Genomic DNA, 49,971 nt, shown 5'->3' with positions numbered 1-49,971 from the left:
GGGGGGGGGGGGGGGCCGCGCCGGGGGGCCGCCCCCCCCCCACCCCTGCGCCGTTCCCTGTCCCGTGGCCCGGGTGCTGCGCTCATCCCGCGTCCGGAAGACCCTCGTCGGGCAACTCGAACAGGCGTTGCGCCCGTAGGTCGTTGTGCTGCCGCAGCGCGGAGATCCACGGCCAGTGGTCCTCCGCCTGAAGGGCGGGGCAGGCGATGCGGTGCGGGATGCGGCACCTGGTCCCGGGGAGCGGTTCCGCGTCCCACAGGTTCATGGCGGTCCCGGTCGATGTGATCACCCACCGGCGCCGTGGGGGGACGGTGTGGGCAGCAAGGAGGATGCGCGGTTCGAGGAGGATCCAGTGCCCGCTGTAGGAAGTGGCGTACCGGTCCTGTGGGAGGTCGCAGAACGGGCAGTCGGGCGGCGCGGGTGGCCGTGGCGCTGTGGCGCCTTCCAGAAGTGCGAGGAAGGTGACGTGGTCGGAGTCGTCGGCGGGCCGGTCCGGACGGGACGAAGCATGGTCGATGTCCCCCATGAGTCGATGATCCGGCCCGGCCGCGGAGGGGAGTAGGGCGCGATCCGGCCGCGCCGGGCGGGACGGGGCCCCTTCGCCGGGGAGGGGCGCGCCACAGGAGGTGCACCGGAGCACCGGCACCCCGACGGTACGGACCGAGAAGTGAGCAGGTGGCCGGCGCACCACGAGGACCTCAGCGGGCCCACCGGGCCGCCGAGGTCCTCTCACACGCTGTGCGGACGGTTTCAGGACACCGTCAGCGCGCGGATCGATGTCGGCGCGTGGCCCGGCTCCGTCGCCACGTCCTCGAACTCGTTGACCGACGCGATGTCGGACCCGCTCATCGCGATGTTCGTGACCCGCTCCAGGATCGCCTCGACGACGACGGGAACCCGGTGCTCGGCCGCGAGCTTCTTCGCCTCCTCGAAGGCCGGCAACAGCTGGTCCGGCTCGGTGACCCGGATCGCCTTGCAGCCCAGGCCCTCCACGACCTTGACGTGGTCCACGCCATAGACGCCCAGCTCCGGTGAGTTGAGGTTCTCGAACTCCAGGTTGACCTGGAAGTCGATGTCGAAGTTGCGCTGCGCCTGCCGGATGAGCCCCAGGTAGGAGTTGTTCACCAGCACGTGGACGTACGGGATGCGGTGCTGCGCGCCGACGGCGAGCTCCTCCAGCATGAACTGGAAGTCGTAGTCGCCGGAGAGGGCGACCACGGAGCCGTCGGGGTCGGCCGTGGCGACACCCAGCGCTGCGGGGATGGTCCAGCCCAGCGGTCCGGCCTGGCCGCAGTTGATCCAGTGGCGCGGCCGGTGGACATGCAGCATCTGCGCGCCCGCGATCTGGGAAAGGCCGATGGTGGTGACGTACCGGGTCTCGGGACCGAACGCCCGGTTCATCTCCTCGTAGACGCGCTGCGGCTTCAGCGGCACGTTGTCGAAGTGCGTACGGCGCTGCAGCGTGGCCCGGCGTTCCTGCGTGGACGCGGCCCAGACCGAGCGGTCCTTCAGTGTGCCCGCGGCCTTGAGTTCCCGCGCCACCTCGACGAAGAGCTCGAGTGCCGCCTTCGCGTCGGAGGCGATCCCCAGGTCGGGGGCGAAGATCCTGCCCAGCTGGGTGGGCTCGATGTCGACGTGGACGAAGGTGCGGCCCTCGGTGTAGACGTCCAGCTTGCCGGTGTGGCGGTTGGCCCAGCGGTTGCCGATGCCGAGGACGAAGTCGGACTCCAGGAAGTTCGCGTTGCCGTAGCGGTGCGAGGTCTGCAGGCCGACCATGCCCGCGTTCAGCTCGTGGTCGTCGGGGACGATGCCCCAGCCCATCAGGGTGGGGACGACCGGGACACCGGTCAGCTCGGCGAACTCCACCAGGAGTTCCGACGCGTCGGCGTTGATGACGCCGCCGCCCGCGACGAGCAGCGGCCGCTCGGAGGCGTTGAGCATCGCGACGGCCCGCTCGATCTGCCTGCGGCTCGCGGCGGGCTTGTGGACGGGCAGCGGCTCGTACAGCTCGGCGTCGAACTCGATCTCGGTGAGCTGCACATCGATCGGCAGATCGATGAGGACCGGTCCCGGCCGGCCGGTGCGCATCAGGTGGAAGGCCTGCTGGAAGACGCCCGGGACCTGCGCGGCCTCCAGGACGGTGGTCGCGGCTTTGGTCACCGGCGCGGCGATCGACGCGATGTCGACGGCCTGGAAGTCCTCCTTGTGGAGAACGGCGGTCGGCGCCTGGCCGGTGATGCAGAGGATCGGGATCGAGTCGGCGATGGCCGAGTAGAGGCCGGTGATCATGTCGGTGCCTGCGGGCCCCGACGTACCGATGCAGACGCCGATGTTCCCGGCCGCGGCGCGGGTGAAGCCCTCCGCCATGTGGGAGGCGCCCTCGACATGGCGGGCGAGGGTGTGCTGGACCCCGCCGGAGGCCTTGAGGGCCGCGTAGAACGGGTTGATCGCCGCACCCGGCACACCGAACGCGTTGCTGACACCTTCGCGCTTGAGGATCTCAACTGCCGCTCGGGCAGCGGTCATACGAGGCATGAATACTCCTGCTCGGACCTGGTGGAGTCGGGCTCCGTCGCGCCACCTGGGAGCACCAATACCGCATTACGGAAAGTTTGTTCTGCTATACGGAATTAACGTAGGGCGGCCCATGACAATCGTCAAGGGAGGACGGAGGAAGTCGGCGGAGACCGTCGGGCCGAAGTGCGTGATTCCGTCCCCTGAGCGTCGCTCCTGGTGGACGATGGAGGTACGGAACGCAGTCGCCGCCGCCGGGGCGGAAGGAAGGGGTAGCACGTGGAGCCCGTACCGGTGCGCTGCCCGGCCTGCCGCCGGGATCACGCGTACATCACGCCGGTATACCCCTGCCCGTGCGGCTCCCCCACAGCGCCGCCGCTGATGCGCGGCGCACCGGCCGCACTCATCACGCACCGCACCTGGAACGACGACTGGGTGAGCGTGCGGTGCCATTCCTGCGGGCGCCGCGACCAGTGGCCGCACCCCGAACTCTGCTGCCCCTGCGGCGCGGTGCTGCGGATACCCGTGCGCCCGGTGGCCACGCGCGGCGCCGCGCCGCCGCCCACCGCGGCAGGTTCGCCCGGCCCGTTCCACATACCGCCGCCACGCACGGCCACACATCCGCGGCCGCTGTTCCGGCCACTGGTGATACGCACGGCCCGCGACGCGGTGAACACCGCGGCGCTGTACCTGAAGTGGCTGGGCTTCAGCGATGTCGTCCAGCCCGAGGTGCGCCCCAGCTCCCGGATCGACCTCAGGGCCGCCGGAGTCATCGCCCAGGTCGACGCGACGACACGGCCGACCGCCCTGCGTGACGTCGAATGCCTGTGGCTGAACGCCCTGAACACCTCGGTGTCCAGCGTATTGTTCTCCCTGGCCGGCTACACGGACGAGGCCCGCTCACGCGCGGACGGCCTCGCCATCCCGTTGTTCGTCCTGGACCTCACCGGAACGCCGCAGCCGGTGAACGGCCCTGCGGACGAACTGATCAGCGTCGGCCCCGGACCGTCCGCTCCCCCCGAATGATTTCGGTCACCTGTGCCCTGCCAGCCGCATATGTTCGAGCTGTTGTCAGTATGAGGACGTAGAGTGAAGGCATGGTCTTAACTCCTCGGCCCCCCGCTCACTCCGCCCCCGCATTCCTGGCCCAGCCTGCCCACCCGTCCGCTGTCGAGGCCAACGAGGCGATTCGCGCACTCGTCGACGCGCGGGCCGGCCAGGACTGGACCCCGGTGGAGGCCGCGGAGTACGAGGTACTGCTCATCGAGTGGGCGGCGGCGACCCAGGGCATAGGCTCCGGCATCATCGAGGCCGCCTGACCCCTGGAGCTGCCCAGTCGTTCCGCCCCGGCCCTGGTCCGCGCAGGATGCGAGTCGAGGGCATCTTACCAACGGATCGATGCGTGGCTGCACGACTCCCAGGCCCGCATGGGTGGGCGCGACACGTCCGGTGTGTACCGCCAGGCAGGGGAGCACCTCCGGGCGACCTGTTCTCCACAGTTACGCCCGGTCTCAAGCCCCGCCGGCGCCCGTTGGCGGCCCGCAGTTGCCGCGGCCCCTCAGTTGACCTCTCCGGCCAGGCCGTCCCAGTAGGGCTCACGCAGTTTGAACTTCTGGATCTTGCCCGTGGCGGTGCGCGGGATGGTGTCGCGGAACTCGACCGACGTGGGCGCTTTGTAACCCGCCATGCGTTGCTTGCAGTGGGCGATGATGTCCGCCTCCCCGGCCGTCGCACCTTCGGCGAGGACGACCAGGGCCTTGATGGTTTCGCCCCACTTCTGGTGCGGGACGCCGATGACGGCGACCTCGGCAACCGCCGGGTGGCTGAAGATCGTGTCCTCGACCTCGATCGAGGAGACGTTCTCACCGCCGGTGATGATGACGTCCTTCTTGCGGTCGGAGATGGTGAGATGGCCGTCCGAGGCGTCGAGGACACCGCCGTCGCCGGTGTGGAACCATCCGTCGGCCAGGGCCTCGGCGGTCTCGTCCGGCTTCTCCCAGTAGGCGTCGAGTACGACGTTGGAGCGGGCCAGGACTTCGCCGGAGTCGGCCACCTTCACCCGTACGCCGAGGGCGGGGATTCCGGCGCGGGAAAGCTTCCGGGCGCGGTCCTCGGCGGGGAGGGCCGCGTCGGCGGGCTGGGCGCGGTTGAAGGTGAGGAGGGGGGAGGTCTCGGTCAGGCCGTAGATCTGGGTGAACTCCCAGCCCAGTTCCTCGTCCATCCGCTGGATCGTGCGTGAGGGAGGCGGGGCGCCGGCACAGACCACGCGGACGCGGTCGCGGCCGGGGACGGGGCCGTCCCAGGTGGCGGCGGCATCGAGGACTGCGTTCCAGACGGCGGGGGCGCCGCACATCAGGGTGACGCCGTGTTCGTCGACGCGGCGCAGGATCTCGGCGCCGTCGACCTTGCGCAGAACGATCTGCCTGACGCCCAGTCCGGCCATGACGAAGGGCATGCCCCAGCCGTTGCAGTGGAACATGGGGAGGGTGTGCATGTAGACGTCGCGTTCCCAGGCGCGGGTATGGAGGCCCAGAGTGAGGCCGTTGACCCATATGTTGCGGTGGGTGAGCTGTACACCCTTGGGGCGGGCGGTGGTTCCCGAGGTGTAGTTGATCGTCGCGGTGGCGTCCTCGTCGGGGTTCGCCCAGGGGCGGGGGGCGACGCCGTACCGCATCAGCTCGGTGTCGGTCTGCTCGCCCAGAACGAAGCGGTGACGGGCCTTGACGCCGGACAGCGCGTCCTTGAGTTCCGGGTCGACGAGGAGGACCGAGGCGCCGCTCTGGTGCACCATGTAGTCGATCTCTTCCGGCTTGAGGCGGAAGTTGATGGGGACACAGATCCGTCCGCTCATGGGGACCGCGAACAACAGCTCCAGGAGCCGCGCGGAGTTGTGGCTGACGACGGCCACCCGCTCGCCCACACCGATACCCAGTGCGTCGAAACCGGCTTGCCAGGCGCGCACGCGGTCGCCGAGTCGCCCGTACGTGGAGGTGGCTACGGGTGGGGCCGGTTGGTTCGGTTCGTCGATCACGCCGGGACTCGACGCGAAGCCCAGCTCCGCGCGGTCGAGGAAGTCGGAGATCGTCATGGGCGTCCGCATGGTGCACTCTCCTGAAGTAGGATTTTCAGGCGGTCAGCTGTATGTGCCGTACTCGTTCCGGCCCCTTCCTTCAACATCATCTGAGCACTGGCCCATATCTCACCACACCGGGGCAGGGGTATCAGGTGACCGGGCAAGGAGTCATCGCGCCGTGATCGCCCGGATGAGCGGTGCGCGAACCCGGCCCTGCGCGGGCCCGGCGGCAGGGCGATATCGCCCTGCCACGGCCGTGCGCGGTCGCTGACTACGCCTCTTCGCTCCACATCAGGCGCCTCATGCCTCTCAGGCCCTCAATTCCCCACGGCCCCCTCAGTCCCCTCTCGGTCTCCTCAGTCCTCGAAGTCGATGAACGTGCCGAACCGGACGTCGCAGGCGGACGCCGAAGACATCACCGTCTGCATGTCCATGGCCTCCCGGACGATCTCCTCGCGTGTGGCCGGGTTGAGCTCACCCAGGGCCTGCACGGTGATGACCGCAGTGTCCGCGCGCTCGTCGAGGCGCCAGAGCGCGGCCAGGAAACCGTCGGCCAGCACGGTCCCGTAGGTCTGGTTGCCGACGCCGTTGCGCCCCTTGTACGCGGGCGGGATCACCCGGGTACGGTCGGCGTGGCCCAGCAGGACGTTGTCGAACTCGGGGAGGAAGCGCGGCGGGGCCGGGGTCTCGGGGTCAGGACGCGGAGCGTCGGGCAGGTCGAAGAGCTCGACGCCGTTCTCGTCGCGGAAGGTGACGAGCCGGTGCCGTAGGCGTTCGAAGACCTCGCGCATCCGGGTGAGCCCGGCCCACATCTGCATGTCTTTCACCGAGGCCGGCCCGAAGGCTCCGAGGTAGCGCAGCACGGTCGCGTCGGCCGAGGCCGCGGGCCGCGGCGGGCTGTCCAGCCAGTGCTCGGCGGTCGTCAGGGAGACCTGCCCGCTGCGCCCCCACAGGCCGCGCGGGGTGACCTGGACCAGCGGCAGCCGGCAGCGGGCGGCGACCGCGAGTGCCCGGGGGTCGGCGTCCGGCCAGTGGAGGAGCAGGTCCTCCCGCAATTCCTTCATGGTGCGGGGTCGTTCCTCGACGAGATCCCTGGCGAGGGTGGCGAGCCGGTCGAGGTCCACGCCCTTCAGCCCGCTGCGGAACATGTGCAGCTCCCGGTCACGGGCCGGCTGGACCAGTGGGCGCAGGGTGAGGGCGTCCTCGGCGGTGTGGGCGTGGATGGTGGAACGCAGGGTGACGATCCTGACCACGTCGCGGGACTCCATCAGCGCCGAGAAGTCGGCCGGATCGAAGCCTTCCAGCCGGGAGAACAGCTGGAAGTACGGCGGCCTGGTGTTCTGGGCCTGCAGGCCGACCAGTCGGCTGACCGCGTCCCTGACCGGCACGGCGGCGCGGCGGAGCAGCAACTGGCGCTCCATCGTTGCCCTGTTCAGTGCGCGGGTGGAGAGTACGGGAGCGTATCCGGAGGCCATGCTCCGCAGATTACGCGTGCCCTGTGACACGGCCCGGAGCGAGCGACACCCGCACGGCCCGCGACACCGCTGCCAGGACGGCTTCGGCCCTCATGATGGGGCGGTGATCAGTGTTCTGTTCGCCGTTCTGACCGCGCTCAGCAACGGCACCGCCTCGGTGCTGCAGCGCCGCGCCGCCCTCCAGGCGCCCGACAGCGAGGCGATGCGTCTGTCACTGCTGGGGCATCTGCTGCGGCAGAAGGTGTGGCTCGCCGGGATCGCTCTCGTGATCCTCGCCGCCGTCTTCCAGGCGGTGGCGTTGGCCACGGGTCCTGTCGCCGTCGTCCAGCCGATCTTCGTGATCGAGCTGCCCGCGACCCTGGTCGTCGCGGGGTTCGTCATGCGGGTCGGAGTGCCGCGCCAGGTCTGGTCCGCAGTGGCCGCCGTGACGCTCGGTCTGGCCCTCGGTATGGCCGCCGCCTCGCCGGTCGGCGGCAGTGACGACGTGCTGGGGGCGGCCTGGATCCCGGCGCTGGTGGTGACCGGGGTCTTCGAGGCCGCGCTGATCGCCGCGGCGCTCGGCACCTCCGGCAACGCCCGGGCCGCGCTGCTGGGGCTGACCGCGGCGTGCGGTTACGCGCTGACCGCCGCGCTGATGAAGGACGCCATGTCGCGGCTGGACAGCGGCGGCGTGGTCGGCCTGCTGACGGCGTGGCAGTTGTACGCCACCGCGGTGGCGGGCTCGGGCGCGTTCTTCCTCCTTCAGAACGCGCTCCAGGCCGGCTCGCTGGTGGCGGTGCAGCCGATGCTGACGCTCGGCGACGCGCTGATCAGCATCAGCTACGGGGTGACCCTGTACGGCGAGGAACTGCGGACCGGCTGGTGGCTGCTGCCCCAGCTGGCCGGGGTGGCTCTGATCGCCGCCGGCTGTGTCGTCCTCGCCCGTTCCTCGCCGGCGACCGCGAAACCGGTGCCACCGCGCGTGAAGTGAACCGGTCAGGGACGCCCCCGCGCCGGGACCTCCTCGCCGGGCGGCACCGGCCCGGGCGGGGTGCCGTCGCCGTACGGGCGGCCACCCAGCTGCTCCCGGTGGTGCGGAGTCAGCCAGCCCGAAAGGTCGGGGCCGAGCGGCACGACGCCGGTCGGATTGATGCCGGTGTGCACCTGGTAGTAGTGCCGCTTGATGTGGTCGAAGTCGACGGTGTCGCCGAAACCCGGGGTCTGGTACAGGTCGCGGACGTATGCCCACAGGACGGGGTCCTCGGCGAGCTTGGAGCGGTTGCACTTGAAGTGTCCGTGGTAGACGGCGTCGAAGCGCACCAGGGTGGTGAACAGCCGGATGTCCGCCTCGGTGATCGTGTCCCCGACCAGGTAGCGCTGCCCGGCGAGACGTTCGGAGACCAGGTCCAGGCGGCGGAACACATCGACGTACGCCGCCTCGTACTCGCCCTGTCCGGTGGCGAAACCCGCGCGGTAGACGCCGTTGTTGACGTCCCTGTAGATACCGTCCATCACCGTGTCGATCTCGTCGCGCAGCCGCTCCGGGTACAGGTCGGGGGCGCCGGAGCGGTGCAGGCCGGTCCATTGGGTGGCCAGGTCCAGAGTGATCTGCTGGTAGTCGTTGGTGACGAGGGCCCGGGTGGACACGTCGACGATCGCGGGCACGCTGACCCCGCCCGGGTAGCCGCGTTCCCGTGCGTCGTAGGCCTCGCTCAGGTAGCCGATGCCGAGCACCGGGTCCTTGCCGCCCTCGTCGAGGGTGAAGCGCCAGCTGCGGTCGTCCTGGATCGAGTCGGCGACGGCCAGGGAGAGGGCACTCTCCAGCCCGAGGAGCCGGCGTGAGACCAGGGCCCGGCTCGCCCAGGGGCAGGCCCGGCTGACGACCAGTCGGTAGCGCCCGGCCTGGACGGGCCAGCCGTCCCGGCCGTCGGCGGTGATGCGGTCGGCGAAGTGGCTGCGGGAGCGCTTGAAGGGTTTGTGGCCGTACGAGGTGTTCCCGCCCTGGTCCTCGGTCTCGCTCATGCTGTTCTCCTCGGGGCATCGGTGGCATCGGTGGCGTCGGACGTCTCGGAGCGTCTCCTTCCCCGCCTGCCCGTCGCGACATCCGCCAGAGCCACGATCAGGCTCAGGAGCACGAACACGACCGAGACGAGGAGCCCGTGGTCGTAGGCCGCCGCCCAGTCGCCGTCGCCCAGTTGGGCGAAGAAGAGCGAGCCCACCGCGGCGATCCCGATGGACGAGCCGACGCGCTGGCTGGTCTGGAGGGTGCCGCCGGCGCTGCCCGCGTTGTCGACGGGCACCTCGGAGAGGGTGAGGGTCTGGTTGGGGGCGATGACCAGTCCGCTGCCCAGGCCGGCCAGCAGCAGCGGGGCGGCCATCGCGAGCCCGGCGCCCCTGCCCGGCACCAGGTGCGCGGCCAGGGCGGTGAGCCCGAGCCCGACGGCCACCATGGTGAGTCCTGCGACGATGAGGGGCCGCCCGAAGCGGCCGACCAGCCTGCCGCCGATGCTCGCCGACGCCCCGGCGCCCAGAGCGAACGGCGTGATCGCGAGGCCGGCCTCCAGGGGGCTGTAGTGCAGCCCGGACTGCAGGTAGAGCGTGCTGATGAAGAAGATCGAGGTAAAGCCGGCGAAGTACAGCAGGATCATCAGACAGCCCAGCCAGAAGGACCTGAGCCGGAAGAGCGCCAGGTTCAGCACCGGCTGGACGTTGCGTCGCGCGCAGCGGGACTCCCAGGCGACGAACGCCGTGAGCAGGACCGCGGCCACCGCTACGAGCAGCCACTTCTGGTTGCCCGGCCACTGCTGGGCCTGGACGAAGGGCAACAGCAGGGCGACAACCCCCGCCCCGAGCAGCAGGACACCTACCGGGTCCAGGTCGCGTGGGCGTACCCGGGTGGCCGACGGGGTGTCGGGGAGCAGCCGCCGGGCCAGCAGGAGGCAGACGACCCCGATCGGCAGGTTGACGTAGAACACCCAGCGCCAGCCCTCCTCCGCTCCGGCCACCTGGATCAGGAGCCCGCCCAGGAGCGGCCCGACCGCGGTGGAGATACCGACCACGGTGCCGAACATGCCGAAGGCGCGGCCCCGCTCGCGTCCGGAGAACATCTGCTGGATCAGGGCGGAGATCTGGGGCGAGAGCAGTCCGCCCGCCGCGCCCTGGAGGAGCCGGGCGATGACGAGCCAGAGGCTGGACTGGGCGGCCCCGCAGGCGGCGGAGGCCACGGTGAAGAGGGCCAGCCCAGCCATGAACACCGCGCGCCGCCCCCGTGCGTCGCCGAGGCGTCCGCCGGGGATGAGGACGAGACCGAAGGCGAGCGCGTAGCCGGACAGCACCCACTGGAGGTCGGACTCCGGGGTGTCGAGGCCCTCCTTGATGGACGGCAGCGCCACATTGACGATGGAGACGTCCAACAGCGTCATGAAGCCCGCCACCAGACAGACGGAGAGGGCACGCCAGCGACGGGGGTCGGGAGGGCCGGTACCGGAAGAGGCCGTGTCCCGGTTCCCCGCGCTCGCTGCCATGATCAGCACCCTAGGACGCGGTTCCCCGATCGACGCCCCGGGCGCGCCGTGCGGCCGGCCGGCGGGCCCCTGTCGGCCGTCATCGAGCCTGCCCGGCCACTTCGCGGGTACTCGTGGAAGCATGACTGTCGCGAAAACGAGTGTTCTGGTCCTGGACTGTGCCGAGCACGTGGAGCTCGCCGAGTTCTACGCGGCTCTGCTGGATGCCGAGACGCGCGTCGGGAACGATCCCGACTTCGTCGAGATCGTCGGCCGGAGCGGTGTGTGTCTGGCGATCCGCCGCGATCACGGCTACGCGCCGCCCAGCTGGCCCCGCCCCGAGGACTCCCAACAGGCCCATCTGCGCATCCTGGTGGACCGGGGTGCCATGGACGAGGCCGAGCGCGAGGCGGTCGGGCTCGGCGCCCGGCCGGTGGAGGCCAAGGACAACAGCGGCCCTCGCGACGTCCGCGTCTACGCGGACCCGGCCGGGCACTCCTTCTCCCTGGCCGTGCACCCCGCCCGGCCGTCGTCCGCCGGGCCCGCCTCGTAGAGCCGGGTCTGCCGGGCCACTGCCCCGGCTGCCGGAGGCATTCCGTAGGATCCGATTGTGACGACGGGGACAGGAACCACGGGGGCGGGAACGCCGGGGGCAGGGGCGCCGGAGGCAGTGATGCCGGAGGCGGCTCCCCCGACGGAGACGGAACGGCTGCTGCACGGGGCGGCGGCGTCCGGCGACCGGGACGCGTTGCTGGACGTCCTGGCCGGGAGCAGGCTCTTCGTGCTCGTCGCCCGGCTGCACGCGGACACCCCCGGCTTCACTCCCCCGCTCCCCACGCAGCCGGATCCCGCGACGCCGGGCCGGACATGTATCGCGGTGCTGACCTCCGGCATGCTCCCGCCCTGGCATCCCGACTGGGTGTTCGAGGCGACCGGACTCGAGGAGCTCGCGCGCCGCCGGCCGGACGGAGTGCGGTGGCTGACGGTCAATCCGGGCACGCCGTACGCCGTCACCCTCGAGGCCGGGCCGGGGCGTCGCCGGGCGTGGCTGAAGGCCCAAGCGCGTTCCGGCGGGCCGCAGGGCGGCCGGCTGCTGACCCACCGGGCCGGGCCGCTGCACGGGCCGACCGCACACGGTCTGGGCCTCGGCGCCCATCTCGCCGTGCACAACGGCCTCGTCTGGAACGACCTGGGCGCCGCCTACGAGGGGTACGGAACGGATCGCGCCCGGCTCCGCAACCCCTGGCGCGTGTTGAACCGCGCCGCCTACCAGGAGACACTCGAAGCACTGCTGGCCACCCGGCTCGTCGGCCGTACGTTCGAGTCGGTGCTCCGAGTCCGTCACACCCTCGCCGGACGGCTGGGCCGCACTCCCACCGCCCCGGAGTGGTCCGCCGCGCTCACCGACGCGCTGACGTGCCGCCAGTCCACCCCGACGGAGGCGGCCGAGGCCCATGAGGCGCTGCGGCTGGCCGTCACGTATGAGGACCGGTTCCGTGCGGACGGCATCCTCGGCGCCGGCGAACGGGTCGACACCCTGGCCGCCTTCGACCACGGGCGGGCGGTCAACTTCGTACGGCTCGCGCTGGGCGCCCGCCTCTGCGATCCGCACGAGGCCCAACAGGCCGTTCTGCGGATCGGCGCCCTGGCCAAGCAGGCGTACGGCTCCTGGACGGAGTTCTCCCTCGGCTACTCGCTCGCCCGCGTGATGCACTTCGACGCGGACGATCCGTCCGGGGTGAAGTACGAGCAGTCGCTCGCACAGCACCGCATCCTGATGCAGGACCCCAACAGCCCCTACCGGAACATCGCCTGGTCATGAATCCACTGCCCTCCCACCTCGGCCACCCTGCCCACGGCGCCCCCTGGGTGTCACCGTCCGTGACGGAACACCTGCTGTACGAGGCGGGAGCACGGGGCGACGCGGAGGCCCAACTCCGGGTACTGGCCGGCGAGGAGCTCTACATCATCGCGCCGAAGGCGGAGGTGGACGCGGCTCCCGACAGGGTCACGTGGCGCTCGCACCGGGACGAGGCCGGCCGGAGCTGCCGAGGGGTGCTCACCCGGGGGATGCTGCCGCCGTGGCACCCGGAGTGGGTGTTCCACGCCGTCTCCCTCAAGTGGGTGGCGGAGTTCGACTGGCCGGATCCCTATCAACTGCTGTCCGTCAACACGGGCACCCCGGCCCAGATCCTCTTCGCGGCCACGCCCCCGCACCGCGCGCTGTGGCTGCGCTACCACGCGGAGAACGACCGCGCCAGGAACGACCGGCTGATCGCGTTGCGGCACGGGGCGCTCCGTGGCCCGCTGGCCTACGGGCTGGCGTGCGGGGCCCATCTGGCGGTCGGCAACGGCGTGCCGTGGAACGAGGTGGGCACCGCCTACCACGAGTACGCCTGCGAGCGGGAGCTGCTGCGCGACTCCTGGGGCATCACCGAACCGAGCGGCTGGCGCCAGCAGTTGGACGCCCTCCTCGACGCGCACAACAGTCCGCCCGAGCCCGACTTCGTGCTCCGGGTGCGTGAACAGCTCGCGGCCGGGCTCGGTGAGCAGCCCTCCGCGGATCTGTGGCGCGAGACGGCAGCCGGGCACGCCCAGGACATCGGGGCGGGCCACGACACGGTCAAGGACATCGAGGAGCTGGTACGACGCATCGTCAGGTACGAGGCCCGGTTCCGCGCCGACGGGCTGCTGGCGCCGGACGGCCGGGTCACCACGACTGTCGCCTACGACTACGGGCGCGCCGTGAACCTGGCCAGATGGGGGCTCTCCGCCCGTTACTGCGTCCCGCACGAGGCGGAGCAGGCCGTCGTGTACGCCGGTGCGCTGAGCAAGTCGGCCTACCGCTCCTGGGAGGACTTCTCCGCGGGGTACGCGCTCGGCCGTGTGCTGCGATTCGACGGCGAGGACTACGGCGACTACTACCAGAGCAATGTCACGGCGCACCGTCTGCTGACGGAGAGCGAAGGCAGCCCGTGGCGGAACCTTCCCTGGCGCTGACCCTGCCGGACCGCTTCCGGTGCCGAACTGTCCGGCATGAGCGCGGTGATGACGCCCGGAATTAACCTCCGGTCTCTTGCCACGGCCGTTCTACGCGCATAGTTTTTGGCCCCTCACTACACATTTGGGGGCAGTTCCCGTGCACATAGCCAGACCCGGCTCCGCCCTGCTGGCCACCGCCGTCGCCGTGACCCTGTCGGTGACCGCGCTGCCCGCCGCCTTCGCGGCACCGTCGTCGTCGGCCGTCATCTCCGAGGTGTACGGCGGCGGGGGCAACTCCGGCGCGACGCTCACCCGTGACTACATCGAGCTGGCCAACGTTGGCCGGAGCTCCTTCGGTCTGTCCGGCCTCAGCGTCCAGTACCTGCCGGGCAGCCCCTCCGCCGGATCGCTGTGGCAGGTATCCGCACTGTCCGGCACCGTCGCGCCGGGTGGCCGCTACCTCGTCGCGCAGGCCACGGGCACCGGCGGCACGGTGGACCTGCCGGCCGCCGACGCGACCGGCACGACTCCGATGTCCGCGGCGAGCGGCACCGTCGCCCTCGTCTCCGGCACCACCCCGCTGACCTGCAGGACCGCTGCGGACTGCGCCGCCGACACCCGGATCGTCGACCTCGTGGGTTACGGCTCCGCGGTCGTGCGCGAGGGCAGCGGCCCGGTGACGGGCGCCTCCGCCGCCTCCTCCGTCGCACGCGGCACGTCTCTGACGGACACCGACGACAACGCCGCCGACCTGACTGCGGGCACCCCGACGCCCGTCAACGCGGCGGGCGAGACCACCGGCGGCTCCGGACCGGGCGAGCCCGGCGGACCGACCGAGCCCGGCACGGTGCGGGTGCACGACATCCAGGGCACGACCCGCCTCTCCCCGCTCACGGGACAGCCGGTCATCGGAGTCCCGGGCGTCGTCACCGGCGTACGGGCCACGGGGTCACGCGGTTTCTGGATTCAGGACACCGCGCCGGACGACGACCCCCGTACGAGCGAGGGCGTGTTCGTCTACACCGGCTCCGCGGCGCCCGCCGTCGACGTCGGCGACTCGGTGCTGGTCAGCGGCAAGGTCGCCGAGTACTACCCGGCCACCGGCGCCCAGTCGCTCACCCAGATCACCACCCCGCTGACCACGGTGCTGTCCTCCGGCAACGCCCTGCCGGAGGCGGTCGTCCTGGATGCCTCCTCGGTGCCGGACGCCTATGTGCCGACGGCCGGCGGCGGTTCGATCGAGGCCCTCGCGCTCGCTCCGGAGGCGTACGCCCTGGATCTGTACGAGTCCCTCGAGGGCGTCCGCGTCACGATGGCCGACACCCGGGTGACGGGCGCGACGACCGCCTACGACGAGGTCTGGGTGACGGTGAAGCCGGGCGAGAACCCGACCCGGCGCGGCGGCACGCTGTACGCCTCCTACGAGGACCGGAACACCGGCCGCCTCAAGGTGATGTCGCTCGACGCCGCGCAGCCCGTCCCGGTCGCGGACGTGGGCGACGTGCTGTCCGGCTCCACCACCGGGGTCGTCGACTACGCCTCGTACGGCGGCTACAACGTGCAGGCCACCGAGCTGGGCACGTTGAAGGACAACGGCCTCGAGCGCGAGGTGACACGGAAGCAGAAGCGCAAGGAGCTCGCCGTCGCCACGTACAACGTGGAGAACCTCGACGCGGCCGACGGGCAGACGAAGTTCGACACGCTCGCCCAGGGCGTGGCGGTCAGCCTCTCGTCCCCGGACATCGTTTCCCTGGAGGAGATCCAGGACGACAACGGCGCGGTGAACGACGGCACCGTGGGTTCCGAGGCGACGCTGAAGCGCTTCACGGACGCCGTCGTCGCTGCGGGCGGCCCCAGATACGCCTGGCGCTATGTGGCTCCTGAGGACGGCCGCGACGGCGGCGAGCCCGGCGGCAACATCCGTAACGTCTTCCTCTTCAACCCCGGCCGGGTCGATTTCGTGGACCGCCCGGGCGGCGGTGCGACCACCGCCGTGAAGGCGGTGAAGACGAAGAAGGGTGCCGCTCTCTCCGTCTCACCCGGCCGGATCAACCCCGGGAGCACGGCCTGGGACAGCAGCCGCAAGCCGCTGGTGGGCGAGTTCCGCTTCCGTGGCGCGAGCGTCTTCGTCATCGCCAACCACTTCGCTTCCAAGGGCGGCGACCAGTCCCTGCACGGCCGCTACCAGGAGCCGGTGCGCAGCTCGGAGACGCAGCGCGTGCGGCAGGCGACGGAGGTCAACACCTTCGTCACCTCGCTGCTGAAGGCGGACAAGTCGGCCCAGGTCGTCACGCTCGGTGACCTGAACGACTTCGCCTTCTCCCCCACGATGCAGGCGCTGATCAGCGGCAGGGTACTCAAGCCGCTGATCACCACGCTGCCCGCGGACGAGCAGTACAGCTATGTCTACGACGGCAACTCTCAGACGCTGGACCACATCCTGACCAGCCCCGCCGTCCGCCGCTTCGACTACGACGTCGTGCACATCAACGCGGAGTTCGCCGACCAGGCGAGCGACCACGACCCGCAGATCGTGCGGATCGACGTGAAGGGCAAGGGCCCTCGCCACTGACACACCCGGGTGGCGGCACCGGCCGGGCCGCCACCCGGGCCCCCGGTCGTTCGACGCGCCGTATCGCCACCGCGCCCCGCATGACTGCCGAGGCCGCCCCTCCCGCCGCGTTCCCCGTACCCACCGGACCGGTACGCCTGGCCGCCGCCGTCCGGACCACGGAGCGGTACGGACGAGCCCGTCCAAGTGGATGGCGGAGCAGGCCGAGTTGTACGAGTCGTCGGGCGGGACGAAGGGCGCCACACCTGCCCCAACTCCATCGGAGTGAAAGGTATGCGGACACGCGCGGGGACATTGTCATGCCCTCGACAGAAAGGTAGCTTGTGCGGGCTCAGCGGCCCTCGGCCCGTCCCCTCCGGCCGGGCGGCCTTCCTCTCCCCCACAGACCTGGAGCAGGTATGCCCCGACGTCCCGCCGGCCACACCCGAGGCCGCACAGCCGTTCTGGCCTCTCTCACCGTCACCGCCCTCGTCGCCACCGGCCACCCGGCCGTCGCCGCATCCGACGCCGCCGCCAACCCCGTGAACCAGGCCTTCGAGCAGGCCGCCGAGACATTCGGCGTACCGCGTGACCTGCTCGCGGCCGTCGGCTACGGCGAGACGCATCTGGACGGGCACGCCGGGCGCCCCAGCCAGGACAACGGCTACGGCGTGATGCACCTGGTGAGCAACCCCGTCAACCACTCCCTGGAGGAGGCCGCCGCGCTGACGGGCGAGTCCACGGCCGACCTCCGCGAGGACACCGAGGCCAACATCCTGGGCGGCGCCGCCGTGCTGCGGAACCACGCCGACGCGCTGGGTCTGGACAAGGCCGAGCGGACGGACGTCGACGCCTGGTATCCGGCCGTGGCCCGCTACAGCGGCACCGAGGGCCCGGTCGCCGCCCTCTACGCCGACACCGTCTACACCTTCCTCGCCCAGGGCCTGCGGGCCACCGTCGCCGGCGGCGAGCGGGTCACGGTCACGTCCCGTCCGGTGTCCCCCGACAAGGGCCCCCTCGCGAAGGCCGACGTCACCGCCCGGAGCCCGGACTACCCTTCGGCACTCTGGGTGGCCGCCCATTCCGCCAACTTCACCACGGGCCGTACGGCGGCGTTGGACAAGGTGGTCATCCACGTCGCGCAGGGCTCGTACGCCGGAACCATCAGCTGGTTCCAGAACGCGACGTCGAAGGTCAGCTCCCACTACGTGGTCCGCTCCTCGGACGGTCGGATCACCCAGATGGTGCGCGACGCGGACACCGCGTACCACGCCAAGAGCGCCAACGCATCGTCGCTCGGCATCGAGCACGAGGGCTTCATCGACGACCCGTCGTGGTTCACCGACACGATGTACCGCTCCTCGGCGGCACTGACGACGTACCTGTGCGACCGGTACGGAATCCCCAAGGACCGGGCGCACGTCATCGGGCACAGTGAGGCACCCGGGAACGACCACACCGACCCGGGCGTCAACTGGAACTGGACCTACTACATGCAGCTCGTCGGCGGCTCCGCCAACGGGAGTGACGTACTGAGCTTCCGGTCGTACACGACCCAAAAAACGGGCTCGCAGGGTCCCCAGGTGACCGCGGTACAGACGCTGCTCAACCAGCAGGGGTACACCGCCGGCACCGCCGACGGCACCTTCGGCACCCTCACCGACAGCGCCGTACGGGCGTTCCAGAAGGCGCGCGGCCTCGGCGCCGACGGCGTGGTCGGCCCGAGGACCTGGACCGCGCTGCTCTCCGCCGGTACCACGCCGACGCTCGTCGCGGGCGCCTCGGGTGACGCGGTCAAGCGGCTGCAGCGGGCACTGACCGCGGCGCTGGGCAGAACCGTGTCCGTCGACGGTTCCTTCGGCACCGACACGGACAAGGCCGTCCGCGACTACCAGAACGCCCGGAAGCTGTCGGTGGACGGCAGCGTCGGCCCCGACACCTGGAAGGCGCTGCAGTCCGGACTCTGATCCTCGCCGCACCGGGTTCCGGCGCTCCGCGCCTGCCCGCTGAGTACCGTCCCTCGTGCTGCCTCCCGTGCGCTCCGGAGCGCACCCGGAAGGCACGGGTACGCCTTCCCCCGTACCGTGTCCACAGGCGAATCTGGGCGCTGTCGGCACGCGGCCGACGGGACTCGGAGGGCGGCCGGACATGGCTCGTACGCAGTCGACATGCGGGGCACTCACCCAGAAGGGCACGCGTTGCCGACGGCTGGCGATGAAAGACGCCTCCCGGTGCGACCGGCACAGGGGCGACTGGTCGAAGTACACCGTCGCGCGGCGCAAGGCACGGGAGAGGGCGGCCCGCCGCCGGTGAGGCCGCCCGCGCCGGCGCCCGTGATCCGCGGGACCTCGTGATCGTGGTGTCGACGGAGCCTTGACGTCGAGGCGGCCTGTGCCCTGCTCGTACGGCGTGTGGACGGGCAGTTGCTTCAGGCCACCGGGACGGGCGGCCTGCGGCTCTCGTGGTGGATCGGGGTGTGGGCGCCCTTCAGCGGCAGACCGCTGCCGCCGCGCCGGTCCGCGACGATCTCGGCCGCGATCGAGAGGGCGGTCTCCTCCGGCGTGCGGGCTCCCAGGTCCAGCCCGATCGGCGAGTGCAGCGCGGCCAGCTGACGGTCGGTGACCCCGGCCTCGCGCAGCCGCTCGTTGCGCTCCAGATGCGTGCGGCGCGAGCCCATCGCGCCGACGTAGCCGACCGGCAGCCGCAGGGCCAGCTCGAGAAGCGGAACGTCGAACTTGGCGTCGTGGGTGAGCACGCAGAGCACCGTCCGTGCATCCACGTCGGTGGTGGCGAGATAGCGGTGCGGCCAGTCGACGACGATCTCGTCGGCGTCCGGAAAGCGGGCCGCCGTGGCGAAGACGGGTCGGGCGTCGCAGACGGTGACGCGGTAGCCGAGGAAGCGGCCGGCCCGCACCAGGGCGGCGGCGAAGTCGATGGCCCCGAAGACGATCATCCGGGGCGGTGGGACGCTCGATTCGACGAGCAGGGTGAGAGGGCTGCCGCAGCGGGAACCCTCGGCGCCGATGACGACTTCTCCGGTGCGGCCCGCGTCGAGCATCGCACGGGCCTCGGCTGCGGCCGTACGGTCCAGTTCGGGATGTCCGCCGAGCCCGCCCGCGTACGTACCGTCCGCATGGACGAGCAGGGGCCTGCCGAGCAGGATCTCCGGGCCCTCGCTGACCCGGGCGACCGCAGCCGCCCGGCCTTCCGAGGCGGCGGCGAACCCGGCGGCGAACACCGGGCGCGCGGGGTCGTCCACGCACACCGGGGTCACCAGGATGTCGATGACGCCACCGCAGGTCAGACCGACCGCGAAGGCGTCGTCGTCGCTGTAGCCGAAGCGCTCACGCACGGTGGTGCCGTCTTCGATCGCCTGGCGGCACAGCTCGTACACCGCCCCCTCCACACATCCGCCGGAGACCGAGCCGACGGCCGTGCCCTCGCTGTCGACGGCGAGTGCGGCGCCCGGCTGCCGGGGCGCGCTGCCGCCGACGGCCACCACGGTGGCCACGGCGAACGTGCGTCCCTGCCCGACCCACCGGTGGAGCTCTTCGGCGATGTCCAGCATGGCGTTTCTCCTTCTGGCAGAGGCATGAGGGGGCGGGCGGGGTCAGCTGACGCCCAGCAGACTCTCGATCGGGTGCAGGGCGAAGTAGACGAGGAATACCGGCGTCAAAACCCACATGAGGACGCCGACCTCGCGCGCCCTGCCCTGGGCGAGCTTGATGATCGTGTACGAGATGACGCCCGCGGCGACACCGGTGGTGATGGTGTACGTGAACGGCATCAGGACCACGGTGAGGAAGACCGGTACGGCGACGGAGCGGTCGCTCCAGTCCACGTGCCTCGCGTTCTGCATCATCATGGCGCCGATGACGACCAGGGCGGCGGAGGCCACCTCGGCCGGCACGATCGCCGTGAGCGGGGTGAAGAACAGGCAGGCGGCGAAGAAGAGCCCGGTGACGACGGAGGCGAGCCCGGTGCGGGCGCCCTCGCCGACGCCGGTCGCCGACTCGACGAACACCGTCTGGCCGGAGCCCCCGGCCACACCGCCGATCGCACCGCCCGCACCGTCGATGAACAGCGCCTTCGACAGGCCGGGCATCCGGCCCTCGTCGTCGGCCAGCTTCGCCTCCGTGCCCACGCCGATGATGGTGGCCATCGCGTCGAAGAAGCCGGCCAGCACGAGCGTGAAGACGATCACGCCGACCGTCATCACGCCGATGTCGCCCCAGCTCCCGAACTCGACGTTCCCGAAGAGCGCGAAGTCCGGTGAGGAGACCGCGCTGCCGCTCAGCTCGGGCGGACCGCTGCTCCACGCCTTGGGGTCGATGTCGGCGACGGCGTTGACGACGATCGCGGCCAGGGTGCCGACGACGATGCCGATCAGGATCGCCCCGGGGACGTTGCGTGCCTGCAGCATGAAGATCAGCAGCAGGGTCGTCGCGAAGATCAGGACGGGCCATCCGGCGAGCTCACCCGCCGGGCCGAGGGAGAGAGGTGTCGCCGCCCCCTTGTGGACGAAGCCGGCTTTGAACAGGCCGATGAGAGCGATGAAGAGGCCGATACCGATGGTGATGCCGTGCTTCAGCGCGAGCGGGATGGCGTTCATGATCATCTCGCGGAGGCCGGTGACGACCAGCAGGCAGATCACCAGCCCGTAGATCACGCACATGCCCATGGCCTGCGGCCAGGTCATGGCCGGCGCGACCTGCGAGGCGAGCACGCCGGAGACGCTCAGTCCCGCCGCGAGCGCGAGGGGGACCTTGCCGACGAAGCCCATCAGCAGGGTGCTGGCAGCCGCCGCGAGGGCGGTGGCGGTGATCAGGCCCGGCTGGCCGAGCAGTTGGCCGTCGATGTCCCTGCCGCCGAGGATGAGCGGATTGAGCAGGAGGATGTACGCCATGGCCATGAAGGTCGTGACGCCGCCGCGCACTTCGCGCGCGACGGTCGATCCTCGTTCGGATATGTGGAAGTAGCGGTCGAGCCAGGACCGTCCGGCGGGGACGTGTGAGCCGGGGCCCGCGTCCTCCGCGCTCGTCCTGGGTTCCACGGACTGCTGGGTCATGTTGCCTGACTCCCAAGGTTCACAGGGGCACCCGCGTGGAGCTCTCGTGATTGCGGGATCTGGGATGGCTGTGTGGCGGCACGACCCGGGGGACGGCCCGAGGCGAACTCTTCGTGCAGATGAAGCGGTCGGGCGGGAACCCAGGAGTGCGGCACGGTGAACGGGCACGGCTCCGGAGCCTCCCGGCGGCCCCGTCAGGTGCCGGTGATGTGCTCGGGGCGTACCGGCGTCCTGGTGAGCTCCAGGCCTGTCGCGTCGCGGATCGCCGCGAGGACGGCCGGGGTGGACGACAGGGTCGGGGCCTCGCCGATGCCGCGTAGCCCGTACGGAGCGTGGTCGTCGGCGAGCTCGAGCACATCGACCGGGATGGCCGGGGTGTCGAGGATGGTGGGGATCAGATAGTCGGTGAAGGAAGGGTTGCGCACCTTCGCCGTCTTCGGGTCGACGATGATCTCCTCCATCACGGCGACACCCAGCCCCTGGGTGGTGCCGCCCTGGATCTGTCCCTCGACCGACAACGGATTGAGCGCCTTGCCGACGTCCTGGGCGCACGCCAGCTCGAGGACCTTGACCAGGCCGAGTTCGGTGTCGACCTCCACGACCGCGCGATGCGCGGCGAACGAGTACTGGACATGGCCGTTGCCCTGTCCGGTACGCAGGTCGAAGGCCTCGGTGGGCCGGTGGCGCCACTCCAGCTCGATGTCGACGGCCTCGCCCTCCAGCACCTCGGCCAGCGGGGCGAGCACCTCGCCCGCGTCGGTGACGACCTTGCCGCCCTCCAGGAGGAGTTCGGCGGTGGCCCAGGCGGGGTGGTACGTACCGAACTTGCGGCGGCCGATCTCCAGGACACGTTCCCGGACGGCCTCGCAGGAGTTCTTCACGGCTCCGCCGGTGACGTACGTCTGGCGGGAGGCGGAGGTGGAGCCGGCGGAGCCCACCCGGGTGTCAGCCGGGTGGATGGTCACCTGGCTGACACCGAGTTCGGTACGCGCGATCTGGGCGTGGACGGTGACACCGCCCTGCCCGACCTCGGCCATCGCGGTGTGCACGGTGGCCACCGGTTCGCCGTTGATGACCTCCATCCGTACCCGGGCGGTGGAGTAGTCGTCGAAGCCCTCGGAGAAGCCGACGTTCTTCAGCCCGACGGCATAACCGACGCCGCGTACGACGCCTTCGCCGTGGGTCGTGTTGGACAGTCCGCCGGGCAGGGCGCGTACGTCGACGGAGCTGCCCTCGGCGTCGGCCGAGAGCCACTGCTGCTCGGGCGGCATCGGGCGGGCCTTGACCCGGCGCAGCAGTTCGGCGACGGGGGCCGGCGAGTCGACGGGCTGTCCGGTGGGGAGGAGGGTGCCCTGCTCCATGGCGTTCAGCTGCCGCAGCTCGACGGGGTCCATGTCCAGGGCGGCGGCCAGCTTGTCCATCTGCGCCTCGTACGCGAAGCACGCCTGGACCGCGCCGAAGCCGCGCATGGCGCCGCAGGGCGGGTTGTTGGAGTAGAGGGCGAGCGCCTCGATGTCGACGTCCTCGACCACGTACGGCCCGGCCGCGAGCGAGGCCGCGTTGCCGACGACGGCCGGGGAGGTGGAGGCATAGGCACCCCCGTCCAGCACGATTCGGCACTTCATGTGGGTGAGCCTGCCGTCCTTGGTGGCGCCGTGCTCGTAGTGCAGCTTCGCGGGGTGCCGGTGGACGTGCCCGAAGAAGGACTCGAAGCGGTTGTAGACCATCTTGACGGGCTTACCGGTGCGCAGCGCCAGCAGGCAGGCGTGGATCTGCATCGACAGGTCCTCGCGTCCGCCGAAGGCGCCGCCGACGCCGGAGAGCGTCATGCGGACCTTGTCCTCGGGGAGCCCCAGGACGGGGGCGATCTGGCGGAGGTCGGAGTGCAGCCACTGGGTGGCCACGTACAGCTCGACGCCGCCGTCCACGGACGGTACGGCGAGGCCGGACTCGGGGCCGAGAAAGGCCTGGTCCTGCATCCCGAAGACGTAGTCACCGGTGACGATCACGTCGGCCCGCTCGGCAGCCGCGTCGGCGTCGCCTCGGACGACGGGCTGGCGGTGGACGATGTTGGGGTGCGGGACGTGGCCGATGTGGTGGTCCGTGCGGCCCTCGTGGACCAGGACCGCGTCGGGGGCGGTCGCGGATTCCTCGTCGGTGACGACCGGCAGTTCGGCGTAGTCGATCCGGATCTTGGCGGCTGCGCGGCGCGCGGTCTCGGGATGGTCCGCGGCGACGAGCGCCACGGGCTCGCCGTGGTGGCGGACCTTGCCGTGGGCGAGGACCGGGGTGTCCTGGATCTCCAGCCCGTAGTTCTTCATCCCCGCGGGCAGGTCGTCGTAGGTCAGGACGGCGTAGACGCCGGGGGTGGCGACGGCCTCGCCGATGTCGATGGAGCGGATCTCGGCGTGCGCGACGGTGGAGCGGAGTGTGTGGCCCCACAGCATGTCCTCGTGCCACATGTCCGAGGAGTACGCGAACTCGCCGGTGACCTTGAGGGTGCCGTCGGGGCGCAGCGTGGACTCACCGATGCCACCCCGCGTCTTGGAGCCCTGGGTGATCTTGGTGGGGGTGCCGGCCGGTACGGATACGGCTCGTGGGTGCAGCGCCATGGCTATCGGACCGCCTCTTCCTGACGGGCGGCCGCGAGGCGGACCGCGTCGAGGATCTTCTCGTAACCGGTGCAGCGGCAGAGGTTGCCGGAGAGCGCCTCGCGGATGTCCTGGTCGGACGGGGAGGGCTGCGTCTCGAGCAGTTCGTCGGCGGCGACCAGCAGGCCGGGGGTGCAGAAGCCGCACTGCACGGCGCCGGCGTCGATGAACGCCTGCTGGACGGGGGAGAGTTCCGCTGCCTCGGCGCTCTGCCCGTCGGTGGGCCTGGCCTGCCACCGCTGGGCGGCGTCGAGCGAGGTGCCGCAGGTGCCGGCGGCGCAGCCGGTGCCGGGGTGGGCGTCGTCGCGGTGCCTGGCGTAGTCCGCGAGGCCCTCGACCGTGACGATCTCGCGGCCCTCGGCCTGGCCTGCGGCGACGAGACAGGAACAGACCGGCACACCGTCGAGGCGGACCGTGCAGGAGCCGCATTCTCCCTGTTCGCAGGCGTTCTTGGAGCCGGGGAGGCCCATGCGCTCGCGCAGGACGTACAGGAGGGACTCGCCCTCCCAGACGTCGTCGGCTTCCTGCTGACGGCCGTTGACCGTGAAGTTCACTCGCATTATCAAGCAGCTCCTTCGAGGGTGCGGCCCGCCCGGTACTGCTCCCAGGTCCAGCCCAGCGTGCGGCGGGCCATGATGCCGACGGCGTGCCTGCGGTAGGCGGCGGTGCCCCGTACGTCGTCGATGGGGTTGCAGGCCCCGGCGGCCAGCCGGGCGAACTGCTTGGCCACGGAAGGGGTGATGACCTTTCCGCTCTCCCAGAACCCGCCCTCGTCCAGCGCGGCGGTCAGGAAGGCCTCCGCGTCCTTCGCGCGTACCGGGGTCGGGGCCGCGGAACCGATACCGGTGCGTACGGTGCGGGTCCCGGGGTGGAGGGCGAGGCCGAAGGCGCAGACGGCGATGACCATGGCGTTGCGGGTGCCGACCTTGGAGTACTGCTGCGGTCCGTCGGCCTTCTCGATGTGCACGGCCCGGATCAGCTCGTCCGGGGCGAGGGCGTTGCGCTTGACGCCGGTGTAGAAGTCGTCGATCGGGATCATCCGCGTCCCCCGTACGGACGCGGCTTCGACCTCGGCGCCCGCGGCGAGCAGCGCCGGGTGGGCGTCCCCGGCGGGCGAGGCGGTGCCCAGGTTGCCGCCGACGCCGCCTCGGTTGCGGATCTGCGGCGAGGCGACGGTGTGTGAGGCGAGGGCGAGACCGGGCAGCTGGGCCCTCAGGTGCTCCATGACGGCGCTGTACGGCACGGAGGCGCCGAGGCGTACGGCGTCGGGGCCGACCTGCCACTCGGACAGCTCACCGATGCGGTTCAGGTCCATGAGGTGTTCGGGCCGCCGGTGGTCGAAATTGATCTCGACCATCACGTCGGTGCCACCCGCGAGGGGCACAGCCGTCGGGTGCTCGGCCTTGGCGGCGAGCGCCTCCTCCCAGCTGGCGGGGCGAAGGAAGTCCATGAGTGGCTCTCTTCTTCTCGATCGGAGCGTTCGGCCGGGGCTGGGGACGGCCGGCCCGCCGGCCTTCGCCGGGGTTGTCCCTGTGTTGTTGACACGGTGTGTGACTCAGTACACAAGGCTTGCTCCATCCGGGTGCAGTCACCGAAACCATGAAGGAATTGGCTGGTCCCCGTCCCGGTCTTGTAGATTCGAACGAATGGCGGATGCCCGTAACTTCACCGCAATTGACAGGTGACCTCCGCCGTCCCCCGCACCAACGAAGAGATCGGCGGCAATCGACGATGCGGCTGCGCGCACTGCTGGACACCGAGGCGCTGGGCCTGCGGCTGCTCGGCGGCGAGGACGAGCTGGACCGTTCGGTCCGGGGCGTCATGACGACCGACCTGCGGGACCCCAGCCGCTATCTCTCCGGCGGAGAGCTGGTCCTCACGGGTCTGGCGTGGCGCCGTGACGCGTCGGACTCGGAGCCGTTCGTCCGGATCCTGGCGAACGCCGGGGTGGTCGGCCTGGCCGCGGGGGAGGCGGAGCTCGGAGCCGTCCCGGACGATCTGGTCGCGGCGTGTCTGCGGCACCGGCTCCCGCTCTTCGCGGTCGACGAGACCGTGGCGTTCGCAACCATCACCGAGCACGTGGTGCGCCAGGTCTCCGGCGAGCGGGCCGGTGACCTCGCCGCGGTCGTCGACCGCCACCGCAGGCTGATGACCTCGGGCCCGGCCGGCGGGGGCCCCGAGGTGGTTCTCGACCTCCTCACCTCCGACCTGGACCTGCACGCCTGGGTCCTGTCCCCCACGGGCCGGCAGATCGCCGGAGCGGGCGAGCCCCTGCCCCCTCGTACCGGCGCGGAGCTGGCCGGCCGACACCTCGCGGCGACCCGTACCGGGCACCCGGGGCCGCACCGCGCGGAGGTGGACGGCACGGCCTATTCGCTGTTCCCGATCCGGAACACCGGCCGGGGTGACCTGCCCGCCCCGCTCCGCGATGTACGCGAGTCCGTGCTCTCGGACTGGCTGCTGGCCGTGGCGGCAGACGCCGGCGACTGGCCGGCGGCCCGTCTGGACCTGCTCCAGGGCGTCACCCAGTTGATCGCCGTCGAACGGGACCGCCGCGACGCCGCCCGCGCGGTACGCCGCAGGCTCGCCCAGGAGATCCTGGAGCTGGTACAGACGGGCGCCGCGCCGGCCGAGATCGCGGCCAGGCTGAGGGTGGCCGCCCCCGTCCTGCTGCCGGGTCTCGGCACGGCGCCGCACTGGCAGGTCGTGGTGGCCCGGGTCGAGTGGGCGGCGGAGGGTACGGACCTGCCGGGCGGCCGGGCCGCGCAGGCCCTGCTGGAGGAGATCCTGGTCGACCCGGCGGTGACGAGCCCCGACTCGGCGGACCGGATCGCCGTGGCGCACACGGACGAGGAGGCCGTCGCCCTCGTACCGCTGACCGCGCTCGCCGGTCCGGGCCCCGACGGGAACGCGGCGGCGGAGAGCCCTGCCACCGTGGAGTGGCAGGTTGCCGCGCTGCACGCCGACGCCCTGCTGGACACCGTCCGCGCGCCGCTCTCCGAGGGCCTCTCGACCGACGGCCGCCTGACACTGGGTGTCAGCGCCGCCGTCCATTCCGCCGAGGGGCTGCGCGGTGCGCTGGAGGAGGCCCGGCACGCCCGCCGGGTCGCCGCGGCCCGGCCGGGTCCCGTCTGCGCCGCCGGCCACCACGAGCTCGCCTCGCACGTCCTGCTGCTGCCCTTCGTCCCGGACGACGTCCGCCGCGCCTTCACCGCCCGGCTCCTGGACCCGCTGCGGGACTACGACCGGCGGCACCGCGCAGAGCTGATCGAGACGCTGGAAACCTTCCTCGACTGCGACGGTTCCTGGACCCGCTGCGCGGCCCGGCTGCACCTGCACGTCAACACACTGCGCTATCGCGTCGGACGTATCGAGCAGTTGACGGGACGTGACCTTTCGCGCCTCGAGGACAAGCTCGACTTCTTCCTCGCCCTGCGTATGAGCTGACTTCTCGGGTGTATCACAGTCCTTCCGGGTTCCAGGCGATTGTGAAAACTTTCACCTGACATTGATCCCACCCCTTGGCCCGGCGTGCCATTCCGTGCTGAGATGCGCGCAGACCCTGGCCGACCGGCGGTCGCCGGCCCGGCCTCCACAGCTCGATGGCGCGCTCGGGGAGGGCAATGTGGCGCATACCGCCATGTCTGGTTCCGGAACGACCGCAGATGACGATCCGCCCCTCCAGACCGCGGTATGGCGGCTGCGCTCACGGGCCTGCTGGACGGACGCGGCCGCGCTGCTCGAACCCCGGGCGGCCACCGACCCCGCGGCCGCTCTCCAGCGGACCTCGTTGCTGACCGAGCGGTGCCTCTACACGGGCACCGGCTGGACGGATGCCGAGGACGCGCTGCGTACCGCGGAGGCGCTCGCCCATGACGATTCCGCGCGCGGAGCGGCAGCCTGCGAACGCGGCTACCTCGCCTACGCCTCGACCCTGCTCGGGGCACGCGACCGGGCCGACGAGGCCAGCGTGGCGCTCAGCAGGGCCGCGGCCCTGCTCTCCCCCGCGGCCCCCGGCCGGCCCTTGCTGGACTTCCGCCGGGGCCTGATCGCCCAGAACATCGCCGATTCGCCCCAGTCCGCCCGAGCCGCTTACCGCAGGGCGCACGCCGGTGCCGCGGCCCGCGGTGACGAGCTCCTGCTCTCCTTCACCTGGCGGCACCTCGCCTCGCTCGCCCTGGGCGAGGGCGAACTGGCGGAGGCACGGCACGGCTTCGCGGAGTCGCTGCGGTTGAGGGAGGAGCTGGGCTACCTCGTGGGAACGGCTCCGGCGCTCATCTCGCTCGCGGACGCGGAGCCGGAACCCGAGGCGGCCGCCCGGCTGCGTGCCGAGGCGGGCCGGCTGTTCCGGCTGCTGGGCGGCGTACCGACCTGGCTGGCCCCCCGCCTGGAGCCGCCGGCCCCGGAGACCGTCGAGGCGAACTGACGGACCGCGCCCCGCCGGGCAGAATTGGCCCGGCGGGGGGCCGTCAGACGTCGGCCCCGTGAAAGTGTTCGCGTACGAGGGACCGCACCACCGTGAGGTCCCGGGCGATGAGCGCGTCCAGCAGGGCGGTGTGCTCCGCGGCGTCGGCGAGCAGTTCGGCCCGGCGGCCGGCGGGGCTGCTGACCAGGGGCCACTGTGAGCGGCGGTGGAGGTCGTCGGCGACCGACACGAGCTGCTGGTTCCCGGCCAGCGCGAGCACCTCGCGATGGAAGGCGCGATCGCTCTCCGCGTACGCCGCCCGGTCGCCCACGGCGGCCGCCGCGACCGTGGCGTCGGCCAGCGGGCGCAGCGCGCACCAGCCGGCCGCCGGGACGGTGCGGGCGAGCCGCAGCATGACGGGGACCTCGAGCAGGGCGCGCACCTCGGCGAGCTCCGCCAGCTCGCGGGGGCCCCTTTCGCTGACCCGGAAGCCGCGGTTCGGCATGACCTCGACCGCGCCCTCAACGGCCAGCTGCTGCATCGCCTCGCGCACCGGGGTCGCGGACACGCCGAAGCGGGCGCCGAGCGCCGGGGCGGAGTAGACCTCCCCAGGGGCCAGCTCGCCACCGACGAGCGCGGCGCGCAGGGCGTCCAGGATCTGACCGCGTACGGAGTGCCGCTGGACCCCACGGGAAGCGGGCGGTTCGCTGTGGGTGTGTTCTCCGCGCGCCTGCTCGGGCACGCTGACGTCCGGCGGGATGCCCGCGGACGCGTACGGCCACGCGTCCTCACGCGCTCTGCCCTGCTCCACCGGGACCTCCTCGCACTGGCGGGCCGACGCGCGTGCGCCGACCCCTTGTGCACGATAGGCGGAGCGGGCCGCAGTTCAAACACCGACCTCTTCGGGTAAGGTAAGGCTTACCTGTAAAGATCGTGATTCGGTGGTCCCTGAATGACCGTGCCCGCTCTCCTCGCCGCCCCCGCCCCGTCCCCGCTGACGGCGGCGTACGCCCGCCTGGCCGAAGTCTTCCCCGGAATGCGCGCCGAGGTGCTCACCGATGACGTCGCGGCACCTTCGGGCGGCGGATGGGTCGGCGCCGCCGAGCTCGCGGCGGGCGGTGCCGTGCTGGACGACTTCCTGGCCTGGGACGAGGCACAGGTACTGCGGGACTACGGCACCCAGGCCCGCCCCGACGTGGTGGCGAGCCTCGGACTGCACCGCTATGCCTGGCCGGCCTGCCTCCTGGTGACGCTGCCGTGGTTCACGCACCGCCGGGTACCCCGGATCCCCGTGGCCGATGTCTCCTTCCACCGGGGCCTGGGTCATCTGACCCTCCGCGTGAGCGAGTTCGCCTGCCTGCCCGACGACCCGGCGGCCGGGCTGCCCGGGGCCCGGATCGTCCCGGACGAGTCGGCGCTGCGGGCCGAGGTCCTCGATTCCGTGGCACAGCACATCGGCCCGGTGCTGGACGGCTTCCGGCCGCGCATGCGGCGCGGGAAACGTGCCCTGTGGGGGATGGCGACGGACGACATCGTCGAGGGGCTCTGGTACGTCGCCCATCTGCTCGGCGAGGAGGGTCGCGCGATGAGTGAGCTCGAACTGTTGCTGCCGGGCACCACCAAGCCGTACGTGGGCACCGCCGGCTTCCGGGAACTGACCGGGCCCGACGGCGAGTCGCTCCCGACGCGCGACCGCGCGAGCTGCTGCCTCTTCTACACCGTGAGGCCCGAGGACACCTGCGTCACCTGCCCGCGCAGCTCCGACGCCGACCGCGTCCGGAAGCTGACGACGGCCGCCTGAGCCCTGCGGCGACTCACACCACTCCGACGGGCGACCACAATTCGCACGTAATCCGGTCTCTCCGCGCAGACATTCGAAAAGATTCCGTCCAACGATGAGCCCAGCCACCCCAATCGCGTTCACTTGCCCCGAAACCCCCTGAGCACGGCGGTCTTTCCGTCACGATGGCGCCCGAAACGCCCTACGTGACGCAAGGGACCGCGCATGAGACTGACCGACATATCGCTTGACTGGCTGCTTCCGGGCGCCGTGCTGCTCGTGGGGGTCATGGCGGCGGTGACGGTGGTCGCGCGCGGCAAGCGCGCCGCTGGGAAGGCCGCGGCCGACGACAGCTGGGAACGCAGCGAGGAGCGCCGCAGGCGCAAGGAGGCGCTCTACGCCACCGCCTCCTACGTCCTGCTGTTCTGCTGTGCCGCGGTCGCCGCCGCGCTCTCCTTCCACGGGCTCGTCGGCTTCGGCCGGCAAAACCTCAGCCTCACCGGGGGCTGGGAGTACCTCGTACCCTTCGGCCTCGACGGTGCCGCGATGTTCTGTTCGGTGCTCGCGGTGCGCGAGGCCAGCCACGGAGACGCCGCCCTGGGTTCCAGGCTGCTGGTGTGGACCTTCGCCGGGGCCGCCGCCTGGTTCAACTGGGTGCACGCACCGCGCGGGATGGATCACGCGGGCGCCCCGCACTTCTTCGCAGGGATGTCGCTCTCGGCGGCCGTGCTGTTCGACCGCGCGCTGAAGCAGACGCGCCGAGCGGCGCTGCGCGAACAGGGCCTGGTGCCCCGCCCGTTGCCGCAGATCCGGATCGTCCGGTGGCTGCGTGCGCCCCGGGAGACCTTCGGTGCCTGGTCACTGATGCTCCTCGAGGGCGTACGCACCCTGGACGAGGCGGTGGACGAGGTACGCGAGGACCGCCGGGAGAAGGAACAGGACCGGCACCGCAGAAGGGACCAGGTGAAGCTGGACAGGGCCCGCATCAAGGCCCTGAACCGGCAGCACCGGGTCTGGGGGCGCGGCAGCCGGACCGGACGCCAGATCGACGTCCAGGCCATCGCCCCGGCATCAGGCGGCGGCCCACCGGCCGTCGCGGAGCCTGCCTTAACAGAGCAGGGACAACTGCCCTTGCGCCCCCGGCCATCCCTGCAAGCCGTGAGCGGATCGAATTCCAGGAGTACTTCGACACAGACCACCAGCGGTGATGCCACGACCGTCGACCTCACTGCCGAGGACGACACCCAGGCCCTGCCCCGGCTCGATTCGCTGGAGCAGAAACTGAAGGACCTGGAGCAGCAGTTCGGCTGAGCCTCAGGAGACACCTGCGTTCAGCTCGAACCAGACCACCTTACCCAGCGCCTGCGTCGTGACTCCCCAGGAGTCCGCCAGGCTCTGGACGAGGAGCAGTCCCCTGCCGTGCGTACCGTCGTCGGCGTTCGGTACGTACGGCGCGGGCTCCTGTCCGCTCACGAAGTCGCGTACCTCCACCCGCAGTCGTGCGGGTGCGGAGGTCACCGTGACCACGGCGCCGTTCCTCGTGTGGATGAGCGCGTTCGTCACCAGCTCGCTGAGCAGGAGCTCCGCCACCTCCGTCTCCTCCGGTCGCCTGCGATAGCGCAGAAACTCCCGCAGCGCGGCGCGTATCTCCCCCACTCCCGACAGATCGGTGTGCCCGAGTCTGCGGCGCAGCCGCATCGGCGGGCTCTTCTGTCGCTTCGTCATGTCCCCCGCACGCACGGTGAATCGGCCTCCCTGGATTCCGTTTCATGCCGTCATGTCTCGAACGCCTACACGGGATGCATGCCCCACTGCGCAGCACTCACGCGTCCCGAGGCGTCAACATATGAACGGGCCGCTCGCAACCCCGGGCGCACAACCAGCGCAAAACCTTTCCGTACCCGCAGTCAACTGCACAAATATTCACTCGTGTTGGCGTTGACGGATGGGGATCTACGCGCGTCATCATGGTGGGTATGCGAATCCCCCCACGGATCACCACGCTCGGCGGCATCGGCGCCCTCCTGTCCGTCCTCTTCGTCGGCGGGCCGGTCACCGCATCGGCCGCGACGATTCCCTCGGCCGCCGCAGTCGGCAGCATCTGCTACTCCGCACTGCCGTCCCAGGCCCATGACACGCTCGACCTCATCGAGGCGGGCGGCCCGTTCCCGTACGACCAGGACGGCACCGTCTTCCAGAACCGGGAAGCACTGCTCCCCGGCCAGAGCACCGGCTACTACCACGAGTACACGGTCATCACGCCCGGCTCCTCGGACCGCGGGGCCCGCCGGATCGTGACGGGCGAAGAGGTCGAGGAGGACTACTACACCGCGGACCATTACGAGTCCTTCGACCTGGTCGACCACGGCTGTTGACCCACCCCCGGTCCGGTCCGCGCCGTAGTCCCCCACCTGCGGCGCGGACCATCGGACCGGAGCCGGGAAAGAGCACGCTTGTACGCTCCACGCATGACCGTGACCTATGTGATCGACGGCTCCGGGATCACCGGCCTGGACAGCTTCTGGGATGCGATCGGCGAGGCGGTGAACGGCCCCGGCGGCTACTTCGGCCGCAGTCTCGACGCCTTCGCGGACTGCCTCGGCGGCGGTTTCGGCACCCCTGAGGACGGGCCCTTCGTCATCGAGTGGCGCGACCACGCCCACTCCGCCCGCGCCCTGGGCCACGAGGAGACCGCTCGCAGGCTGGACCGTCTGCTCCCCCGGGTGCACACCACCAACCGGGCGCGCGTCGAGCGGGAACTGGCCGAGGCCCGGGCGGGCCGCGGTCCGACACTCTTCGACCAGCTGGTCGAAATCATCGCGGAACGGACCGCGCCCGGGACGCTACGGCTGTTGTGAGCCCGCGCCGGCCCGTGCCCGGATGTGGTGCCGGCCGATGGGCAGCATCAGGGGCTTGCCGGATACCGGGTCCTCGATGATCCGGCTCTCGAGGCCGAACACCGTCTCAACCGTTTTCTCCGTCAGCACCTCGGCCGGGGGACCGGCGGCGTGGATCCGCCCCTCAGCGAGAGCGATGAGGTGATCCGCGTACCTGGCCGCCAGATTGAGGTCGTGCAGAACCATCACGACGGTCGTTCCCCGCGCCCGGTTCAGGTCGGTCAGCAGGTCGAGCACCTCGATCTGATGACTGGCGTCGAGGAACGTGGTGGGCTCGTCGAGCAGCAGCAGATCGGTCTGCTGCGCCAAGGCCATGGCGATCCAGACCCGTTGACGCTGGCCGCCGGACAGTTCGTCCACCGAGCGGTCGGCGAGCTCCGCCGTCTGTGTGGCCTCCAGGGCGGAGGCCACGGCGGCGTCGTCCTTCTCGCTCCACCGTGTGAAGACACCCTGGTGGGGGTGACGCCCTCGACCCACCAGGTCCAGCACCGTGATGCCCTCGGGCGCGATGGGCGACTGGGGCAACAGACCCAGCGTGCGCGCGAGTTCCTTGGCGGGCATGCGGTGCACCTGCCGGCCGTCCAGAAGCACCTGCCCTTCTCGGGGCGCCAGCAGCCGGGACATCGAGCGCAGCAGCGTCGACTTCCCGCAGGCGTTGGCCCCGACGATGACCGTGACCTTGCCGGGCGGCACCATCAGGTCGAGCGAGTCGACGACGACGCGATCGCCGTAGCCGAGCGTCAGCCGCTCGGCGGTGAGGGAGTGGGACGTGGTCATATCGAGCCTCCAGCCCGATGGGTGCGGACAATCAGGTAGATGAGGTACGGCGCGCCGAGCACCCCGGTGACGACGCCGACCGGGTAGCGGGTGTCGAAGGCGAACTGCCCCGCGAAGTCCGCGACGAGCACCAGGAGCGCACCGACCAGCCCGGCGGGCACCAGGAGGGAGCCCCCCGCGCCGACCAGCCGGGCCGCGATCGGACCGGACAGGAACGCCACGAAGGCGATGGGACCCGCGGCGGCCGTCGCGAAGGCGATCAGGCCGACGGCGGCGACGATGACCGTGATCCGGGTGCGTTCGACGCGGACCCCGAGCGCCGAGGCGGCGTCGTCACCGAGTTGCAGGGCGGACAGGTTGCGGCCCTGCGACAGCAGGACGGGAGCCAGCACGGCGAGCGCCACCAGGGCGGGCACCGTCTGTTCCCAGCCCGCCCCGTTCAGGCTGCCGGTCAGCCACCGCGTGGCCTCCTGGAGGTCCCACTCGGCGGCCCGCGACAGGATGTAGGAGGTGATGCTGTCGAGCATCGCGGAGATCCCGATGCCGATCAGGATGAGGCGTGTGCCGACGACCCCGTCGCGGAACGCAAGGGTGTACACCAGCAGAGCGACGACGAGAGCGGCGACGATCGCGATGACCGACACCTGCGTCTCGTCCAGCGACAGCGTCACGATCGCGACGGCGGCGGCCGCGCTCGCGCCCGAGCTGATGCCGATGACATCGGGGCTGGCGAGAGGGTTGCGCAGCATCGTCTGGAAGGTGACGCCGGCCATGCCGAAACTGAACCCGGCGACCACGGCGAGCACCGCGCGCGGCAGCCGCAGCCGCCCCACGGTGAACGACGCCCCGGGAACCTGTTCCCCGAGGACCACCCGGACCACGTCACGCGGAGGATAGAAGGTCTGTCCGGCCATCAGCGTCACGGCGAACGCGGCGACGACGAGCACGGCGAGGCCCAGGGCGATCAGACGCCGGCGTGAGGCGTTCCGGACCCGTCCGCGGGCGACCTCGCGAAGGACGGACGGCCGGGCGAGGACGGGGGCGCTCACAGGGCACGCACTTTCTGACGGCGGACGGTGTAGATGAAGAACGGGGCGCCGATCAGCGCCGTCACGATGCCCACGTCGACCTCCGAGGGCCGCGCCACGATCCGTCCGACGACGTCGGCGGCGGTCAGCAGCACGGCACCGGTCACCGCGGAGAACGGCAGCAGCCAGCGGTGGTCGACGCCGACCATCATCCGGCACGCGTGCGGGACGACGAGTCCGACGAAGCCGATCGGTCCGGCGGCCGCCGTCGCGGCACCGCACAGGACGACGGCTCCGACCGCCGCCGTGGCGCGGGCCACCCAGACCCGTTCCCCGAGCCCGGCGGCGAGTTCGTCGCCCAGGGCCAGCGAGTTCAGCGCCCGCGCGGACAGCAGGCAGATCAGGAAGCCGGCTCCCAGGAAGGGCAGGACATGACCGATGCGATCGTAGGACGCGCCGCCGACCCCGCCGATCTGCCAGAGCCGGAAGGAGCCCGAGATGTCATTACGGGGCAGGACGACCGCGGTGACCAGCGAGGCGAAGGCGGCGGAGGTGGCGGCGCCCGCGAGGGCGAGTTTGAGCGGGGTGGCACCGCCACGCCCCAGAGAGCCGACGGTGTAGACGAATACGGCCGAGAGTGCCGCTCCGGCCATGGCGACCCACACGTAGCCCGTCGGCGAGGTGAGCCCGAAGAACGCGACCCCCGTGACCACGGACAGCGACGCACCCATGTTGACGCCGAGGATGCCCGGATCGGCCAGGGGGTTGCGGGTCACGCCCTGCATCACGCCGCCGGCGAGGCCGAGCGCCGCACCGATCACCACGGCCAGCAGGGTGCGCGGGATCCGCTTGGTGACGGCCGCCTGTTCCAGGGTTCCGTCCGCTCCGCCGAGCGCGCTCCAGACATCGGACCAGGCGACAGTACGCGAGCCGACGGCGGCCGAGAGCACCGTCACCGCCGCCAGCACGAGCAGGGTGATCAGGAGCCACAGGAGCCGGACACGCGCCGGACGCCGCACGAGGGCCGCGTCCGGCAGCTGCCGGGTGTCGACCGTGGTCACTTGACCTTGTCCGCGGCCTTGGCGAGCTCGGCCACGTAGTCCTCCAGCACCCAGGAGATCGACAGCGGGGTGGGGTTCGCGGCGGTCGCCAGCGGGGCGCTGCCCGGCAGGAGATAGACCGAGCCGCGCTCGACGGCGGGGATCTTCGAGAGCAGCGGGTCCTTCTTCAGGGTCTCCAGCAGCTCACCCGTGTCGTCGCCGTAGCCGGTGATGATGTCGACGTCATCGAACGCGTCGATCTGCTCCGCGCTCTTGGTGAGCGAGAACTTCTTGTTGCCCTCGGACGCCTCGGCAATGCTGCCCGGAGTCTTGAGGCCGAGGTCCTCGAAGAACTGGGCGCGGGTGTCGTGGGCCGTGTAGAAGCCGATCTCGCTCACGTCGTTGGGGTCGAGGTGCGTCATGAACATCGCCGACTTCCCCGTCAGCTGGGGGAACTTGGCGACGGTCCTCCTGATGTCGCCTTCGACCTCGTCGATCAGCTTCTCGCCCTCGTCGGCGAGGCCGATCGCCTTGCTGTTCAACTGGATGATCTCGCGCCACGGAGTGGCCCACGCCGCTTCCGGGTACGCCACCACGGGGGCGATGTCGCTCAATGTGTCGTAGTCCTGCTGGGTCAGTCCGGAGTACGAGGCGAGGATGACGTCCGGCTTCGTGTCGGCCACGGCTTCGAAGTCGATGCCGTCGGTCTCGTCGAAGAGGACCGGAGTCCTGGCGTCCAGCTCCTTCAGCTTGTCCGAGACCCAGGGCAGGACGCCGTCGCCGTCGTCGTCGCCGAAGTTCGCGGCGGCCATGCCCACGGGCACGACGCCGAGAGCCAGCGGCACCTCGTGGTTGGCCCAGTTCACCGTGGCGACACGCTTGGGCTCGGTCGGGATCGTGGTCCTGCCCAGTGCGTGCTCGATCGTGACCGGGAACGCGCCCGAGCCGGCCTTGCCGCTCTCGTCCTTCTCGGAAGCGGACTCCCCGCCGCAGGCCGTGAGGCCCACCAGCAGGGCAGCCACGACGGCGACTGTGCGAAGGCGGTGTGGACGCATGGATCCGTACTCCAGTTCAGGGAGGGGCGCCGCCGGCCTCGCACGTCCGCGTCGCGCGGGATCGAACGTGGAGCGGTGCGCCGAAGACACACAAGCGACTTAGGTAAGGCTTGGCTTGCCCTTGACCTTATGAAAGACGCAAGAATGTCGCAATCACCCATTACAGACAGCCTTTGTAGCGATCGGGACAGCGACCGAAGAGGCGACGCCGGAATGTGACCGCTTCTGCGGCGGGCTCAGCGAGCTCTGAACGCTCCGGGGGTCAAGCCCGTCGTACGCCGGAAAGCCGCGCCGAAGGCACTCGCCGAGCGGTAGCCGACCTCTTCCGCGACGACCTCCACCTCCCAGCCCCGGGTGAGGAGCCCGACCGCGTGCTGCGCCCGGACCCCGGCCACCCAGCGCGCGAAACTGGTGCCGGTCTCGGCGTTGAAGGCGCGAGTGACGGTCCGGGCGCTCACGCCCAGCTCGGCAGCCCACTGGGACAGCGTCCGCTGATCACCGGGGTTCTCGCGCACGGCGTCGGCGATCGGGCGCAGCAGCGGGGACGTCGGGGCGTGGACCAGCAGTTTTCGGGAGGACGGAGTCAGCACGTCGAGCACCATCGCCTCTGTGGCCGCCCGGGACCCGGGCCCGAGGGCGGCGTCACCGAGCCGTTCCAGCAGCAGGCGGAGCAGCGGGGTGATCTCGACGGCCACGGGCACGTCGGAGAGGGACGGCGTGGTGGTACGGCCGAAGAAGGTCGCCCGGTACCACGTCCCCGCGACCGCCGAAGCGGAATGCATGGTGCCCGCAGGCATCCAGAGGCCCAGGGTCGGGGTGATCGTCCATGCCCGCGCGCCGACCACGGCCATGGACGCGCCCCGCTCGTTCCAGAGCAGTTCGTCCCAGGGGTGGGCGTGGGCGTTCCAACTGGTGTCGCGCGCGACGGTCTCTTCGTAGCCGTGGATGACGAACGTCGTCTGCACCGCACCGGCGTCCTGCTCCGGCACGGTGCGGGTCTCCCTGGTCATGAGGCGGCCCCCTGCCCGACGGCCGGCGCGGTCGAGCCGTCGCCGGTGGGATGGGGCAGTCGCATGACCTCACCATATCGAGACCGCGTGGATCCCGCCGCCCCCGCCTGTCCGGTCCCGGCACGGCAGCGCCCACCGCCGACCTCGCTCAGGGCCGAGGCACGTTACGGAGGTTGGAGCGGGCCATCTGGAGCATCCTGCCGACCCCGCCGTCCAGGACGATCTTGCTGGCGGAGAGTGCGAAGCCGGTGACCATGTCTGCGCTGATCTTCGGTGGGATGGAGAGGGCGTTCGGGTCGGTGACCACGTCGACGAGCGCGGGCCCCTTGTGCCTGAAGGCGTCCTTGAGCGCGCCCTCCAGCTGCTTGGGCTTCTCCACCCGCACCCCGTAGGCCCCCGCGGCGCGCGCGATCGCCGCGAAGTCGGGATTCTTGTTGGTCGTACCGAACGAAGGCAACCCCGCCACCAGCATCTCCAGCTCGACCATGCCGAGCGAGGAGTTGTTGAACAGGACGACCTTCACCGGCAGGTTGTACTGGACAAGCGTGAGGAAGTCGCCCATCAGCATGGTGAATCCGCCGTCGCCGGACATGGAGACGACCTGCCGGTTCCGGTCGGTGAACTGCGCGCCGATCGCCTGCGGCAGGGCGTTCGCCATCGAGCCGTGGCTGAACGAACCGATCACCCTGCGCTTGCCGTTGGGTGTGAGATAGCGGGCCGCCCACACATTGCACATACCGGTGTCGACGGTGAACACGGCGTCTTCGTCGGCGAGTTCATCGAGGACCGAGGCGACGTACTCGGGATGGATCGGGACGTGCTTGTCGACCTTGCGGGTGTACGCCTTGACCACACCCTCCAGCGCGTCGGCGTGCTTCTTCAGCATCCGGTCGAGGAAAGTGCGGTCGGTCTTGACCTTCACGCGCGGGGTCAGGGCACGCAGGGTCTCGCGCACGTCGCCCCAGACCGCCAGGTCGAGCTTGGACCGCCGGCCCAGGTGCTCGGGGCGCACGTCGACCTGGACGATCTTCACGTCGGTCGGCAGGAACGCGTTGTACGGGAAGTCGGTGCCCAGCAGGATCAGCAGGTCGCACTCGTTGGTGGCCTCGTAGGCGGCGCCGTAGCCGAGCAGCCCGCTCATGCCCACGTCGTACGGGTTGTCGTACTGGATCCATTCCTTGCCACGCAGCGCGTGCCCGACGGGGGCCTTCACCCGTTCGGCGAACTCCATGACCTCGGCGTGCGCGCCCGCTGTGCCGCTTCCGCAGAACAGCGTCACCCGTCCGGCCTTGTCGATCATTCGGCAGAGCTTGTCGATCTCCTCGTCACCGGGCTTCACGGAGGGACGCGAGGTGACCAGGGCGTGCTCGATCGACTTCTCGGGGGCTTGCTGGGAGGCGATGTCGCCGGGCATCGAGACGACGCTGACGCCGCCGCGGCCGATCGCGTGCTGGATGGCGGTCTGGAGCAGCCGCGGCATCTGCTGCGGGTTGGAGATCATCTCGTTGTAGTGGCTGCACTCCTGGAAGAGCAGCTCCGGATGGGTCTCCTGGAAGTAGCCGAGACCGATCTCGCTCGACGGGATGTGCGAGGCGAGGGCGAGCACCGGGGCCATGGAGCGGTGGGCGTCGTAGAGGCCGTTGATGAGGTGGAGGTTGCCCGGCCCGCACGACCCGGCGCAGGCGGCGAGGGTGCCGGTGATCTGGGCCTCTGCGCCGGCCGCGAACGCGGCGGTCTCCTCGTGCCTGACCTGGACCCACTCGATGGCCGCGTTACGCCGGATGGCGTCGACCACGGGGTTGAGGCTGTCACCGACGACGCCGTACAGCCGCTTGACCCCAGCCCGCACGAGGATGTCGACGAACTGTTCCGCCACTTTCTGCTTGGCCATGGGTGCGCACCCTCTCTGCCTCCGGCTGTCCGTGACTCCATCAACCCACGGCGTGCCCGGTTACGCCTCCCAGACCGCGGCGCTCGTACGGTCGGCGGCGTACCTCTTGGTCCTCAGCTGGGTGTCGGCCAGATAGGCGGGCAGACCGGGTGGGCCGTCCCCGGACCAGCGCCGCGCCAGCTCCTCGGCGAGCGCCGGCTCTCCGCGCATCGGTTCGGCCAGGCCGTCTCCGCAGAGCAGCAGCGTGTCCCCGGGCCGGGCGACGGAGGCGCGGAAGCGGAAGGGCTCCGCGGGCAGGGGTGGCGGACCGCCGGCGAACGAGGGCGGGGTGATCTGCGGATCCCTCGTCAGCCGGCCCCCGCCGGGGCCCTCTTCGCTCGCCGCGGCGCCGCCCGCGGGGAGCACGGGGTCGAGGTCCTGCCAGGCTCCTTCGCGGAGGCGGAAGAGGCCGCCCGGTCCGATGCCGAAGAAGACCCGGGTGCGGCACTCCGGGTCGGCGGACAGCAGCAGACAGCGCAGGCCCGCGCTGTACGCGGACGGTTCGAGGCCGAGTTCGGCGGCCCGGGCGCGCAGCTTGCCGTAGGTACGGTCGGTGAGGCGGTGCAGGCCCGACTTCAGGTCGCCCCTGCGCCCCGCCCTTATGTCGTCGGAGAGCCGGGCATGACTGCGGGCGACGGATCCGCCGATCCAACGGCACGCGTCGGCGGCGGGACGGGCCTGTCCCCCGCCCCGGGCGCCACCGGCCACCGCGACCAGGACCAGTGCACTGTCCCCGGTACCGAAGCGCGCGATGAGCAGGGCGTCGCGGCGGGGCTCACCGCGGGAGCGCGCCGAGTCCCCCCGCACGGACGCGGCCCGCAGCGTGTACGTCCCGTACCGGGCGCCGTCGAGGACCGTGTCGGGGACGAGGTCGTCGAGGTCCTCGGGGCCGGACGCGGGCAGCGCGGCGGGCTCGGTGTCGTAGGTGGGCGGCTCGGAAGGCGGGGACGCGGCCGGCGGCCGTGCGGCGAAGGTCTGCGGACGGGACGGCCCGGCAGGGGCCTCCCAGGGGCGCCCGACCGCGACGGTGCGCGGAAGCGTCGGCTCCGGCGCGGCGGGCGGTGGCTTCGGCGCGGGGAGCGTCGGCGGCTCCGGCTTCGAATCCGCCCCTGGTGAGCGCGGGTCGGGCAGCGGCACCACCGTGACCGGGTGGTCCACGTGGTCCGCCTGGGCCGTCTCCGCACCGCCCACGGCATCCGACGCCGAGGCGAAGCGGTCGTCGAGACTGTCGGCCGCGCTGCTCGGCCCGGTGTCCGGCGCGGTCTCGTCGTACAGCCTGCGCCACCACTCGTCCTCGTGGGCGGCGGGCTTCTCCCCCTGCTGGCTCATGCCCATATTGTCGACCGCTCGGAGCGTACGAAAACGGCTCATCCGGAAATGTGGCCCGGACGTGGTTCCGGCGTGGAGGCCCGCCGGCCATCCCCACCGCCCGTGGGGCGGTCGTTGCTGCGGTGGCGCCGGATTGTCAGCAAGACGGGTGCTACGGGGCATGATGGGCCCGGCGGGTTTACGCCGTGGCCGTTTTCCGCCACGGCACACCCCGTCCGATGAGCGCGGGAACGCGCGAGCACGGATCCGGGGAGGGCCGAGGATGCTGTCAGCGATAGGTCTCGACGAGAGACAGGAAGCTGCCTACCGGGCGCTGGTCGCGGCGGGAGCCGCGGAGCTTCCCGCTCTCGCGCGCCGGCTGGCGATGCCGGAGGCGGAGACCGAGCGCGCGCTGCGCCTCCTGGAACAGCAAGGCCTCGTGGCCCGGTCGTCGTCGCGGGCGGACCGCTGGGTCGCCGCGCCGCCCGGGGTCGCGCTGGGCGCCCTGCTGACCCGACAACGTCATGAGCTCGAGCAGGCGGAGCTGGCGTCCGCCCTCCTCACCGAGGAGTACCGGGCGGAGGCGGCCGAACCCGCGGTGCACGACCTGGTGGAGGTGGTGACGGGCGCGAGCGCGGTGGCCCACCGGTTCCATCAGCTGCGGCTGGGCGCCGTGTCCGAGGTCTGCGCACTGGTCACGGGGAAGCCGATCGCGGTGACCGGGATGGAGAACGAGTCCGAGGAACGGGCGACGACGCGGGGCGTCTCCTACCGCGTGGTCGTCGAGCGGGACGTGCTCTCACTGCCGTCCGGGATCGTGGAGCTGTCGGCGGCGCTGGGCCGCGACGAGCAGTGCCGGGTGGTGGACCGGGTGCCGACGAAGCTGGTGCTCGCCGACGCCGCGCTGGCCATGGTGCCGCTGACCGGCCGGGGGGCCGAACCGGCCGCGCTGGTGATTCACGCCAGCGGGCTGCTGGAGTCGCTGACGGGCCTCTTCGAGGCGGTGTGGCGCGACGCGATGCCGTTGCGGCTCGGCGGGGGCGGGATCAGCGAGCAGAACGGTCCGGGTGCGGATCCGACCGACCTGGAGATCCTCTCGCTGCTGCTGGCCGGTCTGACGGACACGAGCGTGGCGAAGCAACTGGACCTGGGTCTGCGGACGGTGCAGCGGAGGGTGAAAGGTCTCATGGAGCTCACCGGGGTCTCCACCCGGCTGCAGCTCGGCTGGCACGCGTACGAACGTGGCTGGGTGGCCCGCGCCCCGCGCTGACCTCCCCGGCCTGCGGCTTCGGCCGCTCGCGGAGACCTGTTGACGCGCGGTACCCGACGTCCTCCGGCACGCTGGTCCAATGAGTGTGTGGCAGCTCGTTGCCGTCGGGGCGGTGATGCTGCTCGGCCTGGTCGGCGTACTGGTGCCGGGCGTGCCCGGTCAGGCGATCATCTGGGCCGCGGTGCTGTGGTGGGCGCTGACGGACCCGGCTCCGGTCGCCTGGGGCGTGCTGATCGCCGCGACCTGCCTGTTGCTGCTGAACCAGGCGCTGAAGGCGCTGCTGCCCTCGCGGCGCCCGCACGAGACGGGGGCACCGCGCAGGACGCTGATGGCCGGCGGAATCGCGGCCATCGCCGGCTTCTTCGTGATCCCGGTGGTGGGCGGGGTCCTGGGATACGTCGGCGCGGTCTACGGCGTTGAGCGCCTGCGCCTCGGCAGCCGGGCGGCGGGCTGGACGTCGCTCAGGTCCGTGATGCGCGCGACGGGGTACTCGGTGCTCCTGGAGCTGTTCTGCTGTCTTCTGGCCGTGGGGGCATGGCTGGGTGCCGTCATCTGGGGCTGATGACCGGGGAGGCCCGGGCGACGACAGCCGTCGCCCGGACCTCCTGGGCCGTTCCCGCTAACGCGTCCTGCCCCGCTTCATCGCCATGGCCGCCCGGCCCTCCGAGCTCCTGCGCTTCCATTCGCGCAGGGTCTCGGTGCGCAGCCGGGCATCCGTCTTCGCCGCGATGCGGTGGTTCTCCCGGAGCAGCTTGCGGTAGCTGTCGAGACGCCGCTCGGGCAGCGCCCCGTCCTCGATCGCGCCGAGCACGGCGCAGCCTGGCTCGACCTCGTGGGCGCAGTCATGGAAACGGCACTGCCGAGCCAGGTCCTCGATCTCCGGGAAGACCTGGCCGACGCCGGTCTCCGCATCCCAGAGACCGACACCCCGCAGCCCGGGGGTGTCGATCAGGACACCGCCCGTCGGCAACACGAGGAGGTTGCGCGTGGTGGTGGTGTGACGGCCCTTGCCGTCCACTTCCCGCGCCGCCCGCACGTGCATCACTTCCTCGCCGAGCAGGGCGTTGGCGAGCGTCGACTTACCGGCGCCGGAGGTCCCGAGCAGCACGCTCGTACCGCCGGCGACGACGGCGCCGAACACATCGACACCCTCCCCCGTGGCGGAGCTGACAGGGAGCACCTGCACCCCGGGGGCGAGGCCCTCGACGTCCGCGACGAGATGGGACAGTGTGGTGGCATCCGGCACCAGGTCGGCCTTGGTGAGCAGCACGAGCGGGTGCACCTCGTGTGTCCCGTACGCGACAGAGCTGGGACCGTCGTCGAGCAGAGCGGCGCCGGCAGTGCTGGACATGGCCAGCGCCAGGAACCGTTCCAGCCGTCCGAGGTCCAGCTCGACCGCGAGCGAGACACAGATGACGATGTGATCGATGTTGGTGGCGAGCACCTGCCCTTCGGAGCGCTGCGACGACGTCGAGCGCACGAAGGCGGTGCGGCGGGGCAGGAGGGTGCGGACGAACCGCGGGTCGCCGTCGCGGTCGACGGCCACCCAGTCTCCGGTGCAGACGATCCGCATCGGGTCACGGGGCACCACGAACGCGGTGTCCGCCCTGCGGGTGCCGTCCGGAGTGACCACGTCGCACTGACCGCGGTCCACCCGCACCACGCGTCCCGGCAGGAGTCCCTGCCCGGCGTACGGAGCGAACGTGTCGGCCCATGCGTCGTCCCAGCCGTAAGGGGCCAGAGGGTGCGACGGGGTGGAAGCCTGAGGAATGGAGGAAAACAAGGGAAACCCTTCACAAGGGCGGCCCCGGCGCCGCGCTCTTCAGGCGCGGAGGGAAAAGGTCAAGGTCAGCCGGCGGCCACAGGGGTGGGAACGATGCTCTTCGGGTCGTGGGCAGCGCCCACCGCAACGACAGTCATCAATGTCCTCACCTCCTGCTTCCTCTGACTCGGCACACCCTAGCGAGAGGTGACCGGGCGGCGTCAACGGCTTTTTTTCCTGCCTACTCGGTCAGCTCCCGCTGCCCATGCCTTCGGCGGAGGTCCGGGCACCGGGAACCAAGATATTTCCGTGGCGCGGGTCGGACACAGTGGGCGAGGTCGACGTCAGTTCCTTGCGCCTCGCAGCCTCCGCGGCCTCCGCGGCCTCTCGCCATTCGGCGAGCAGACGATCGTAGACAGGTGTATCGGAGTCGGTGCGCCACGACGGTCGGCGGCTTTCGTGCTGATCCATGAAAGTGCCCTACCCGAGGTACCGCGAAACGTAGCCCCTGTTGGGTCAACCGGCTCAACGCGCACTCGGCCGATTGGCCGAAGGCCGTTCCGCGACACAGGCGTTGACGACGACCGATCCGCAACACCAGCTCCCCGGCGCGGTGCAGGCGCGTGCGGGCCGCTTCGGCCCCGGACGCAGCCGATATCACCGACACGCCCACTAAGGATGGATCGTCACGAAGGGGGGTGCGATGGGAGGATCGTGAGATTCAACCTCAAACTCATCCCACTCCCTTGGGGGCCCCATGCGTTCCGACATCAGTACCGCACAGGACACACCAGTGCCGGGCCCCATCCACGGCGGCAAGTCACCGGCCCCCGTAAGGGTGGAGGAACGCGCGCTCACCTTCGAGGGGTTCGCCTACCACTGCCGCATCGTCCACCAGGAGCACCCGCGGGCCGAACCGCTGCTCCTCCTGGGCGGTTCCTCGCAGAACCGATACGCGTGGTCGCGGCACGAGAAGTGGCTGGCCGACTACTGCACCACGGTCACTGTGGACCTCCCCGGCTACGGAACAGCGGATTTCCTCCCCGCCTGGCACGGCATCGACTTCCTCGCGGCCAATGTGCGGCACATGCTCGGCGAGTTGGGCATGCCGCGGGTAAACCTCGTCGGCAGTTGCTTCGGCGGGGCCATCGCCACGCGTTTCGCCCAGCAGTACCCCGAGCACGTGGTCAAGCTGGGACTGGTCGGGATGACCCGGGTGATCCCGGACGACTACGCCGCCGCGGTGCCGCGCTGGACGCGGATGCTGGAACGCGGAGACCGAGCCGGGATCGCCGGTGAACTGGTCGAGCGGTTCATGTCGCCTGCCGGAACCGGTGTCGTACGCAAACACGCGGTCGTCTCCCGGCTGCTCCTGCGGCAGTTCATGGCCCAATCGCCCGACGAACTCCGGATGTCGGTGGAGCACAATGCGCGCCTGATGAGCCACGACTGGTTCCGGGACGAGCCGCTGCCCTCCGTGCCGTCCCTGGTGTGCACCGGCGAGTACGACACACTCTGCACTCCCACCATGGGGCGCGCTGTCGCCGCCTCGCTGCCCAGCGCGAACTTCACCACCATCAGGGAGGCCGACCACCTGGCCCCGGTGGAAAGAATGGAGGAGTTCTCCGACCTGATCATCAGGTTCTGCACCCACCAGCCTCTGACCGGGCTGCCGTACTGCAACGCGATCGAAACACTGGGCACGGCGGTACGGCGCCCCGTCGTACCCGCACCGGCCCCTGCAGACCAGGCGGCCGCCCTGTGAGGGCCCGCTGAGCACGTATGCACAGACGGATGGCCGAGACCCGGTTCGCTCGGGTCTCGGCCATCCGTCTGTGCATACGTGCCGGGCCTCAAGCCCGGGGCCCGTAACAGGACCATCCGGGGTGGGGCCCGGCTGTCGGGCTCAGCGCCCGACGGTGGGGGCGACGAAGCCCTCCGGCGCGGGCGCCGAGTTGGAGCAGCTCACGGTCGGGCCGACCTCCGTCGTCCCGCCCTGCCCCACGCTGACCTCGGGCTGGTAAACCGTCTCCCGGCTGACCGTCGTGCAATCCTGCTTCTGCGAGAGGTGGTAGGTACCGTCCTCGCTGGTGTAGGAGGTCTCGCTCTTCTGGACGCAGACGAGGTTGCCGTACGCGTCCGTGGAACAGTCGCCCTGGGGCGGTCCGGCGTACGCCTGGGTGACCCCCAGCCCCGTCAGGGCGAGGCCGCCCATGAGCATCGAGGCGACCGCGATCTTCTTCCGACCGAACATATGCTGTGTTCCTCCACGATAAGAAAACGGGTCCCGCTGCCGGGCGCATGGCTCGGAAACCGGGACCCGCTCTCAGGTACTTACTCGACTACCGGGTGCTCAGAACGCGGTGTTGTCGCAGCCCTGGTTCGAACCCTGCTCGGTGGCCTGGGCACCGGGGTTGCCCTCGCCACCGAGGAGGTTGCCACCCAGGCCGTTGAGGACGCCGACGTTGCCGAGGACATCGACGTTCAGGTCGTGCGAGACACAGGACGCCGACTGCTGAACGTTGACCTCCGGGCCGTCGTGGCCGCCGGCGGCCGCGGTGCCGGCACCGAGGAAGCCGACGCTCCCGAGCATCGCGACGACGACGGCGGCCTTCTGAAGCTTGCGCATTTCTCTTCTCCGATTTTCCCAAGGGGCACGCTCCGTAGTGGTGCGTGCACTCACAGTGTCGAACTTACGGCAGTGCGCTCTCCGGCGCCAAACGACGTGCCGGGAAACAAGGCGATGACCACCGTTCGGCCGAACGCGGGCCGCCCGGCGCGCCGTGATGCCACAGCCGGCACAACGAGACGGCGGGCCGCCCCCCGAGGGACAGCCCGCCGCCATTTTTTGATCTACGGTCGGCTACCGACCGCCACTCAGAACGCGGAGTTGTTGCAGCCCTGCGTCGAACCCTGGCTGGTGCTCTGGGCGCCCGGGTTGCCCTCGCCGTTCAGCGCGTTGCCGAGCACACCGTTCAGGAGGCCGACGTTGCCGAGGACGTCGATGTTGAGGTCGTGCGACTTGCAGGAGGTGCTCTGCGTCACGTCGAAGCTCGGACCCTCGCCCGCGGAGGCGGTACCGGCACCGATGAAGCCGATGCTTCCGAGCATCGCCGCCACGACAGCAGCCTTCTGAAGCTTGCGCATTTCGTTCTCCGTTTGACTAGTAAAACACGGTCCCTGTTGGCCGTGTTCTTACAGTTACGAGATGTTAGAGGAGAATGTCCGGCACATCACCACGACTCGCTGGGGAGCAATGAAGAACCGTGGACGACCGCTCGGCACATAAAACCGGCTCTTCCTTGGGGGACAGGGTTTTCGCGGGATCAGGGGGCGCCCGGCACGCTCGGGGATTCCACCCGTTCGGGCCATGCCGCGAGGCGTGTCGGCAGCAGCTCCATCAGGGGGCATGCATATCTCCACAACACAAAGAAACCGCCGCCACCGGGGGAGGAACCCGGCGGCGGCGGCGCATTTGGCACGAGGTCGGCTCAGCGGCCTCTCCCGCCCCTGCCGCAGTTCGCAGTGTGGGCATTTTCTGGAGTCACCCAGACAGCCGATATTACTATCGGCATACGCCCATCATAAGAAAAGTGGCAGGGAGTAATCCTGATCTGCGGCCGAACGCGGCGTGCAGTCAACCGCTACGCACATGAGCGGCATTTCGGCTGTGACAGCGACGCCTGGAATCCAGCGCGCGACTACAAGCAAGCACCCGGCGGAAGCGATCCGCCCGAGTACGCCCTAGTCCTGAGTGAGGGCCAGCTCCTCCACGGGCGCCTCGACGCCGGCCTGCACCCCTACCGGAGCCTGCTCCTGCAGCGGCGTCTGCACGACGCCCTGCGCCTCGACGGGCATGGACAGCGACCCCTGCTCGCGGACCGGAGCCTGGGCCGGACCGTCGGCCGGAGCCTGCGCCGGACCCTCGGCCGGAGCCTGGACCGGACCGTCGGCCGGCCCCTCGGCGGGAGCCTGGGCCGGAGCCTGGGCCGGAGCCTGGGCCGGACCGTCGGCCGGACCCTCGGCGGGAGCCTGGGCCGGACCCTGGGCCGGACCCTGGGCCGGAGCCTGGGCCGGAGCCTGGGCCGGAGCCTGGGCCGGAGCCTCGGCGGGAGCCACGGCCGGAGCCGCAGCCTGGGCCGGAGCCACAGCCGGAGCCGCAGCCTGGGCCGGAGCCACAGCCGGAGCCGCAGCCTGGGCCGGAGCCACAGCCGGAGCCGCAGCCTGGGCCGGAGCCACAGCTGGCGCCGCAGCCGGCGCCTGGGCCGGAGCCACGGCCGGAGCCGCGGCCGGAGCGACGTCGGCGTCAATGACCGTCGTGTTCGTGTTCGCCTGGGTGTTCCACTCGTAGTTCGTGGAGCAGTCCATCTTGTTGCTGGAGGTCGATGCGATCGGGATGTGCAGGGCTTCCAGGCTGAAGCAGGACAGGATTTGACCGTTGTTCTCGAACTTGGGGCCGTCATCGGCCTTGGCCGAAGCCGCCCCGATCGCCAGCAGTGCCACGGCTGACAGGGACACAGCGGCAGTTCGCTTTCCGAACACGGAGATGCCTTTCGTTTGTGTGCGTTGAAGCCTTCACGAATGGGCTGGTGGGGCAAATCTTCGCGACTGTACAACAGTCCGGCTTCACCCCTCACGTACCACAACAATGAACGAGGTGGATGCGGAGGAGTAATGCCGCTGAAGGGGTGATAGGCGGCGGCGAGGCTCCGGCCGCACTCAACTGCAGAGGGGCGCGGCCGACCCCGTCGCGGGGGGGGCCGCCCAGGCAACTAGAACGCGTACACGTAACCCGTACGGAGGATTCCAAACTTTGTGACGCCTTCCAAGTTTCCCCGGCGCGGTCCGCTCGTTATGACTGTCGTCCAGCGCGCTTGAGATGACGGTCCGCCGAGGTCATGACCTCACACGCAACGGCACCACTCGTCCCATACAGGCGTCACTTGCGGGTGCACCACCCGCGCGGAAATGTTGAGGAAGGCCCATTCAATGCGTCAAGTGTTGAACAAAAGCATGATCGTCATGGCAGCGGCGTCCGGCATCCTGACCGCCGTCGGCGGATATGCCCACGCCGACGCCTCGGCCGAGGGTGCCGCCGTCAATTCGCCGGGCGTCGGCTCGGGCAACGTCGCCCAGGTACCGGTGCACGTCCCGGTCAACGCCTGTGGCAACACCGTCAACGCGGCCGCCCTGCTGAATCCCTCATTCGGCAACGAATGCGCGAACATCGGCTCCGACAAGGGCCACCCTCACGGCGAGGAAGCCGAGCAGAGCGACCGTCACGGCGAGGATCGCGGCATGCACAGCGACCACGCTTACGACAGCGGGACCGAGGAAGCTTCCGGCGAGAGCGACCGCGGTCACGCCGGTCCGAGCTCCGACGCTTACGGCGACGACGCCTACCAGGGATACGGCGGAGCGAGCGCCGACGGCGTGGCCGCCGGCTCCCCCGGCGTGCTTTCCGGCAACGTGATCCAGGCCCCCGTGCACATCCCGGTCAACGCCTGCGGCAACAGCGTCAATCTAATCGGACTCCTCAACGCGGCCGCCGACAACGAATGCCTCAACGAGAGCGGCCCCGCGCAGCCGCCCGTCGACGAGCCGCAGGCCGACGAGCCGAAGGATGACGAGCCGAAGGTCGACGAGCCCCCGACCGCCGCCCAGCCGCCCTCGGCCGACGAGCCTTCCGTCAGTGCTCCCGCACCGAACGCCCCGGTCGCGCAGCTGGCGCACACCGGTGCAGGTGACATGGGTCTGGCCGCCGGTGGGGCCGCAGCGCTGCTCCTGGGCGGTGCGGTGCTGATGCGCCGCACCCGCGGTGCGCGCAACTAGGTTCGCCATCGCACGAAGGGCCGCCCGGCGGCCAGACCCATGTCACCTGCACCGGTGTGCGCCAGCTGCGCGACCGGGGCG

General features: G+C 70.8%; 43 protein-coding genes. 18 read left to right on the top strand and 25 right to left on the bottom strand.

Annotated features, from left to right (window positions below; genetic code table 11):
* Positions 1-82 precede the first annotated feature (82 nt).
* Both ACWD04_RS30225 and gcl read right to left on the bottom strand, forming a co-directional pair.
* Positions 83-526, bottom strand: a complete 444-nt coding sequence (locus tag ACWD04_RS30225; RefSeq protein ID WP_451136929.1) for a DUF6083 domain-containing protein — start codon at positions 524-526, stop codon at positions 83-85.
* Between the two features lie 224 nt (positions 527-750).
* A complete protein-coding gene (gene gcl / locus ACWD04_RS30220) occupies positions 751-2,535 on the bottom strand; it encodes a glyoxylate carboligase (protein ID WP_451136928.1) in 1,785 nt (594 codons plus the stop codon).
* A gap of 258 nt (positions 2,536-2,793) precedes the next feature.
* Here gcl and ACWD04_RS30215 point away from each other — a divergent pair, with 258 nt between their 5' ends.
* Both ACWD04_RS30215 and ACWD04_RS30210 read left to right on the top strand, forming a co-directional pair.
* Entirely contained in the window at positions 2,794-3,540 is a 747-nt protein-coding gene (locus tag ACWD04_RS30215) for a hypothetical protein (protein WP_451136927.1), read from the top strand.
* Positions 3,541-3,611: 71 nt separating this feature from the next.
* Positions 3,612-3,833 carry a hypothetical protein gene (locus ACWD04_RS30210; RefSeq protein WP_451136926.1) on the top strand — a complete coding sequence of 74 codons (222 nt, stop codon included), beginning with the start codon at positions 3,612-3,614 and terminating at the stop codon, positions 3,831-3,833.
* A 239-nt stretch (positions 3,834-4,072) separates the two neighbouring features.
* Here ACWD04_RS30210 and ACWD04_RS30205 read toward each other — a convergent pair whose 3' ends face one another.
* Together ACWD04_RS30205 and ACWD04_RS30200 are read right to left on the bottom strand one after the other, a co-directional pair.
* Positions 4,073-5,614 carry an AMP-binding protein gene (locus ACWD04_RS30205; RefSeq protein WP_451136925.1) on the bottom strand — a complete coding sequence of 514 codons (1,542 nt, stop codon included), beginning with the start codon at positions 5,612-5,614 and terminating at the stop codon, positions 4,073-4,075.
* Positions 5,615-5,943: 329 nt separating this feature from the next.
* Positions 5,944-7,062 carry a winged helix DNA-binding domain-containing protein gene (locus ACWD04_RS30200; protein WP_451136924.1) on the bottom strand — a complete coding sequence of 373 codons (1,119 nt, stop codon included), beginning with the start codon at positions 7,060-7,062 and terminating at the stop codon, positions 5,944-5,946.
* A 103-nt stretch (positions 7,063-7,165) separates the two neighbouring features.
* Here ACWD04_RS30200 and ACWD04_RS30195 point away from each other — a divergent pair, with 103 nt between their 5' ends.
* A complete protein-coding gene (locus tag ACWD04_RS30195; RefSeq protein ID WP_451136923.1) occupies positions 7,166-8,032 on the top strand; it encodes a DMT family transporter in 867 nt (288 codons plus the stop codon).
* A 5-nt stretch (positions 8,033-8,037) separates the two neighbouring features.
* Here ACWD04_RS30195 and ACWD04_RS30190 read toward each other — a convergent pair whose 3' ends face one another.
* Positions 8,038-9,063, bottom strand: a complete 1,026-nt coding sequence (locus tag ACWD04_RS30190) for a glutathione S-transferase family protein (RefSeq protein WP_451136922.1) — start codon at positions 9,061-9,063, stop codon at positions 8,038-8,040.
* Positions 9,060-10,565: an MFS transporter gene (locus ACWD04_RS30185; protein ID WP_451136921.1), complete on the bottom strand. Its 1,506-nt coding sequence runs from the start codon at positions 10,563-10,565 to the stop codon at positions 9,060-9,062. Before ACWD04_RS30185 ends, ACWD04_RS30190 begins: the two co-directional genes overlap by 4 nt.
* A gap of 121 nt (positions 10,566-10,686) precedes the next feature.
* On the opposite strand from ACWD04_RS30185, the gene ACWD04_RS30180 reads away from it, so the two are divergent.
* From ACWD04_RS30180 to ACWD04_RS30160, 5 genes are all read left to right on the top strand, one after another.
* Positions 10,687-11,097, top strand: a complete 411-nt coding sequence (locus tag ACWD04_RS30180) for a VOC family protein (RefSeq protein WP_451136920.1) — start codon at positions 10,687-10,689, stop codon at positions 11,095-11,097.
* A gap of 120 nt (positions 11,098-11,217) precedes the next feature.
* The gene (locus ACWD04_RS30175; RefSeq protein ID WP_451136930.1) at positions 11,218-12,366 is read left to right on the top strand and encodes a DUF1266 domain-containing protein; all 1,149 of its coding nucleotides are present in this window, start codon (positions 11,218-11,220) and stop codon (positions 12,364-12,366) included.
* The gene (locus tag ACWD04_RS30170) at positions 12,363-13,544 is read left to right on the top strand and encodes a DUF1266 domain-containing protein (RefSeq protein WP_451136919.1); all 1,182 of its coding nucleotides are present in this window, start codon (positions 12,363-12,365) and stop codon (positions 13,542-13,544) included. The genes ACWD04_RS30175 and ACWD04_RS30170 overlap by 4 nt, the downstream gene beginning before the upstream one ends.
* A gap of 139 nt (positions 13,545-13,683) precedes the next feature.
* The gene (locus ACWD04_RS30165) at positions 13,684-16,098 is read left to right on the top strand and encodes an endonuclease/exonuclease/phosphatase family protein (RefSeq protein WP_451136918.1); all 2,415 of its coding nucleotides are present in this window, start codon (positions 13,684-13,686) and stop codon (positions 16,096-16,098) included.
* Between the two features lie 398 nt (positions 16,099-16,496).
* Complete coding sequence (locus ACWD04_RS30160) at positions 16,497-18,044, top strand: peptidoglycan-binding protein (RefSeq protein ID WP_451136917.1); 1,548 nt, start codon at positions 16,497-16,499, stop codon at positions 18,042-18,044.
* A gap of 461 nt (positions 18,045-18,505) precedes the next feature.
* Here the strand turns inward: ACWD04_RS30160 and ACWD04_RS30155 are convergent, their stop codons facing one another.
* The 5 genes from ACWD04_RS30155 to ACWD04_RS30135 form a co-directional block, all read right to left on the bottom strand.
* Complete coding sequence (locus ACWD04_RS30155) at positions 18,506-19,645, bottom strand: XdhC family protein (protein WP_451136916.1); 1,140 nt, start codon at positions 19,643-19,645, stop codon at positions 18,506-18,508.
* A gap of 42 nt (positions 19,646-19,687) precedes the next feature.
* Positions 19,688-21,145 (bottom strand): NCS2 family permease, encoded by a 1,458-nt coding sequence (locus tag ACWD04_RS30150; protein ID WP_451136915.1) that lies wholly within the window; start codon positions 21,143-21,145, stop codon positions 19,688-19,690.
* A 194-nt stretch (positions 21,146-21,339) separates the two neighbouring features.
* Entirely contained in the window at positions 21,340-23,757 is a 2,418-nt protein-coding gene (locus ACWD04_RS30145) for a xanthine dehydrogenase family protein molybdopterin-binding subunit (protein ID WP_451136914.1), read from the bottom strand.
* A gap of 2 nt (positions 23,758-23,759) precedes the next feature.
* On the bottom strand, positions 23,760-24,356 hold the full coding sequence (locus tag ACWD04_RS30140) for a (2Fe-2S)-binding protein (protein ID WP_451136913.1): 597 nt from the start codon (positions 24,354-24,356) through the stop codon (positions 23,760-23,762).
* 2 nt (positions 24,357-24,358) lie between these two features.
* The gene (locus ACWD04_RS30135; protein WP_451136912.1) at positions 24,359-25,246 is read right to left on the bottom strand and encodes an FAD binding domain-containing protein; all 888 of its coding nucleotides are present in this window, start codon (positions 25,244-25,246) and stop codon (positions 24,359-24,361) included.
* A 281-nt stretch (positions 25,247-25,527) separates the two neighbouring features.
* Here ACWD04_RS30135 and ACWD04_RS30130 point away from each other — a divergent pair, with 281 nt between their 5' ends.
* Positions 25,528-27,243, top strand: a complete 1,716-nt coding sequence (locus tag ACWD04_RS30130; protein ID WP_451136911.1) for a PucR family transcriptional regulator — start codon at positions 25,528-25,530, stop codon at positions 27,241-27,243.
* A 193-nt stretch (positions 27,244-27,436) separates the two neighbouring features.
* Positions 27,437-28,222 (top strand): hypothetical protein, encoded by a 786-nt coding sequence (locus ACWD04_RS30125; protein ID WP_451136910.1) that lies wholly within the window; start codon positions 27,437-27,439, stop codon positions 28,220-28,222.
* Between the two features lie 43 nt (positions 28,223-28,265).
* Here the strand turns inward: ACWD04_RS30125 and ACWD04_RS30120 are convergent, their stop codons facing one another.
* The gene (locus tag ACWD04_RS30120; RefSeq protein WP_451136909.1) at positions 28,266-29,012 is read right to left on the bottom strand and encodes a GntR family transcriptional regulator; all 747 of its coding nucleotides are present in this window, start codon (positions 29,010-29,012) and stop codon (positions 28,266-28,268) included.
* Positions 29,013-29,153: 141 nt separating this feature from the next.
* Here ACWD04_RS30120 and ACWD04_RS30115 point away from each other — a divergent pair, with 141 nt between their 5' ends.
* Together ACWD04_RS30115 and ACWD04_RS30110 are read left to right on the top strand one after the other, a co-directional pair.
* A complete protein-coding gene (locus ACWD04_RS30115) occupies positions 29,154-30,002 on the top strand; it encodes a (2Fe-2S)-binding protein (RefSeq protein ID WP_451136908.1) in 849 nt (282 codons plus the stop codon).
* A gap of 204 nt (positions 30,003-30,206) precedes the next feature.
* A complete protein-coding gene (locus ACWD04_RS30110) occupies positions 30,207-31,292 on the top strand; it encodes a DUF2637 domain-containing protein (RefSeq protein WP_451136907.1) in 1,086 nt (361 codons plus the stop codon).
* A 3-nt stretch (positions 31,293-31,295) separates the two neighbouring features.
* Here the strand turns inward: ACWD04_RS30110 and ACWD04_RS30105 are convergent, their stop codons facing one another.
* Positions 31,296-31,706: an ATP-binding protein gene (locus tag ACWD04_RS30105; RefSeq protein WP_451136906.1), complete on the bottom strand. Its 411-nt coding sequence runs from the start codon at positions 31,704-31,706 to the stop codon at positions 31,296-31,298.
* 251 nt (positions 31,707-31,957) lie between these two features.
* Between ACWD04_RS30105 and ACWD04_RS30100 the strand changes: the two genes are divergently transcribed.
* Both ACWD04_RS30100 and ACWD04_RS30095 read left to right on the top strand, forming a co-directional pair.
* Positions 31,958-32,356, top strand: coding sequence for a ribonuclease domain-containing protein (locus ACWD04_RS30100; protein WP_451136905.1), 399 nt, complete (start codon positions 31,958-31,960; stop codon positions 32,354-32,356).
* 93 nt (positions 32,357-32,449) lie between these two features.
* Entirely contained in the window at positions 32,450-32,839 is a 390-nt protein-coding gene (locus ACWD04_RS30095; RefSeq protein WP_451136904.1) for a barstar family protein, read from the top strand.
* Here ACWD04_RS30095 and ACWD04_RS30090 read toward each other — a convergent pair.
* From ACWD04_RS30090 to ACWD04_RS30060, 7 genes are all read right to left on the bottom strand, one after another.
* A complete protein-coding gene (locus tag ACWD04_RS30090) occupies positions 32,825-33,655 on the bottom strand; it encodes an ABC transporter ATP-binding protein (RefSeq protein WP_451136903.1) in 831 nt (276 codons plus the stop codon). The genes ACWD04_RS30095 and ACWD04_RS30090 overlap by 15 nt on opposite strands.
* A complete protein-coding gene (locus ACWD04_RS30085) occupies positions 33,652-34,704 on the bottom strand; it encodes a FecCD family ABC transporter permease (protein ID WP_451136902.1) in 1,053 nt (350 codons plus the stop codon). The genes ACWD04_RS30090 and ACWD04_RS30085 overlap by 4 nt, the downstream gene beginning before the upstream one ends.
* Positions 34,701-35,744, bottom strand: coding sequence for a FecCD family ABC transporter permease (locus ACWD04_RS30080; RefSeq protein WP_451136901.1), 1,044 nt, complete (start codon positions 35,742-35,744; stop codon positions 34,701-34,703). The genes ACWD04_RS30085 and ACWD04_RS30080 overlap by 4 nt, the downstream gene beginning before the upstream one ends.
* Positions 35,741-36,778 (bottom strand): iron-siderophore ABC transporter substrate-binding protein, encoded by a 1,038-nt coding sequence (locus ACWD04_RS30075; protein ID WP_451136900.1) that lies wholly within the window; start codon positions 36,776-36,778, stop codon positions 35,741-35,743. The genes ACWD04_RS30080 and ACWD04_RS30075 overlap by 4 nt, the downstream gene beginning before the upstream one ends.
* A gap of 236 nt (positions 36,779-37,014) precedes the next feature.
* Positions 37,015-37,788 carry a helix-turn-helix domain-containing protein gene (locus ACWD04_RS30070; RefSeq protein WP_451136899.1) on the bottom strand — a complete coding sequence of 258 codons (774 nt, stop codon included), beginning with the start codon at positions 37,786-37,788 and terminating at the stop codon, positions 37,015-37,017.
* Positions 37,789-37,936: 148 nt separating this feature from the next.
* The gene (locus tag ACWD04_RS30065) at positions 37,937-39,679 is read right to left on the bottom strand and encodes a pyruvate dehydrogenase (RefSeq protein ID WP_451136898.1); all 1,743 of its coding nucleotides are present in this window, start codon (positions 39,677-39,679) and stop codon (positions 37,937-37,939) included.
* Positions 39,680-39,739: 60 nt separating this feature from the next.
* Entirely contained in the window at positions 39,740-41,047 is a 1,308-nt protein-coding gene (locus ACWD04_RS30060) for a protein phosphatase 2C domain-containing protein (protein WP_451136897.1), read from the bottom strand.
* 262 nt (positions 41,048-41,309) lie between these two features.
* On the opposite strand from ACWD04_RS30060, the gene ACWD04_RS30055 reads away from it, so the two are divergent.
* The gene (locus ACWD04_RS30055) at positions 41,310-42,296 is read left to right on the top strand and encodes a helix-turn-helix domain-containing protein (protein WP_451136896.1); all 987 of its coding nucleotides are present in this window, start codon (positions 41,310-41,312) and stop codon (positions 42,294-42,296) included.
* A gap of 79 nt (positions 42,297-42,375) precedes the next feature.
* The gene (locus ACWD04_RS30050) at positions 42,376-42,858 is read left to right on the top strand and encodes a DUF456 domain-containing protein (RefSeq protein ID WP_451136895.1); all 483 of its coding nucleotides are present in this window, start codon (positions 42,376-42,378) and stop codon (positions 42,856-42,858) included.
* Positions 42,859-42,915: 57 nt separating this feature from the next.
* Here ACWD04_RS30050 and rsgA read toward each other — a convergent pair whose 3' ends face one another.
* Positions 42,916-44,079, bottom strand: coding sequence for a ribosome small subunit-dependent GTPase A (gene rsgA / locus ACWD04_RS30045; protein WP_451136894.1), 1,164 nt, complete (start codon positions 44,077-44,079; stop codon positions 42,916-42,918).
* 772 nt (positions 44,080-44,851) lie between these two features.
* Here rsgA and ACWD04_RS30040 point away from each other — a divergent pair.
* Positions 44,852-45,823: an alpha/beta fold hydrolase gene (locus ACWD04_RS30040; protein ID WP_451136893.1), complete on the top strand. Its 972-nt coding sequence runs from the start codon at positions 44,852-44,854 to the stop codon at positions 45,821-45,823.
* Positions 45,824-45,964: 141 nt separating this feature from the next.
* On the opposite strand, the gene ACWD04_RS30035 is transcribed toward ACWD04_RS30040, so the two are convergent.
* The 4 genes from ACWD04_RS30035 to ACWD04_RS30020 form a co-directional block, all read right to left on the bottom strand.
* Entirely contained in the window at positions 45,965-46,312 is a 348-nt protein-coding gene (locus ACWD04_RS30035; RefSeq protein WP_451136892.1) for a hypothetical protein, read from the bottom strand.
* Between the two features lie 99 nt (positions 46,313-46,411).
* Entirely contained in the window at positions 46,412-46,687 is a 276-nt protein-coding gene (locus ACWD04_RS30030) for a hypothetical protein (RefSeq protein WP_451136891.1), read from the bottom strand.
* 248 nt (positions 46,688-46,935) lie between these two features.
* Entirely contained in the window at positions 46,936-47,205 is a 270-nt protein-coding gene (locus ACWD04_RS30025; protein ID WP_451136890.1) for a hypothetical protein, read from the bottom strand.
* Positions 47,206-47,802: 597 nt separating this feature from the next.
* Positions 47,803-48,576 carry a hypothetical protein gene (locus ACWD04_RS30020; protein ID WP_451136889.1) on the bottom strand — a complete coding sequence of 258 codons (774 nt, stop codon included), beginning with the start codon at positions 48,574-48,576 and terminating at the stop codon, positions 47,803-47,805.
* A gap of 471 nt (positions 48,577-49,047) precedes the next feature.
* Between ACWD04_RS30020 and ACWD04_RS30015 the strand changes: the two genes are divergently transcribed.
* Positions 49,048-49,890 carry a chaplin family protein gene (locus ACWD04_RS30015; RefSeq protein WP_451136888.1) on the top strand — a complete coding sequence of 281 codons (843 nt, stop codon included), beginning with the start codon at positions 49,048-49,050 and terminating at the stop codon, positions 49,888-49,890.
* Positions 49,891-49,971 lie beyond the last annotated feature (81 nt).

The organism is Streptomyces sp. NPDC002911 (assembly GCF_053591835.1).
The sequence above is the reverse complement of the archived record's forward strand: the minus strand, read 5'-3'. Positions and strand labels throughout refer to the sequence as shown.

Bases quoted from the DNA above. Each gene is read 5' to 3' on its own strand.
- ACWD04_RS30225 (WP_451136929.1), bottom strand. From the start codon at position 526: ATGGGGGACATCGACCATGCTTCGTCCCGTCCGGACCGGCCCGCCGAC.
- gcl (WP_451136928.1), bottom strand. From the start codon at position 2,535: ATGCCTCGTATGACCGCTGCCCGAGCGGCAGTTGAGATCCTCAAGCGC.
- ACWD04_RS30210 (WP_451136926.1), top strand. From the start codon at position 3,612: ATGGTCTTAACTCCTCGGCCCCCCGCTCACTCCGCCCCCGCATTCCTG.
- ACWD04_RS30205 (WP_451136925.1), bottom strand. From the start codon at position 5,614: ATGCGGACGCCCATGACGATCTCCGACTTCCTCGACCGCGCGGAGCTG.
- ACWD04_RS30200 (WP_451136924.1), bottom strand. From the start codon at position 7,062: ATGGCCTCCGGATACGCTCCCGTACTCTCCACCCGCGCACTGAACAGG.
- ACWD04_RS30190 (WP_451136922.1), bottom strand. From the start codon at position 9,063: ATGAGCGAGACCGAGGACCAGGGCGGGAACACCTCGTACGGCCACAAA.
- ACWD04_RS30185 (WP_451136921.1), bottom strand. From the start codon at position 10,565: ATGGCAGCGAGCGCGGGGAACCGGGACACGGCCTCTTCCGGTACCGGC.
- ACWD04_RS30180 (WP_451136920.1), top strand. From the start codon at position 10,687: ATGACTGTCGCGAAAACGAGTGTTCTGGTCCTGGACTGTGCCGAGCAC.
- ACWD04_RS30175 (WP_451136930.1), top strand. From the start codon at position 11,218: ATGCCGGAGGCGGCTCCCCCGACGGAGACGGAACGGCTGCTGCACGGG.
- ACWD04_RS30170 (WP_451136919.1), top strand. From the start codon at position 12,363: ATGAATCCACTGCCCTCCCACCTCGGCCACCCTGCCCACGGCGCCCCC.
- ACWD04_RS30160 (WP_451136917.1), top strand. From the start codon at position 16,497: ATGCCCCGACGTCCCGCCGGCCACACCCGAGGCCGCACAGCCGTTCTG.
- ACWD04_RS30155 (WP_451136916.1), bottom strand. From the start codon at position 19,645: ATGCTGGACATCGCCGAAGAGCTCCACCGGTGGGTCGGGCAGGGACGC.
- ACWD04_RS30150 (WP_451136915.1), bottom strand. From the start codon at position 21,145: ATGACCCAGCAGTCCGTGGAACCCAGGACGAGCGCGGAGGACGCGGGC.
- ACWD04_RS30145 (WP_451136914.1), bottom strand. From the start codon at position 23,757: ATGGCGCTGCACCCACGAGCCGTATCCGTACCGGCCGGCACCCCCACC.
- ACWD04_RS30140 (WP_451136913.1), bottom strand. From the start codon at position 24,356: ATGCGAGTGAACTTCACGGTCAACGGCCGTCAGCAGGAAGCCGACGAC.
- ACWD04_RS30135 (WP_451136912.1), bottom strand. From the start codon at position 25,246: ATGGACTTCCTTCGCCCCGCCAGCTGGGAGGAGGCGCTCGCCGCCAAG.
- ACWD04_RS30130 (WP_451136911.1), top strand. From the start codon at position 25,528: ATGCGGCTGCGCGCACTGCTGGACACCGAGGCGCTGGGCCTGCGGCTG.
- ACWD04_RS30125 (WP_451136910.1), top strand. From the start codon at position 27,437: ATGTCTGGTTCCGGAACGACCGCAGATGACGATCCGCCCCTCCAGACC.
- ACWD04_RS30115 (WP_451136908.1), top strand. From the start codon at position 29,154: ATGACCGTGCCCGCTCTCCTCGCCGCCCCCGCCCCGTCCCCGCTGACG.
- ACWD04_RS30110 (WP_451136907.1), top strand. From the start codon at position 30,207: ATGAGACTGACCGACATATCGCTTGACTGGCTGCTTCCGGGCGCCGTG.
- ACWD04_RS30105 (WP_451136906.1), bottom strand. From the start codon at position 31,706: ATGACGAAGCGACAGAAGAGCCCGCCGATGCGGCTGCGCCGCAGACTC.
- ACWD04_RS30100 (WP_451136905.1), top strand. From the start codon at position 31,958: ATGCGAATCCCCCCACGGATCACCACGCTCGGCGGCATCGGCGCCCTC.
- ACWD04_RS30095 (WP_451136904.1), top strand. From the start codon at position 32,450: ATGACCGTGACCTATGTGATCGACGGCTCCGGGATCACCGGCCTGGAC.
- ACWD04_RS30090 (WP_451136903.1), bottom strand. From the start codon at position 33,655: ATGACCACGTCCCACTCCCTCACCGCCGAGCGGCTGACGCTCGGCTAC.
- ACWD04_RS30075 (WP_451136900.1), bottom strand. From the start codon at position 36,778: ATGCGTCCACACCGCCTTCGCACAGTCGCCGTCGTGGCTGCCCTGCTG.
- ACWD04_RS30070 (WP_451136899.1), bottom strand. From the start codon at position 37,788: ATGACCAGGGAGACCCGCACCGTGCCGGAGCAGGACGCCGGTGCGGTG.
- ACWD04_RS30065 (WP_451136898.1), bottom strand. From the start codon at position 39,679: ATGGCCAAGCAGAAAGTGGCGGAACAGTTCGTCGACATCCTCGTGCGG.
- ACWD04_RS30060 (WP_451136897.1), bottom strand. From the start codon at position 41,047: ATGAGCCAGCAGGGGGAGAAGCCCGCCGCCCACGAGGACGAGTGGTGG.
- ACWD04_RS30055 (WP_451136896.1), top strand. From the start codon at position 41,310: ATGCTGTCAGCGATAGGTCTCGACGAGAGACAGGAAGCTGCCTACCGG.
- ACWD04_RS30050 (WP_451136895.1), top strand. From the start codon at position 42,376: ATGAGTGTGTGGCAGCTCGTTGCCGTCGGGGCGGTGATGCTGCTCGGC.
- ACWD04_RS30035 (WP_451136892.1), bottom strand. From the start codon at position 46,312: ATGTTCGGTCGGAAGAAGATCGCGGTCGCCTCGATGCTCATGGGCGGC.
- ACWD04_RS30030 (WP_451136891.1), bottom strand. From the start codon at position 46,687: ATGCGCAAGCTTCAGAAGGCCGCCGTCGTCGTCGCGATGCTCGGGAGC.
- ACWD04_RS30025 (WP_451136890.1), bottom strand. From the start codon at position 47,205: ATGCGCAAGCTTCAGAAGGCTGCTGTCGTGGCGGCGATGCTCGGAAGC.
- ACWD04_RS30015 (WP_451136888.1), top strand. From the start codon at position 49,048: ATGCGTCAAGTGTTGAACAAAAGCATGATCGTCATGGCAGCGGCGTCC.